The organism is Thiofractor thiocamini (genome assembly GCF_055384375.1).
The window spans coordinates 2,018,383-2,076,053 of the sequence record NZ_AP042389.1; the positions used below are offsets into that span (position 1 = coordinate 2,018,383).

Below are 57,671 nucleotides of genomic sequence, written 5' to 3' on the forward strand. Positions count from 1 at the left end.
CCATGATAATGTCAAAATTCAATCTTATAAGAACAAATGAACTTATAGCTATGTATGCTTCGGGAATCTCTAAAAATTCATTGATAAAGCCAATATTTTTTACCTCGGTTCTTGTAACGGTTATGTATATAGCTTTAAATTTTACAAATTTTACATACTCAAGAGAATATGCATACAATATCTTGAACCACTCCAGTCTGTCAAATTTATCAAAAGATCTCTTTTTGAAATACAATAACAATTATATCTATATAGAAAAACTCGACCCTTTTAAAAAGAAAGCATACGGCATAAGAATATTTAAGGTCGAAAAAGGTGATTTGAGATTGATAACAAAAGCAAAAAGTGCAGATTTTGTTAAAGAGTACTGGATTTTAAATGATATCCAAATCACGCGCAAACCTTCCATAGATGAGAAAAATGCAAAATTGACAAAGATATCCTACAATCATTACAAAACCCTAAAAGGGTTTAAACCTAAAATCATAGAAAATGTATATGAAGGAAAAAACAGTTTCTCCATAAAAGATGCTTACCAGGCTATCAAGCTTTTCTTGTCCCAAAACGTCAATATATCAAAGATAAAAGCGTCGCTTTTTGCTATGCTTGTTTTTCCTTTTTTCGCTCCGCTTTTAAATATGATAATGTTTTATTATCTACCCGTAAGTAACAGATTTTTCAACCTTGCATTTGCCAGCTCGATTTTTCTTTTTGCTTCACTGATAGTATGGGCGATACTTTTTATGCTTATAAAAATGTCCGTAAACGGTGTGGTAAATCCCGAACTTGGCATAATACTCCCAATTTTTTTCTTAAGTTCTTTTGCCATATATCTTTACACAAAAAATAGATAATTTATCTTTTTTTTGATATAATCTATAATTCTACTAAGATATAAGGTTGTTTAATGATAAACTTCAAGGAATTATCCAAAAAGTACCAAACCCCGTTGTATGTGTATGATTTTGAAAATATAAAAAAGAATTATTTGGAATTGAAAAATGCTTTTAAAGCCAGAAAGTCTTTGGTGTGTTACGCTGTAAAAGCAAACTCAAACCTTTCAGTCTTAAAGCTTTTAGCCGAGCTTGAAGCAGGAGCAGACTGTGTTTCGATGGGCGAAGTAAAAAGAGCGTTGTATGCCGGTATCCCAAAGTATAAGATCATATTCAGTGGAGTGGGCAAAAAAGATGATGAGATCGAAGAGGCGATTCTAAGAGATATTTTGATGATAAACATAGAAAGTGAAGCTGAATTTGACAGAGTGGAACTCATAGCGGCAAAACTTTCACAAAAAGCAAGAATCAGTATAAGGGTCAATCCAAACATAGATGCAAAAACCCATCCTTACATATCCACAGGTCTTAATGAAAACAAATTTGGCATAGATATAGAGAATGCAAAAAAACTTTATGTAAGAGCTAAAAATTCGAACTATATAGAACCTATCGGTATCCATTTTCATATAGGAAGCCAATTAACAGACTTAAAACCCATAGAAGATGCAAGTAAAATCGTAGCTTCCATGATGAAACAGCTTAAAGTTTTGGATATAGATATAAAATTTTTTGATATTGGCGGAGGCATTGGTATACGCTATGATAATGAGCAAACGATAAAACCTTATGACTATGTACAGACGGTGTTATCGACATTGAAAGGTACGGATGTGACCGTAGTTTGTGAGCCGGGACGTTATATCGTGGGTGAAAGCGGGTATTTTTTGACCACGGTGTTGTATGAAAAAGATAATTTTACAAAGAGATTTGTTATCGTTGACGGTGGCATGAACGATCTTCTTAGACCATCACTTTACAAGGCTTACCATTCCATCGAAGCTGTAGGGGTTAGAGGGGAAGTTAGCAAGTGTGATGTTGTAGGTCCGGTTTGTGAAAGTGGTGATTTTTTTGCAAAAGATATAGAGCTTCCAAAATTAAAAAACGGTGATCTCTTGGTTATAAAAAGTGCCGGAGCGTACGGGTTTACTATGAGTAGCAATTATAACAGCAGGGGAAGAGCGGCTGAGGTCGCCATAGAAGACGGCATGGACAGACTCATAAGAAGACGGGAGAATTTTGAAGATTTGATAAGATTGGAAAAAGAGTATCTGTAATGGATTTAAACAAACTAAGAGAACAAATCGACACTATAGATGACAAGATACTCAATCTTCTTGAAGAGAGGATGCAAATAGTAAAAAGTGTCGGCGAATTCAAGCACAAAGTAGGTGGAGCCATATACAGGCCTGAAAGAGAACAGGAGATCATTTCAAGACTGAAAGGCCAAAAAAAGGGTGTTATAAGTGACGATGCCATAGAGGCGATATTCCTTGAGATATTTGCTGCAAGCAGAAATCTTGAACTTCCTGAAAGAGTGGCATATCTTGGACCAAAAGGAAGTTTTACGCACCAAGTGGCTGAAAGCAGATTTGGGGCATATGCGGATTATCTCTCTCTAAGTGGGATCGAGTCTATATTTAAGATACTTGAAAACAAAGAGGCAAAGTATGGAGTTGTACCCATAGAGAACAATACCGATGGCATAGTCGGTGTCACACTTGATTGCCTTGGGAAGTATAATTCTAAAATCGTAGCGGAAGTTGTCATGGATATACATCATTCGTTCGCTTCTTTAAATGACTCGCTAGAGGGTATAAAAAGGATATACTCTCATCCTCAGGGGTATAATCAGTGCAGGATTTTTCTTGAAGAGCATATGCTTTTGGATTTGGAATTTATACCTACCAAATCAACTGCCGAAGCTGCCCAAAAAGCTTTGAAAGATCCATCCTCAGCAGCAATTTGTTCCAAGATAGCAGCTAAAATGTACCAACTGCCGATACTTTTTGAAAAGATTGAAGACAATCTTGCCAATAAGACCAGATTTTTGATCTTAAGTGATTTTAAAAACGATAGAGCCAAGAAAAACAAAACTTCAATTTTAGCTAAAACTGAAGATAAACCGGGAGGTTTGGTCAAGTTTTTGCAGAAATTCGAAGAAGAAAAGATAAATCTTACCAAAATCGAGTCAAGACCGCTTAAAAACAGTAGTTTCGAGACTGTATTTTATCTTGATTTTGAAGGATATATTGATGATGAAAATGTCCAACGAGTATTAAGAAGCGATTATGATATAAAATGGCTTGGAAGTTATGCCACGGTAGGAGAGAATGAGTAGATGGGAGTATGGGTGAATGAGTAGATGAGTGAAATATAAAAACTTTACCCATATACTCATACTCCCATTCTCTCATCTACCAATATAAAAGGAGATCTAATAAGTGAATTTTAATGAAGAATTGAAAAGTATAAAAAACTACAGTGCCGGAAAGCCGATAGAGCTTGTTGTCAGAGAATACGGCATAGAACCAAAAGATGTCATAAAACTTGCAAGCAATGAAAATCCATACGGCAGTAGCCCAAAAGTTGTAGAGGCTGTCAGAGAAATATGCGATAAAATGTATCTTTATCCTGATGATAGTATGTTTGAACTAAAAGAGGGGCTTTCAAAAAGATTTGGTGTAAAAAAAGAGCAGATCATCATAGGTGCGGGAAGTGATCAGATACTTGAGTTTGCCACAAGGGCAAAGGCAAATAAGCAAAACAGTGTCTTGATGGCAAAAACGACATTTGCAATGTATGAGATATATGCAAAAGCGGTAGGAACAAAGATATTAAAAACACCAAGCCACCAGCACAACCTCAATGAATTTTTAGATATTTACAAGAAAAACGATGATATATCCATCATATTTTTGTGTATGCCCAACAACCCTCTTGGAGAAACCGTCAAAAAAAGTGATATTTACGAATTTTTATCAAAGATAGACAAAGATACTTTGGTTGTAGTTGACGGAGCTTATCAGGAGTTTGCCTCATATAAAGACAAAGATATGAAAATAGATCCAAAAGATGTAACTGATAAATTTTCAAATGTTTTATATCTTGGCACTTTTTCAAAAGCTTACGGACTGGGAGGGATGAGAGTCGGGTACGGTATCGCCGGTAATCAAATCATTGAAAATCTGATGAAGTTAAGACCGCCTTTTAATATAACGACACTTAGCCTAAAAGCGGCAATTGAAGCTTTGAAAGATGATGATTTTGTGGAAAATTCCATCAAAAACAGTTTCATCCAAATGAAAAGATATGAAAGATTTGCACAAGAGCATGGTATAGAATTTATACCAAGTTATACAAATTTTATAACTTTTTTACTCGAAGATAAAAAAAATTCTACGGAAATTTCTAATTCTTTATTAAAAAAAGGTATAATAATAAGAGATTTGAAAGCTTATGGCTTAAATGCAGTCAGGATAACAATTGGCAAAGAAAATGAAAATGATAAATTTTTCGAAATTTTTTCATCAGTTTATAACGCAGGATAGTAATGGACTTTAAGGTACTTTTTCAGCAAATTACCGACACTATACAAAAGCTGACTCTTAAACAAAAGGGTGTTATAGCCGCTTCTCTTGTAGCTCTTGTGGGTTTTTTGGTATTTTTGGTTTTATATAACGGCAAGACCGGCAGTAGCGGTTATAGTGTACTCTTTGACAAGATTTCCCCATCTGATTCGGCTTTGATCATTCAACAACTTGAAAAAGATAATGTACCATACAAGATCATAAATGAAGGTACCATAGAAGTACCAAGCAATGTTGTTTATAAAGAGAGGATCGCTATCGCCGCTAAAGGGATACCAAAAGACGGTAAAGTAGGATTTGAGCTTTTTGACAAGCAAAATTTTGGTAGTACGGATTTTGAACAGAAAATTAAATATCTAAGAGCTTTGGAAGGCGAGTTATCAAGAACCGTCGAAGGACTTGAACCTATAGAAAAAGCCGATGTTCACATAGCTTTGCCAAAAGATAGTGTTTTTACGCAAAACAGTGTGCCGCCCACTGCATCCGTTGTGGTACATTTAAAACCTTTGACAAAACTTTCCAACAAACAGATAGCGGGTATTAAAAACCTTATAGCTTCTTCCGTTTCAAAAATGAAGCCGGAAAATGTGAAAGTCATAGATCCAAACGGCGTTACTCTTGGTAACAATGAAAATGAATTTGACTCCGATGCCATAAAGGCCCAAATACATTATAAAAATAGTTTTGAAACATCGTATGAAAATAAAATAGAAAAAGTTTTAGCTCCGATTGTAGGCGGAACAGATAAAGTGGTCGCAAGAGTGAGTATGGACTTTGACTTCAACAGAAAAAGTGAAGTAAGTGAAGTATATGATCCAAACTCTGTTCCAAGAAGCGAGCAAAGCGAAGAGATAAAAAAAGAGGGCTTTTCATCTGCATCAACCGGTGGAGTACCAGGTGCCGTAAGCAATATAGGACCTGTCCAGGGAGTTGAAAAAGGTAAAGGTTCCAAAGAGACATATACCAAAAGTACTACTACAACAAATTATGAAATATCTAAAAAAGTCTTAAAATCAAAAGGGGAATTTGCTACTTTAAAAAGAGTGACCGCAGCTGTTGTAGTGGATGGAAAATACATAGATAAAAAAGATAAAGACGGTAAAGTGACAGGCAAGGAATTTGTCCCGCTTTCACCCAAAGAGATAGCACAGATAAAAAGTATAGTGGAACAAACCATAGGGTTCGATAAAAAAAGAGGTGATGAGGTAACCGTAAGCAGTTTTGAATTCAAGCCTTTATCAAGTAACGGCGAAGCTCCTATAACAAAAACTTTCGTAGATAAATTCGATCTTTATATATCACCTGTTATTCCTATCATAAAATTTTTGATAGCAGCTATCTTGATATTTGTATTCTATAAAAAAGTTATCGTTCCATTTTCGCAAAAAATGCTTGAAGAGACATTTGAGGACCATGAAGAGAGCATTCAAAAACAGGTTGTCGAAGAAGAAGAGAGTGCGGAAGATACACTTGATAAATTTAGGGAAATGAAAAAGAAAGTGGAAGAACAGCTTGGAATCGAAGGGGAATTCAACGAAGAAGAGGTCAAATATGATGTCTTGCTTGACAAATTGAAAGAGTTGGTTGACAGCAAAAGTGAAGATGTTGCAAATATCATAGAATCCCTGTTTAAAAGTGAAAGAGATATATCTCTAAAATCGGCTGCAGGAAAGGAAAACAGTTGATAAAATTAACAAAAGAACAGCAAGCGGTTTATGATAATCTTACAATGGCTGAAAAAATCGCCATATTTTTGATACAGCTTGGAGAGGATGCTACAGCCAATCTCTTTTCAAATATGGATATAGAGACTATAACTGAAATTTCCAAGTATATAGCAAGGGCAAGAGATATAGATAAACAGATAGCAACTGCCATACTTGAAGAATTTTATGCAATATTCCAATCCAATCAATACATAAGAAGCGGCGGTATGGAGTATGCAAAAGATATACTTTACAGAACTTTGGGTCCTGATGAGGCGCAGAAAGTACTTGATAGCTTATCCAAATCCATAGACAGTGCACAAAGTTTCAGTTATCTAGACCAAGTCAAACCTCAACAGTTGGCTGACTTCATTATAAATGAGCACCCCCAGACTATAGCTTTGATACTTGCACATATGGATCCTGCCAATGCAGCTGAAACCATCAGCTTTTTCCCGGATGAATTAAGAAGTGAAGTTACCATAAGAATGGCGAATTTGGGCGATATATCACCATCAATCATAAAAAGAGTTTCTACTATTCTAGAAAGCAAGCTTGAATCTCTAACATCTTACAAAGTTGAAGTCGGAGGCCCAAGAGCGGTCGCCGAGATCCTCAACCGCCTTGGACAAAAAGCCGCCAAGTCGACTCTTGGTCTTATAGAACAGGCTGATGACAAACTCGCAACAACCATCAAAGATATGATGTTTACTTTTGAAGATATCACAAAGATGGATAACAATGGCATAAGAGAGATACTCAAAGTTGCCGATAAAAAAGATCTGATGATAGCTCTAAAGGGAGCACCCGATGAGTTACGTGATAAATTCCTAGGCAATATGTCACAAAGAGCCCAGGATGCATTTTTGGAAGAGATGCAGTTTTTAGGAGCTGTTAGAGTCAAAGATGTGGAAGAAGCTCAAAGAAAGATAGTAGAAGAGGTGCAAAAACTTGCCGAGCAGGGCGTCATTCAAATCGGCGAATCAGATGAAATGATAGAGTAGGAGTTATCATGGAAAATGTTATCGACTCTAAGTCTATATCCAATCATGTGGTGCAAAAATATAATTTTAAGATCCTAAGCTCAGCTACATCAAAAGAAGAACATTTAGCAGAAGAAAAACAAGAAACCATAGAAAATAGCGAAGACAGAACCACTCAAGATATACAGAATGAAGCTCCTGTAGAAGTCAAGGATGATTTTATAGCGGAACTTCTGGAAAAAAGCGACAAAATGTCCAGCGAGCTTGTAAAACTGCAAATGCAGATAGAAGATGGGCAAAAAGAGTTTGAAGCTAGACTTGCCAAAACAAAAGAGGAATCTTATGAAAAAGGCAAGGAAGATGGATACAATCAGGCAAAAAAAGAGTACGAAGAAGAGTATGAAGCACTTAAAAAACAGTATATAAGTTCTATTTCAAAACTGGATGAAACGGTTGATGAGTGTAAAAAATATATGGATGAATTAAAAAATGAATTGGCTGAAACTTCTTTGGAAATTGCCAGAGAAGTAGTTTTGAAAGAGGTATCGGCAAATTCAAAAGATATAGCATTGGCTCTCGCAAAAAAACTGATGCAGGATTTAAAAAGCGCAAACAAGATAGAGATAAAAACAAACCCTAAAGATTTTGAGTATTTAAAAGAGAACTTCAAAGATATGCAAAATATTACAGTTTCTCCGGATGAAGCTATAAACGAGGGGGGAGTCGTGCTTATCAGTGATATAGGCAATGTTGACGGAGATATAAAAACCAGAATAGAAAAGGCTAAACAGATCATAATGGTAAAACAATGAATTTGAAAGATAAAAATATAGAAGAGTTGAAAGAGTTAAGTGTAAGCTTGAGAGATCAAATCTTGCAAACCGTCAGTAAAAATGGAGGGCATTTAAGCTCTCCCATAGGCGCAGTTGATCTGATAGTAGGAATGCATTATGTGTTTGACGCTAAAAAAGATCCTTTTATATTTGATGTATCACATCAGGCATATGCTCATAAACTCTTAACTGATAGAGAAAAAGAGTTTGATACTCTAAGGCAGTTTGGGGGCATAAGTGGCTACACAAAGCCTTCTGAATCCCCATATGACTACTTTGTGGCAGGACATAGCTCTACATCCATATCCTTAGCTGTAGGTGCTGCAAAGGCGATAAGATTAAAACAAGAAGAGAGAACCCCTATAGCTTTTATAGGGGATGGTTCTATGAGTGCCGGGATGGTTTATGAAGCACTTAACGAGCTAGGTGATAAAAAATATCATGTTGTTATCATTTTGAATGATAATGAAATGAGTATAGCCAAGCCTATAGGTGCTATAAGCAAGTATCTTTCCAAAAAAATGGCTGAAAACTCATATCAGAGATTTAGAAAATTTACCGAAAAGATACTTGATCATTTTCCGGAATCCGCTTCATATATGGCAAAAAAAATGGAAGATTGGCTAAAACTCATAACTCCCGGAATGCTTTTTGAAGAGCTTGGGATCGATTATATAGGACCGATTGACGGTCATAACATAGAAGAGATCATTGAAACTTTAAAAGTAGCCAAAGAGTTTGACGGCCCGGTCATAGTGCATGCTCAAACACTAAAAGGAAAAGGATACTCCAAAGCTGAAGGGTACTATGAAAACTGGCATGGTGTAGGACCGTTTGATCTTAAAAGTGGAGAACCGCTGAAGAAAAAAGGTAAAGCAAATGCTACAAAACTTTTTAGTGATGCGCTTTGTGCGTTGGCAGGCAAACATGAAAATATCGTAGGTGTAACAGCTGCTATGCCAAGCGGAACGGGACTTAAAAAATGTATGGAAACATATCCGGACAGATTTTGGGATGTGGCTATAGCCGAGCAGCATGCCGTCACCTCCATGGCAGCCTTGGCAAAAGAGGGATTTAAGCCGTACATTGCCATATACTCCACTTTTTTACAAAGAGCTTACGATCAAGTCATTCATGACTGCTGTTTGATGGCACTACCTGTTGTGTTTGCGATAGATAGGGCAGGAATTGTAGGAGAAGACGGAGAAACTCATCAGGGACTTTTTGACATATCATACTTGAGGACTCTTCCAAATATGACACTTTTTGCTCCTAGAGATGAAAAAAGTATGAAATATGCGGTAGAATTTGCATATCAAATGAAAACTCCATGTGCTTTTAGGTATCCAAGAGGTGAATTTTTGGATAGCTCAAAATACCAGGCACAACCTTACGAGTATGGAAAATCACAACTTCTAAAAGATGGTAGAGATATGCTTTTCATAGGATATGGAAATGGAGTGGGAAGAGCTTGTCAAACAGCAGAATGTCTTAAAGAAGATTTTGAACCGGCTATTTTGGATCTTGTATTTGCCAAGCCGCTTGATGAGGATAAACTTCTTGAATTATCAAAAGAGTATAAAATATGGTATATATTTAGCGACAGTATGAAAAAAGGTGGAATCTACTCTGCGATTTTAGAATTTTTAAACGATAAAGATATACATGATATAAAAGTTACAAGTTTTGAATATGAAGATAGATTTATAGAACACGGAAACACTAAAAAAGTAGAAGAGAGCCTTGGACTTTTGCCGGAACAATTAGCGGAAGTTGTGAGTTGTGAAACTTGACAACATAATAATAAATATAATGATAATTTTAAGTATATTATTACAAAAAATTTGGATTAATGATAATTGCAGTATTAAACCTCTTTTTAATAATCTTGTAAGTTTTGAGATTTTTGGTCAATGTAACTTTTGCTTGCTTGAAGAAATAAATATTTAAGTGTGTAATATATGTCAAAATATAATATTCTTATCGTTGAAGATGAATTAATACCGGCAAATTATATAAAACAAATTCTTGAGCAGGCTGGACACAGTGTTCTTGGTATAGCAGATAGTTCACAAGAAGCATTGAGTTATTTGAATGCAAAAAATTATCCTGAATTGATTTTGATGGATATTAGGATAAAAGGCGAACTTGACGGTATTGAAGTGGCAAAATATTTTCAAAAAAGTATCGATGTCGCTGTTTTGTATATTAGTGCTTTTAATGATGATTCTCTTTTACAAAGAGCACATACAACTCACCCTATCGGGTATTTAGTAAAGCCTATTCAAGAAAAAACACTCTTAAGCACTGTTGCTGTTGGAATGTCAAATTATAAAAGCAGACACTCTGATGATAATATTATGCTTACTAAAACAATAATGTTTAATCCTAAAAAACAACTCATAATAGATCAAAACAAGTCAAGCAAACTTACAAAAAATGAATCATTGATACTCGGTATGCTTATAAAATATAAAAATCAAATTATTCCGTATGATACTTTGGAAAATAGTGTTTGGACTGAAAAGCCACCGAGCGATACCTCACTTAGAACAACTATATGGAGATTAAAAAAGAAACTCCCTCAAAGTGTCAAAATAAATAACTTATATGGCTCCGGGTATATACTGGATTTTTAATGTTTTCTAAATTATTTATTAAGATACTAACTAGGGCTATAATCTTAATAATAATCTATATGCTTTTTATGTTTATATTTGTAATTCCAAATGTAGAAAAAAACAGTATGCGACTCGAAGAAAGAGAGGGAAGACTGCAATTAGACAAGATTGTACAAATTGTAAAAAATGCAAGTATGGATATGCAATTGTATAAAAAATCAGCTTTAAGGGCTCACAAACAAGAGATTGCAAGGTTAACTTCAATTATCTGGCAAATAATTGACCAAGAACAAAAAAAGTATCACAACCTAAGTCCAAAAAAGATTTTACAAAAACAGCAAGAAATATTGAGATGGATTTCCAAATTAAAATATGAAAATGATGGTTATTTTTTTGTAAGCAATTACAACAGTAAACTTATAGCCCATCCTTATCTACAAAATAAAAATTTTTTATATATTGAAGATATTTATGGCCATTTGATAGTTCCTCCTATGGTAAAGATAGCAAAAAAGAGAGGTTCCGGTTTTACTAGTTACTGGTGGAAAAAAGACTCTAAAGGTAAAAAAATCTATAAAAAACTTTCTTATGTAAAGGATTTTAAACCTTGGCATTGGGTGATTGGGACCGGTGTTTATATAAATGATATAAATAAAGAGATAAAACGAAGGAAACAGTTGCTTATAAAGAGACTAAAACATATACTAAATCATACGAAAATCGGCAAAAGTGGATATGTGTATATATTTAATAAAAACTCTAAAATAATAATCCATCCCGATAAAAGTTTAGAAGGTAAATACTTAAACAAGAGGCTAAGTCCCGGTACAAACACTTATATATTTAATGATTTGGTTAATGCATATAAATATGGAAACAAAAAACTTTATTATACCTGGGACAAACCAAGCGATAAAGGGGATTTTAAATATAAAAAAGTCTCATGGATAGGTTATAATCCATACTTTAAATGGTATATATGTTCATCAGGTTATCTAAAAGAGTTTCATTCAGTAAGCAAGGAGATAAAAATATATCTTTTGTATATGATTAGTTTTGGCGCATTATTTATAACCTTGTTGGGATTTTATCTATTAAGAAGGTTGTTATATCCTATCAATGAGCTTTCACAAGTCGTAACAAAGATAGAAAAAGGTAATCTAAAAGCACGGTACACTGGAGTTATCAATGATGATGAAACAGGAGTGTTAGCTACCGCATTTAATCAAATGTTAGATAAGATTGACAACCAAATGACTACACTGGATAAGAAAGTTCAAGATAAAACAAAAAAACTTTCTAATTCACTATACGAAAAAGAAAACCTTTTAAAAGAGCTCAATCATCGTATTAAAAACAATCTCTTTATAATCAGTGGGATTATAGGCTTGCACTCCTTTGGGCAAACAGATGCAAATACCAAAAAAATCATACAAAATATACAAAACAAGATACAAGCTATAGCATTGGCACATGAAATGTTAAGCGATGAAACAGATACACAGTTGGTAGATATGCAAAAATATATTCAAAAACTTAGCAATTCTTTGTTCTTGGCATTTTCAGATAATAATATCCAGTATAAATGTAACTGTCATATACAAAATATAAAACTCTCCATAGACCATGTATATCCAATCGGCATCATAATCAATGAGCTTATCACAAATGCGATAAAATATGCACTTACTGATAAAAATAAATCTTTTAAAATCTCCATGTATAAAGAATCGGATAACTTTATCATTTTAAAAGCAGAAGACAACGGTAAGGGTTTTGACAAATCAAAAACAAAAGGATTGGGCTTACAGATAGTTGAGATGTCCGTAAAACAACTACACGCAACCATAACATACAATCTAAAAAAGGGCACACATATAACAATTAAGATTCCAAATTAAATAAAATTTTATATTTTTTTGCTTTTGTGACAATTTTGAGATTATTTGGTGATACAATTTCATAAAGAGTTTATTACAAAGGCTTGTATTATGAAAATATTAAAAAGCATTTATCTGTCATTATCTTTTATGTTACTAATGAGTTACATTACATCCCTCCAAGCAAGCACAACCCCAAAAATACAAATAACCCAAATAACCATAGAGGGCACAATAAACAAACAGGACAAATCTTCTCTAAACAAACTCTTATCCCCATACAAAAACACTTCCTTGACACTAAAACAAATCCAGGAATTAAAAAATAAACTAAACAATTACTATAAACAAAAAGGTAAACTCTTCACCAAAGTTTTACTTCCTCCTCAAACACTTACAAATGGAGTATTAAAGTTTAGAGTCATAAGAGGAAAAGTTGGAAAGATAAGCATAAAAGGAAACAAATATTACTCAACAAACTTTATAAAAAGAAACTTTGATCTTAAAAGCGGAGAGTTTTTAAACTATAGTGCTTTAATGAAATCTCTTCTTCTTTTAAATAAATATGATGATTTACAAATAAAATCATATTTAAAAAAAGGATCAACATTTGGTGAAACAGATATAAACCTACAAGTAAAAGATAAAAAACCTTTTCATGGCAATTTAACGGTTGACAACTTAGGCTCAGACAGCACCTCAAAATACAGAACGACTTTGGGTCTTTACTATGGAAATCTTTTTAAAAGCGGAGATGAAGTCAATCTTGATACAACCATAGGATTAAACTCCATCAATACCAAACTATACAGGATAAATTATAAAACAACTCCTTTTGGCAAATATCACACAAGATTGGATTTTGGATATTTGTATGCCAACTATATAACTTCCGGAAGTTTTGCCGTGTTGGAGTTAAAAGGAGATACCAGTATATACTCTATAGGCATTGACCAGCCTCTTATATACACCCCAACCAATCAAGTAAGCTTTTCTTTAAATTATACAAACAAATATACAAAGAGTTATCTCTTAGGAGCATTATCTTCAAAAGATACACTAAATATAGCAACTCTCTCAACTTCCTGGCAGCACTTAAGAGTTTATGACTCTTTAAATCTTGCTTTTGCCATATCCAAAGGTTTTGCAGGAGACGGTTCTTTTGGAAGCAGATTAAATGAGAATACAGACTTTTCAAGATATAACATAAACCTTTCATACAACAGATACATAAATGAAAAAAACAATATTCTTTTTACTCTAAACTCCCAATACAGCTCAAGCAGACTTCCTCTTTCTGAAATGTTTACTTTAGGAGGACTTAATAGCGTAAGAGGATTTAACTCAGCTGTAAAACTTGGAGACTATGGATATAGCACATCCTTAGAGTGGCTTTATCATCCTTCAATAAATTACAAATGGTTAAAAAATGCTCTTCAGTTTGGTGTATTTGTAGATAACGGTGCAGCCTATGCAAACAATCCTGTTCCAGGGGAAGAAAAATCTCTCAATTTAACAGGAGCCGGAGTAGAGCTTATAGCAAATATAAAAAAGAAGTATTCAGCAAGGTTAGGAGTGGGATTTCCTGTAAATTCTTCAAATAAGACTATAGATAAAAGTGCAAAGTTTTATCTTCTTGTAAATGCAAAACTTTGGTAAAGGAGCTATCATGTTAAAAGCAATAAATAAATTTATAAATTTGAGTAACAAACAGCATATCGCACTTATCATAAGCATAGCTTTTTTTATGCTGCCCATTCAGATACAAGCCTTGCCTTCTGGTGCAAGAGTAGCTGCTGGTTTGGCCTCATTTAATAAAAACGGCAACCATTTAAATATCACTACCTCCAATAAAGCTATTATAAACTACAACAGTTTTAATATAGCCAAAAAAGAGGGAGTCAGATTTATCCAGCCTTCAAGTAGTTCGGTTGTATTAAACAGAGTCATAAAAGCAAACAATCCCTCTTCGATACTTGGAAGTTTAAATGCAAACGGAAGAGTATTTTTGGTAAATCCTGCAGGCATATACTTTGGAGCTAATTCCAAAGTAAACGCAAACAGCTTTTTAGCCACAACTCTAAATATAACAAATGATAACTTTTTAAAAGGCAATTATCAATTTAACAAGATGAAAAACTATGCAGATAGTTATATAGTACAAAAAGGCTCCATTTCTGTCTCACCTGAGGGGTTTGTCGTCTTAACTTCTCCTCTTTTAAGCTCACAAGGCTCCATCATGGCAAAAGCGGGTCATGTAATTCTTGGTGCAACAGATAATTTCTATGTAGAGTTTGACCCAAGCGGATTGGTAAGATATGATTATAAACAAAACAAGATAACAAATGACGACAAACCGGTAGCTTTACCAAAAGAGTATGCAAACAGTATCATAAACAGTGTAGTAAATACAGACACTATTAATAAAGTTATAAAGATAGTAAAACACGGTGATACTGTCTCACTTGAGGGAGCAAGAGGAAGTGCTTTTATCTCTTCGAAGTTAAACACAAATGCCGTAAATCAAAATCAAGCAGGAAAAATAGAAGTAAAAGCTCAAAATAATGCCTTTATCTTAAACGGAGCAAATTTTCAATCAAATGCAAAAGACAATGGAAACGGTGGATATATAAGTGTATTTTCCAAAAACTTGACTTACTCTGACAAGGGAGCTTCATATATAGCAAAAGGGGGCAGTATATCTGGTGATGGAGGATTTGTGGAAGTCAGTGCAAAAGATAAAGTTGTGTTTGACGGGAGTAAGGTAGATTTATTTGGAAATGGTAAAAAAGGTACTTTTTTAATAGATCCAAATATCTTAGATATTACAAGTGATGTAACACTCTCAAATACAAATTATACTGCTTTAGCTGATAGCTCTATCACTTTAAAAAATGGTGTGAGTATCACTACAAATGGAGGAGATATTGATTTTAGCGCACCTTCCATATTTCTTTTGGATAACTCAAGACTAGATGCAGGCAGTGGAGATATAACTCTTCAGGCGATATCAAATACAGCTGATGTAGGATCTGAAGCTTCTTCGCAAATATCCTTAACCGGAGCATATTTAAAAGGTAACGCTATAACAATCAGTGCCAAGGCAAATTCGCAAGATCATTTTGACAGTACAGACAGCAATAATCCTGTAGATCCAATAGAAAAAGCTTTAGACTTTCTTTCAGATATACCAACGGTTCCTGTTGGACTCAGTGTTGCAAGATCTAAAGCTACTGTAGATGTTGGAAGCGGAACAAAAATAGATGGAAATTCCATAGATATATCAACAAATGCGAACTCAGAAGGCTCTGTACTTACAATCTTTACTGCAGTTGGTGTTGGGTATGGTGAGTCACAAGCAATTGCGCAAACATCCATACAAAATGGAGCAACACTTCAAAGTAGTGGTGATATTAACATTAATAGCAGTGCAACCTCTGACAATAAAGTACAAGTATACACAACCGGTCTTGGACAAGGCAGAGGTTCAACAGCAAATTTGAGTTTAGCGTATGCAAAAACAGATACAACTTCAACTGCAATTATAGAAAATGGGGCGAGTGTCACTACAGATGCAACTCTTAATATAGATGCTACTACAAGTAAGTCTATTACAGCTTCAGCAACTGCCGGTTCCTATGATGATGGCACAGTTGGTGCGAGTGTAGCCATTATAAATTCTAATTCAGATACTGAGGCTAATCTTGGTGGAACAATCAGTGCCAATAAAATCTTTATAGATGCAGAGACAGATAATAATCTCATTAAAACAGCTTCTTCTTCTGCTGTTGGAAGTGGGGCTGTTAGCGGAAGAGTAGTTGGAGCAACAAATAATGTTATAGATAAGGTTGAAAGTTATCTTAGTGCAAATATTCCATCTACCAACTCTAAAAGTGGATCTTCAAAACCGGCTCTTTCTGCTGCTTTTAGTTATGCAAATGATGCAACAACAACAGTTGCCGATATTGCAGATAACGCGCTAGTAAATGTAGGAGACACAACAGATATATCTGCACAAAATATATATCCTATTGATGTAGCAAATGGTGCAAAAGGTGTAAAGACAAGTGCAACTGCAACTATTGACAGTAATGATAAGGATAAAAAAACATTTTCTGTTGCCGGTGCTGTATCTGTTACAAAGTTAGATAACAGTGCAAAAGCGTATATCGGGGAGGGTGTTACACTCAATAGTAAGGGTGATATTTCTCTGAATTCTGCAACATCTATGCCTTATGAAGTAACTTGGGGTGAAATAACTTCTGTATCAGATATTACAGATAAAGTAAATTCAAATATCGGGGTTCAGAATGGTTTTTTTACAACTTGGACACAGAGTAACTCCCAAGGAACCGTTGCAGGAGCAGCGGGTTCTGTTAATTATTTTCATATGAGCAATGATACAGAGTCTTATATTGATAAAAATGCAATAATTAATAAAGATCAAAACACATTTGGAAAATTAAGTTTGAGTGCTTTGACGGATTTGGAAACCATGAATCTTGCAGGTGTTTTTGGCTGGAAAGTTTTAGGCAGCAGTGGTAAAAGTGGGTTAGGTGGCTCTTATTTGGATATTGCGTATGATGACACAACAAAAGCTGAAGCAAGAGATGGTGTCTATGCAAAAACGAAAGCTATTTCTCTTAGTGCAAAAACCGACACAAAAAATATATCTATTGCAGAAGCTGGTACAAAATCGGAAAAATATGGTGCTGCCGGAAGTTTTTCTTATTTGAAAACAAACGATGTTACTCAGGCGAGTGTTAATAATGCAGAGATAATAGTAGATAGAACAAGCCCTGAAGTACAAAGCTTAAGTCTAGTATCAGAAGATAAAGCGAAACTTTTTAATGTCTCAGGTGGGATTATAAAATCTCAAAATGTTGGCATTGGTGCTTCTGTTTCTATTAATGATATTAAAAGAGATACAGAATCTAATATGCAAGGTACAACATTTAAAAATGATGGAAGTATGCTTATTAGCGCAAAAAACAAAGGAGAGATAGATGCGTACTCTTTAGCTGCATCAGTTACAACAGCTTTTGGAGTTGAATTTTCAAAAGACAGTATGGCCGGGCAATATGGTATAGGAGTATCAGGCGATGTCTCTTTGAACGGTATAGACGATACAACAACTGCTTCTCTTCTTAATTCAACTAATTTAGAGAATGAAAACAATGCCTATGATATCAGTTTAATATCAAAGAATACCACAAATATAAAATCATATGCCGGTTCTGTTAGTTTTGCAGCATCAAATAAACTTTCAGCCGGTTTAGCGGGTTCATATTCTCAAAATGATATAAATAACAAAACAACAGCATCAATCGACTCAAGTAAAATTTATGCAGACAAACTTACTCTTGATGCTACAACTACAGGAGATATAGAATCTTACACAGCAAGTGGCAGTGGTTCTGTAAGCGGCGGAAGTTCTGCAAGTATTGCAGGTTCAGTGTCAATTAACAATATTGCAAATGAAGTGTATGCAGAAATTATAAATGCTTCTGATGTCGCATCAACCTCTGATGTGAGTCTCAGTGCCACTGATACATCAACAATCAAAACTATTGCCGGATCAGCAGCTCTTGGCGGCAAAGCAGGCGTTGGCGCATCGTTTTCTAAAAATAATATAGATGATACAGTTCATGCAAATATTGCAGACTCTAAAGTAGCAAGTGGTGCTTCTCTTGGTGTTATAGCAACAGAGAATGCAGTTATTGATTCTTTGGCAGCATCACTGGCTGCAGCTACAGGTGGTATGGCAGCCTCTGCAGCAATAGTAATAAATAATATTACTAATAATGTAAAAGCATGGTTAGATAGTGATACCCAAGGAGTATCTGCAAGAAGCAGCATAAAGATACAAGCAAATGACAATGAAAATATAGAAACAAAAGCAGGTCAATTAACGGCATCAAATAATGCTGGGTTTGGTGCATCTGTACTTTATAATACAATTGCCAATACTATAGAAGCATATATTAACAACTCAGCTGTAAATGCAGATGGAAATATCTTAGTTCAGGCTTCAAGTGATAAAACAATAGATGCCAAAGCTGCAGGTGGAGCTGTTTCAGGTCAATTATCAGGTGCCGGTGGTGTTGTTATCAACTCTATAAAAGACAATACAAATAGCTATATTTCAAATAGTGATGTTCTATCTTTGAACTCTCTTTCTCTTCTTGCAAATGAAAAAAATAAAATTACAGCAATGGCTGGAATTCTATCAGTTGGAAGCACTCTTGGAATTGGTGGTGCAGTTCTTACTAACATCATCGAAAACCAGATAGCATCGTATATAGATACAAATAGCAATGTAAAAGCTAAAGGTGGAGCTTCAGTGGCAACACTACTTGCTGATGGAAGTGGTAATAGTGTAAATACAAACGGTATAGATGTCTTAGCATTCGCAGATGAAGCAATTGACTCTAAAGTTGCCAATGTCTCCGGTGGCGGGACGGCAGCAGTTGGAGCGAGTGTCTCTGTTAATATGATTAAAGATACTACAAACAGTTATATTAAAAATAGTCATATAAATGAAGATAACAGTGATGCAAACAGTTTACAATCTTTAAGAGTCCGTGCTATGAATAGCAATGAGGTTTCAGCTATGGCTGGAGGATTAGCGGCTGGAGGAACTGCAGGTATTGGTGCTTCGAGTGATATATCAATTATTAAAAACAGTACAAATGCGTATATTGATGGTGGATTCATTTATGCAAAAAATTTAGCACAAACAACAAGCCAAAGTTTTGATCGTGTAAATTCAACTGTTGTAAGTGGTGCTGGTGCAGGTACAGCAGCACTTGCAGGTTCTGTTGCTGTTGTAAATGTAGATAATGAAAATCATGCATATACTCTCAATTCAAGCATATATTCAGAGGGTGATTTAGATATATCTGCAGCAGATACTACACATTTAGGCACGCAAAAAGATGGAACTCAGAGTGGTATTTTGGCAGGTAGTCTCGCTGTTGGTGGTGCAGTTGGACTTGGTGGTTCTGTTGTAGTTACAAAAGTAAAACAAGATGTTACAGCGCATGCTGATGATTCAATACTTAATGCGAAACATACAACTTCTATTCTTGCAAATAATATTGCAGACTTTATTGTTTATGCTGCTACTGCTGATATTGGCGGGTATGCTGGAGCAGGTGGTGCTGTAACTATAAATACGGCAGATACAACTGCAAAAGCGTATACATCTGCCAGTGCAGCTGATAAAATGTTAATCAATCAGGATAATGACTATAAAACTTCGGCTCAAGATGTTACAGTTGAAACAGGTAACTACAATTCTATTAATAGTACCCCTGGAGCTGTGGGAGCTGGATTTGTGGGAGCAAGTGGTTCGATTGATGTTGATACTATACATAATACATCTTTAGCAGAAATTGGTGCAAATACAAAACTGAATGCAGGTAGAAATTTACTTGTACGATCAGTTTCAGATAAAAGAGTTTATAGTAATGTTGCGGCTGGTGCAGGCGGGGTAATAGGTGTTGCCGGAGCTGTCTCGGTTGCAAATATTAATACAAATATTGACAGTGATAGTTTAAGTGCATCGGACAATACAAAAGATACGACCAATACTTTAATTAACCGAAGCAGCGTAGGCGATCAAATGGGAGATTCAACAACAGCAACAAATACTAAAGTAGAATTGGACAGCGAGACAGAGACAAATATTAATGGAGAGTTTGATGATACAGCATCATCTCATGCAGAGACAACATATGCAAATATAGGAGATAACAGTATTGTTAATGTTGGCGCACAAGCAGCCGTAAAAACATCTGATACTTCATCAATAAATTCTTTAACAGGTGTTGTCGCTGGTGGTGTTGTAGGTGCAGGTGGATCAGTAAGTATAGCAAACATTGGTGCTGATACACGAGCCTTCATAGGGAAAAATACTCATATTCAAAGCGGTTCTGTACTTATTAATAGTAATTTAGAGACAAAAGATAATAGTGTAAAAAGTTATACCGCAGCAGTAGGCGCTGTCGGACTTGGAGCTGCCGTATCAGAATTAAATATAAATTATGAAAATGATGCCTATAGTGATGCTGGTGCCGATATTACTACAAATAATGGAGATGTAAATATAAATGCTTCAAGCGATCTCTCTTCAAATGCAGCAAGAGCATATGGTGCAGAAGCAGGTGCCGCAGCAGTTGGCTTAGTAAAATCTAATCTAATACAAAAAGGGAAAACGCAGGCTATAGCTTATGGCATTTCAAGTATAAATTCAGCAGGAAACATCCTCATCCAGGCAACACACACAGCTACTAGCTCAAGTTCTCTTTCTCAAGCTGCTGCAGGCGGTATAGTTAGTGGTTCGGGCTCTTTAAGCAAAGTTTCACTCACTCCAACCGTTTTGGCATTTTTAGGGGATGGGGTAACATCAACTAGTACAGGTGATACATCTATCTCTGCCCTAACTTCAGCCTCTATATCAAGTGAAGCCGATGGTGTAAATATAGGAGGTATCTCTGTTGGTGTATCTAAAGCAGAAGCATACTGGACACCTACGATAACAAGTCAAATAGGATCAAACACTGATATATCAGCAAATAATCTCATCATGAATGCATACGAAAATATGGACACTTCAGGCAACTCTGTTACAAGAAATATCATCAAAGCAGAAGCTCTTTCGGCAACAGGGACTCTAATAGGAGGTTCAGGCTCAATCTCACAAGCCTCAAGCGACGCAAATATAAAAGCAATTATATGGAATACAAACTCAATCAATGCAAAAAAAGATATATCCATAAATTCCAAAGCATACAGCAAAACAGATGCTTCAAGCAACGGATACGCTTATGGAGTTTTAGCGGGAGGTTTCACCGGCTCAACTTCAACTAACAAAGCCCAAGTCAGCACAGTAATCGGAACGTATAATACTTTAAATTCAAATGCAAATATACAAATTGGTGCATACTCAAGAAACGAAGCTGTAAGTAACTCTTATGGAGGAGCGGGAGGTCTTTTAAGTGATGGAGGAACCAAAGCCACTTCAAATATAGAAAAAAATAATGCTTATATAGATATACAGGGAAATTCACAACTCTTGGCAAAAAATGGAGATATATCCGTATTGGCTCAAGGGTATGTATATGCAAAATCAACTTCAAATATAGTGACAGCAGGAGGCATAACGATAAATGAAAGTGAAGCAAATACAAATATCAACCAAGATATCAAAGTAGATATAGAAAAAAATACTAAACTCGAAGCAAATAATATCAATATAGCCTCTTATGTTAAATATCTAAATGCAACATCAAAAGGAACATCCAAAACTACTGCTGCTGACTCAACTTCTGAAGCATACTCCAACACAGATGTGTCATCAATAACAAATATAAATATAGACACCGGCTCATCGCTAAAAGGATATGCAACAATAAAGATAAAAAGTTCACAAAATCCAGATGCTCTATTCACAAATTCACAAGCATACGGCGAGATAAAAGCAGGAGTAACAGGAACTGTTAAAGCAACTGCACACAACAATCCAACAATAGACTCATATATCAATGCAAATCAGGGCAGTACATTTACAACCAAAAATCTAAATATTGAAACTTTTGCACCCGGTCAAAATGATAATACTTACAAGATAGATGCTGTTGCAAAAGCAAATACTGTTGTAAACTGGGTTCTTACAACAGTTGATGAAAAAGTTAAAGAAGTTTCTCACTGGCCTATTATTGGCTGGATTGTTAAATGGGTTTGGAAAAAAGTTAAAAAATGGGTTAAAACAATTACTCACAGCGATGCAAGCAGTAAAACAACTGGAGATTACAGTTCTGATTCTGTTTTAACAATGAATGGAGATATTCATCAAAAAACATCGCCCGCACAGACGCTGAATGTTGCAGCTGATGGTACTATAAGTACGAACGGCGGTGATATTTCTGCTAGTGTAAGTGGTGACGATATAGTCGTGGACGACTTGATCAACCATGATGTTGGAGCAATAACGCTACAGTCCAATGGTGGTATAGCAGGTCACAGCAACATCTATTTAGATAATAAATATCCTAGCATAAATATCAATAATAATTCAAATAAGAACCTACAGATTAATAATATAAATACAGTAAGTGATAATGCTAATAAACCAAATATAGAGACGCTCTATGGTACTACCAATACTTACAGTTCAGATTTTTATGCAGAATCTCCGACACATTTATTGGATATTACTAACAATGGAAGTGGCAATGTTGTATTTAATGGTGTTATCAATAATTATGGAGGAGATGCAACACTTTTTAATCAATACGGTAATATTTTTGCAAATAGCGGAGCATTGATAAAAACAAAAACTATAGATATAAATGCTTATCGAGGTACTATCGGAAGTGATACAGCAGCAGTTGAAGTGGAACTTCAAAAAAGCGATACCACAAATCCGTCTTTAACTTCAAACAGCTTTTATGATACTTATCTTGGATTAAAATTAGGAGAATTTAGCGATACATTAGAACCAACATCATATCTTATTGATGGAGTAAATTTAGATACTATAAAGGCAGATGGTAAAGTAAATCTTGCTCTGCGTACAGCCAATGTATATAATAAAGATGCCGATACAGGAGATGTGACCGTAACTGCAGCTCTTTCAAAATATTATATCAATACTATAGATGCAACAGGTGATGTCAATATAAATGGAGATGATGGTGTTTCTCTTGTGCTAAATGGAACACTAAAAAGTGGGCAAGCAGATACAAATATTCAATTTGATCCTGTTATTAACCCGGACAGTGCACAAATGAGGTATATAGACTCTACAAGTGGTGATAGTATATATATGAATCCTCTTACACAAGCAGGAGGTCATATTACTGTTGGATTGACAGATGGAACTCTTACGGGAACCGGTACTATGAATATTTTAGATGGCTATACACATATAAACATTAAAAATCTTAATACTAAAAATATAAATCTTCAGAATATTGATACCAACAATCGTATAGATGGAGGGTTCTATATTAATGGTGTGAAACAGCCTTTTGGTAATTTTAATGATATTACGCTTAACACTATAGGGTATGATAGCGGCTTTATCGGCGTTCAAAGTAACTCGGGTGGTCAAATACAATTAGGTGGGGATATATTAAACCAGAGCGGCAGTGTGAATATGACTGGAAATAATGGCATTTATAATATGGCACAAAATTTAATAAATTCAAAAGATATGATGCTTGACAGCTCTGCCGGCGGCGATGTGGGAACAGCATCTAATCCTATCTATGTATCTGGAGTGGTAAGTGCAAAATCAGCTTCGAAAGTATATTTGTATGGACCAACTAAATTAACCCTTGATAGTATAAATGCTAAAAATGCATATTTATCCAGTAATGGCGCAATAAAAGGAGTAGATACAACTAAACCAAATATTACAGCAAACAGTGTAGCTTTAGATGCACAAGGAGATATCAATTCAATAGCAAATAACTTTTTAACACTCTCAGCTGATACAATAGCTGCAAATAGTGTAAATGGTGAGATTAAACTTAATAATAATAAAGACTCCGTGATAGGCAGTGTTGGCACTACAACAGGTTTACATGCCGCTAACAATATAGCTTTTACAAGTGCGGGAACACTACATCAGGTAAAAGGAGCGAATATTCATTCAGATAGTAGTGATGTTACACTTACATCTGTAGGAGATATGAGCATAGACCATGTCAAAGCTCCAAACAAAGTAACTCTAACTTCACAAAACGGAGCTATAACTCAAGACGGTGACAGTGCAGATGATATAGTAAGCCATGAATTGCTCATTCAAGCTAAAAACGGTATAGGTGACAATGGAATAAGTGAAAAGTATCTTGATACAAGAGTAAATGTCATAGATGCCAAAAATAATAGTGCAAACGATATAGCCATAAAAAACTCTCAGTCATTAAGTGCAAATGATATTAACTTTGATGGATATGCTCTTTATAACGCAGGAGGAGATATAAAACTCATAGTTAACGGTGCTTTTACACAACAAAGTAAAACTACCATAGAAACCCCAAATGATTTATCAATAGATGCTAAAAACAATATCTTTGTTTCTTACCTAAAAGCAAACAATATATTTTTAAATTCAAGAGAGGGAAGTATCTTAGGTGACAGTGCAGTACATACTAATATAAAAGCAGACAATAATCTAATCATGTATGCGCTAAATGGTAAAGTAGGAACCCCAGCCAATCCTCTTCATATCATAAAACCAAAAGGAGGAACGATAATTAAAGCTAAAAAAGCTAAAAATCTAATATCAGTATATGTATTTAGCGATGCCTTGCCTACTAATTTTAATGTTGACCAAGACCTTGCTATTTTTAATAACAGACCAATTAGCGGTAGTTTGATAGATATTTACAATAGTATTTTATCTGACATATTTCATAATCCAATCCACAGCAATACAGGCTCCTTTATAGGATTTAATAATTTAAGCAGCAGTTTGCAAAATAAGAATGCAAATATAGTTTTTGAACAATAAAATATCTTTTATGGCATAGTTCTTACTATGCTATAAAAGTGTGTCATTATAAAGTCACTAGAATAGGGCTTTATAGAGATTTTTCAATTTGTCAAGATAGATGTTCAGGTTTAGGTGAAATTTGGTATAAAACTTAAGTTATTGATATAATTTTATTTTTAAAGAAATATAATAATGACAGAGAAAATGTAGATAGTTAAGTATATGAAGATTAGAATAGATGAGGAGAAAATTATGAAAGCAATTGGATTTCATCAAAAGTTTGATTATCGGTCTGTTTTCAAGATAGCATCAAAAGGTAGAGTTGTTTTATCGGTTTCGGCAATGTTAGGTTCTGCTGTTATAGCGGTGGCATCTCCGATAGGAGGACAAGTTGTTCATGGAAGTGCTCATATTAGTCAGTCTGCACAAACAACTTTAATCAATCAGAGTTCCGGCAAGGCTGTTATTAATTGGAATAGTTTCTCAATTAAACCATCCGAAACAGTCCGATTTCAACAGCCAAATATAAGTTCTATAACCCTTAACAGAGTGATTGGAAATGAAAAAAGTATCATAGATGGAACGCTTCGGACAAACGGGCAGGTATTTTTAATTAATGCTCATGGTGTCTTGATTTCTAAAAATGCGCAGATTAATACTGCATGTTTTTTAGCAACGACAATGAATATCAAAGATAAAGATTTTCTAAAGTCTAATTATAAATTCAGCAGTACCGGTGTTGATGGCACTATTGTAAATATGGGAACCATTACTGCATCAAATAGCGGCTATATTGTGCTTGCAGGTAAAACTGTTTCCAATGAGGGGCTTATAGTAGCGAACAAAGGTGTTGTTCACCTTGCAAGTGGAGATAAAATCACACTTAATCTCAACGGAAACTCACTGCTTAATATAGCAATAGATAAATCAACCTTTGATGCAATGGTAGAAAATAAAGGAATCATAAAAGCAGATGGCGGAGCAATATACCTCACTGCCAATGCTGCACACTCTCTGCTAAAATCAACTGTCAATACAGCAGGCATAGTTGAAGCGCAAACCTTAGATGACCTTACGGGCAGTGTTACCATAAAAGCAAATGGAGGTACAGCAAATATTGCAGGAACTATCGATGCAAGTGCCCCGATTTCTGGTAACGGTGGTTTTGTGGAAACAAGTGGTAAAAATGTACATGTAGCAGACGGTACTAAGATTACTACAAAATCTAGTCGAGGAACTAGCGGTGAATGGCTGATAGATCCAATAAATTTTACCATACTAAATGATAACTCTGCACAAACTACAAGTTCTATCGGTGCGGTAACGCTTTCAAATAATTTGGGAAGTAGCAGTGTTACCATTCAGACGGTTAATGATAGTGGAAGTGATTATGGAAATATCTTGGTAAATGGTGATGTTACATGGAGCACAACAAACAATTTAACATTAAAAGCATATAGTGATATTAAGATTAATAAAAATATTACTGCATCAGCCGGAACACTCACGCTTAAAGCAGGATACAATACAGACCATTACGGTGGTCAAATATTACAGGATAGTAGTGCTAGTACTATGAAAGTTGTCGGCACAACAACCCTAAGCGCAACAGCAGGCACAGGTGATATTACCTTAGATAATACAGCAAACAGTTTGCAGAATGTAACTGTACAATCAGGATATAACGTAGTTTTAAAAAGTGCATATAATGGTGATGCCAATATAGTTTTACCAACAAACTCACATAAAGGTATCCAGAATGTAACAATTGATTATCCAAATGCAACAGATGTGAAAATTGGTAATGAATCTACTTATGGACAGTATTTAGCGGGAAATCTAGTTATTAATTCCGGTGGAACAATTACAGAAAATGGTTACATAAACATGACAGGAACCAGTGCAACAAGCACATTGACTGCCGGTGGGGATATAACTTTAAGTCGTGCTTATTATGGTGGTCATACAAACATAGGAGCAGTAACAGCAACAACAGCCAGTACAGCAAATGTTAATATCTTTAATGATTCAACAAATGCAGACTTAACACTTACAAGTCCAATTAAAGACTTAACCTTAACACAAAGAAATGCAAGTTATACACTCGCAGACAATAAAGTAACAGGTTCACTTCTTATAGATGTGAGTGGTGGTACTATTACAAATAACACTATTACTATTGGAGCTGAGAGTTTAAGTGGAAGTATGCATCTTTATGCTGAAAACGGTATCACCCCTACTGATTCTACAAAAGTTTGGAGTGTAGGAACAGATACTATACTTAACAATTCAACTGGATTAGCACTCCATAACCAAATAAATTCAATCGGCACAACAACCCTAAGCGCAACAGCAGGCACAGGTGATATTACCTTAGATAATACAGCAAACAGTTTGCAGAATGTAACTGTACAATCAGGATATAACGTAGTTTTAAAAAGTGCATATAATGGTGATGCCAATATAGTTTTACCAACAAACTCACATAAAGGTATCCAGAATGTAACAATTGATTATCCAAATGCAACAGATGTGAAAATTGGTAATGAATCTACTTATGGACAGTATTTAGCGGGAAATCTAGTTATTAATTCCGGTGGAACAATTACAGAAAATGGTTACATAAACATGACAGGAACCAGTGCAACAAGCACATTGACTGCCGGTGGGGATATAACTTTAAGTCGTGCTTATTATGGTGGTCATACAAACATAGGAGCAGTAACAGCAACAACAGCCAGTACAGCAAATGTTAATATCTTTAATGATTCAACAAATGCAGACTTAACACTTACAAGTCCAATTAAAGACTTAACCTTAACACAAAGAAATGCAAGTTATACACTCGCAGACAATAAAGTAACAGGTTCACTCTCCATAGATGTTACAGGTGGAACAGATACAACTAATACTATTACTGTTGGAGCTGAAACTCTAAGTGGTAATATCAATTTAAAATCTGAAAACGGTATTACAGGCAACAGTGCTATAACAACAACAGGCACAACAACCCTAAGCGCAACAGCAGGCACAGGTGATATTACCTTAGATAATACAGCAAACAGTTTGCAGAATGTAACTGTACAATCAGGATATAACGTAGTTTTAAAAAGTGCATATAATGGTGATGCCAATATAGTTTTACCAACAAACTCACATAAAGGTATCCAGAATGTAACAATTGATTATCCAAATGCAACAGATGTGAAAATTGGTAATGAATCTACTTATGGACAGTATTTAGCGGGAAATCTAGTTATTAATTCCGGTGGAACAATTACAGAAAATGGTTACATAAACATGACAGGAACCAGTGCAACAAGCACATTGACTGCCGGTGGGGATATAACTTTAAGTCGTGCTTATTATGGTGGTCATACAAACATAGGAGCAGTAACAGCAACAACAGCCAGTACAGCAAATGTTAATATCTTTAATGATTCAACAAATGCAGACTTAACACTTACAAGTCCAATTAAAGACTTAACCTTAACACAAAGAAATGCAAGTTATACACTCGCAGACAATAAAGTAACAGGTTCACTTCTTATAGATGTGAGTGGTGGTACTATTACAAATAACACTATTACTATTGGAGCTGAGAGTTTAAGTGGTTCTCTTACTTTGCATTCTGAAGGAGATATTAGCCAGACAGGTAGTTGGACAACAGGAGGTGCTATTGTACTCAATGCTACCTCAGGTGCAATCAATCTTGGCAATGATATAACAGCAAATGTCGGCATTACATTTTCTCCAAATGTTCTTTTAGCCGGTGATGTTACTATAGATACTACAGGTTCAAATAGTGCAGATGTTGCCTTTAATTCACAAGTTAATGGTGCGCATGCCCTTTCTGTATTCACACAAAACAGTAGGTCTGTAACTTTTAATGGAGCAGTTGGTAGTGCAACACCTTTAGCCTCTATACATGTTGGAGCAAATAGTATCACTGCACAGGCAGTCACAACAACCGGAGAACAAACTTGGGAAGGAAATACGCTAACATTAAATGGAGGTTTGACAGGTTCGGGAACTATGACATTGGAACCATATACTCCAAGCACAACGATAGGTATCGGATCAGGAACAGGCTCATGGAAATTTGACAATACTATTGATAGCAAGATACAGCCAGGGTTTTCCAAGTTGATTTTAGGTCGTACAGATGGAACAGGTAATGTTGATATTGGTGCTTATACCTTTAATTTGCCGACATCCATACTAAGTGTTGCAGGTGGAGATATAACTTTAAATGGTGATATAACAGCGAATGGAAGTGGTGATGCTCTTGTTATAGCAGGGAAAAACTTTATAAATTCATCAAATCATACTTTAAATACACCAAACGGAAGATGGCTTGTTTACTCAAGTAATCCAACTGACACAGTAGAAGGAATAAGCACTTACAATAAAAGATACAATACTTCCTATCAATCTACCAGTGGAGTAGGTTCAGGAAACTATATGCTGTATAGTATAAATCCTACGCTTACTGTAGTAGGAGATGATAAATCGCGTATCTATGGTGAACAAAACCCTACTTTGACTTATAGTACCAGTACTACAGGTCTAATAGATGGAGATACCCTTGCAAATGCACTTAGCGGGGATGTAACAACAGCCGCAACTTCTACTTCTGATGTAGGCAGCTATGCCATAACACAAGGAACCCTTGCTAGTCAATTAGGGTATACAATCTCATATACAGACAGTGCCTTAACAATAAATCCAAAACAGTTAAGCGCATCAATAATAGGTAATCCTACAAAAACATATGATGGAACAACAGCCGCAACACTTACTCCAAGCAACTATTCACTCAGTGGATTTATAGGATCACAAGGTGCAACAGTAACACAAACATTAGGAACTTACAATAGCCCGGATGTAGCAACAGCTTCAAGCGTAAGTGCAACATTAGCTTCAATTGATTTTAGTGCAAACTCAGGCACCAAATTAAGTAATTATATAGAGCCTACAGTAGCTTCAGGAGCAGGAACAATTATTCCGGTGCCAACATCAGCACCAACATATCAAATTGAGTTACAACAACAAGTGGAAGATGCTATTGCAAGTCATGCAAATGGGAATGCAGTACAGATTGTTTTGCTAAAAAGAAATTATTTAATGCCAAAAAGAAATACTTTAGTACCTATATCAATAATTAGGAAAGATGAAAATATCTTAACTTGGAGAAATAACAATGAAAAATAATCTAATATCAAAAAGATTTGTAAACTATTTATGTTGTAGTATGATTTTTCTCACTTTAAATGTTTTTGCTCAAGTACCAACAAATAGTAATACTTTTGAAGGGATACAAAAGGGCATTAATACACATGGTGCGTCTATCGATTATCTACAAGGTAAAAAGTACAAAACAACAAGAGTAAAAGGATCCAAAAAAATATTTATCAAAGATTTTGTACTTATTGATAATAGCAAACTTAATAAAAAAGAAATAGACGCAATATTAGCCCCCTATAGGAATCAAAATCTGAATTTTCAAGAAATAGTTTCTATAACAGAGAAAATCACAAAAGCTTACCATGATAAGGGCTATGTGCTTGCTAAAGCATATTTGGAAAAAGGGGCATATAAAAATAAAATTCTCTCTATAAAAATTATGGAAGGTAAATTAGAGACTGTTACTTTAAAAAATACATCTTTAGTGAATAGTAGTAATATTTTGTCATTTTTAGATAACCTTAAAGGTAGAGTCATAAAACTCGATGATTTAGAAAGAAAATTATTACTCATTAATGATGAGGCTGGCTTGAACATTAAGAGTGTCAGTATCGTAGCAGGAAAAGAAAATGATACAAGTGATTTATTGTTAAATACAGTAGCGACCAACAGAGTTAATGGCTATATGCTGTCTGATAACTATGGTTCTAAAAATAGTGGAGAATATCGTTTTAGTATTGGCGGTAGTGTAAACTCTATCTTTGGGGATGGAGATAAACTGTCTTTATCAGGATTGGTAACTAATGGTAGTAAGCTGAAGAATGGATATATTTCTTATTCATCCTATATTGGCTCTAGTGGACTTAGGGCAACAGGATCTTATTATGAGACACAATATAGTTTAGGTGGTATATATTCTGCGTTAGATGCCTTTGGTGATTCTAAATTTATGGAATTGTCATTTAAATATCCTCTGATAAAGCATGGATTAGAAACATTAGAGTTTTCAATAACACCACAGTATCAAAAAATTAGTAATACAATGCTTGGACAAACTGTTGATAAACGATCAAAGAATCTACTGATGGATATGAATTATTTTAAAAATTTTTTTCTGTATGATATTGAATCTAGTTTAACTACTAATATACTTTATACAACTGGAAAAATTAGCTTTTTAGATAAATCTTTAGTTACTCCGATTGAGGGTAATTTTAATAAATTGGATATAGACTTATCTCTTAGTAATCAAATATATGATAATGTTATTTTAACAAATTCATTAAAAACTCAAATTGCATTGGGTAATAAGATATTGGACCCATCCCAACAAATAACTATCGGTGGAGCATATGGAGTTAGGGCATATTACAATACACAGGAGAGTGGGGATAGCGGATATATATATACAATTGATCTTGGCTACAATATTGTTCAACATAATTATAAACACCAACTTGATGTGTTTTATGATATAGGTAGAGCCTATAGTGCAAATAGTGAGCTTTCAAAAATTTATTCCAAAACTCTTCAAGATATAGGAGTCGGTTATTCTATTTATTATAAACAACTGTTTGTAAAATTACAATTAGCTACAAAAGTTGATAGTAAAAAATCATATGTGTTTTCCAATATTGGCAATTCAACTATGTTGTTAGGACAAATTGGTTGGAGTTGGTAGGCCATAGAAAATTTTGATCTTGCATGTTAGAATTTTTAGTGACAAAGATATGTATCATATAAAAGTTACAAGTTCTAAACATACGGCAATGCTAAAAAAGTAGAAAAAAATTTGAAGATATTGCTGGAGCAGTTAACAGGAAGTAGTGAGTCGTGAGTCGTTTCCAAGCCTGTGGCTTGAAAACTTCGAAATATCGTCTCGCGACCCACGAAACATCGATTTACGATTTAAAGTTCTTCGGCGTGTTTTTCGAGATATTCGGCAACTCCGTCAGTTGAAGGTTTCATTCCCTCTTCACCTTTGTGCCATCCTGCAGGGCAAACTTCACCATACTCATTTGTAAAGAGCATAGCATCAACCATTCTTAGCATTTCATCAATGTTTCTTCCAAGTGGCAAGTCATTGATAACAGCGTGTCTTACAGTTCCATCTGTATCTATAAGAAAAGAGCCTCTTAAAGCTACACTTTCATTGAAAAGTACATCAAAGTCTCTTGCAATTTGCTTGTTAAGATCAGCGACAAGCGGATATCTAACTTGACCTATACCACCTTCGTCAACCGGAGTATTTTTCCATGCAAAGTGTGAGAATTGTGAGTCAACTGAAACACCTATGACATTGATGCCCCTGCTTGTGAATTCATCAAGTCTGTGATCAAATGCTATGATCTCAGACGGACATACAAAAGTAAAATCCAGTGGATAAAAGAATACTACAGTACCTTTTTCTCCAAAGTTTTCATATAGATTGAAGTCATCAACTATCTCATTATTTCCTAAAACCGCTGTTGCGGTAAAATTTGGTGCCTTGTTTGTAACGATCATTTTTTCTCCTAAATAATAAATTTTATCAACAATTAAATTGTATCATAATAAGATTAAATAAATTTTTAAATAATATTTTAGATGTGACAAAGAAGTAAATTTAAATAATTTTTGATATAATGTCACAAAAACAGTCTGAAGGAAATTTATGGCAAAAAATTTTTTGTTTACAAGTGAATCCGTAACCGAAGGTCACCCTGACAAGATGGCAGATCAGATAAGTGATGCCGTGCTTGATTACATAATCGCAAGGGATACGAAAGCCAGGGTTGCGTGCGAGACACTTTTGTCAAATGGTTACTGCATTATAGCAGGTGAGATAAAAACAACCGCTTATGCTCCTATGCAGGAAATTGCAAGAGAAGTTATAAGAAATATCGGCTATACCGATGCAAATTTCGGATTTGATTACAGAAGTGCCGGTGTGCTAAACGGTGTAGGTGAGCAGAGCCCTGATATAAATCAGGGAGTCGATCAAGAAGGTGGCGAGATAGGTGCCGGAGATCAAGGCTTGATGTTTGGATATGCCTGCAAAGAAACAGATACGTTGATGCCGCTTCCCATATACCTTGCTCACAAGCTGACCTTGGGATTGGCACAAAAAAGAAAAAGCGGTGTTTTACCGTTTTTAAGACCGGATGGAAAAGCACAGGTCAGTGTAAGATATGAAAATGGTAAGCCAAAAGCCATAGATACCATAGTCATATCCACCCAGCATTCGCCTGATGTCCCATACTCCAAACTAAAAGATGCGGTCATAGAAGAGATAGTCCTTCCAATCCTGCCAAAAGATATAGAGTGTGATGATATAAAATACCACATCAATCCTACAGGAAGATTTGTCATAGGCGGTCCTCAAGGAGATGCGGGACTGACAGGCAGAAAGATCATAGTCGATACTTACGGCGGGTACTGTCCTCACGGTGGAGGAGCTTTCAGTGGGAAAGATCCTACAAAAGTGGATAGAAGCGCAGCTTATATGGCAAGATATATAGCAAAAAATTTGGTAGCAAGCGGAGTTTGTGAAAAAGCCACTATACAGCTTGCTTATGCTATAGGAGTTGTCGAGCCGGTATCGATCATGGTAAATAGTGAAGGAACTTCAAAAGTTGCTGATGAAAAGCTTGAAAAGTGTATCAGAGAAATTTTCAGTCTGACACCCAAAGGTATTATAGAAGAGCTCGACTTGCTTAGACCGATTTATTCAAAAACTGCAAGCTATGGACATTTTGGAAGAGAGCTCCCTGAGTTTACATGGGAGAAAACTGATAAAGTAGATAATATTAAAGAGTACCTAGGAATTTAATAACTGTTTTATTTTAAATTTGATATAGTTTTTTAAAATTTTTAAAGGAGAAGAGATGGCAGTAAAGATTACAGATATATGTATAAGCTGTGGTGCTTGTATAGATGAGTGTCCTGTTGAAGCTATAGTTGATGATGAGGATAATCCAACAGGAGAAGAGATATATTATGTATATGCTGATAAATGCGTAGAGTGTGTCGGTCACAATGATGCTCCTGCTTGTGCTGAAGCTTGCCCGACCGAGGGATGTATAGTTTGGGATGAGTGCAAAGAAGGACAAACTTGCAGAGAAGACAGAGGTGAAGTAGGAACACCTGTAGCCGAATAATTTATTACCGAATAAGCAGAAAAATCTAAAGGGTATTTAAAGATGTCCTTTAGATATTTTTCTGCTTTTGCTTCTATACTAACATCAGATTTAATCTTATTTATAGCTAATATTTGATATTATCCCATTTTTAAAAAATTTATGATATAATAATCGGCTTTATTTTAAAGAAGCATTTATTATATTAATTATGGAGAAATATATATGGAACAAACACTCTCAATCATAAAACCTGATGCCGTTAAAAAAGGTGTAATAGGGAAAATCGTAGATAGGTTTGAAAGCAATGGGCTAAGAATTGCCGCTATGAAAAAATTGGAACTTAGTAAAAAAGATGCACAAGCTTTCTATGCAGTACACAGCGAGAGACCTTTTTTTGGTGAATTGGTTGAATTCATGACAAGCGGTCCTGTTGTTGTGATGGTACTAGAAGGTGAAGATGCAGTTGCTAAAAATAGAAAATTAATGGGTGCTACAAACCCAAAAGAGGCTGAAAAGGGAACTATAAGAGCTGATTTTGCCGATAGTATAGATGCAAATGCCGTTCATGGAAGTGACAGCCTTGAGAATGCAAAAATCGAGATAAACTTTTTCTTTGCAAAAAGAGAAATAAGCTAATATATAAAAATTTTAAGGAGATAAAATGGCAGTACCAAAGAGGAGAGTCAGCAAAACTAGAGCTGCAAAAAGAAGAACACACTATAAACTTACTTTACCAAAACCTGTAAAAGACAGTGACGGTACTTGGAGAATGCCTCATCGTATAAATAAAACTACCGGCGAATATAAAAGTAACTAATGCAAATCATAGCTATCGATGCAATGGGTGGGGATTACGGTCCCGCTCCTATCATTGAAGGAACCCTGCAGGCTTTAAACGAGAGAGAGTTCAAAGCGATACTTGTAGGAAAAAGAGATATTATCGAGTCTCAAATTCCGCTAAGATACAAAGACAGTGTAGAGATAGTCGAAGCCGATGATGTCATAGATATGAAAGATTTGGCGACAGATGCACTTAAAAGAAAAGATAGTTCTATCTATAAAGCTGTTGATCTTGTTAGAAACAAAAAAGCAAACGCAGTGGTTTCAGCCGGGCACAGTGGTGCTACAATGAGCTTGGCAACTTTGAGAATAGGTCGTATAAAAGGTGTTTCCAGACCGGCGATCGCTACTTTGATGCCCACATCCCAGCAGGGAAAATACTCATTGGTGCTGGATGTCGGAGCCAATGTCGATTCTAAACCTCTTCACTTGTTTGAATTTGGCGTCATGGGTGAAGCGTATATAAAAGATATACTTGGTATCTCTTATCCCAAAGTCGGCTTGCTTTCAAACGGTGAAGAATCCTCAAAAGGCAATGAAGTTACAAAAGAGGCTTATAAAATGCTTCAAGCGCTACCTTCATTTAAAGGCAATATAGAGGGAAACAATATCTTTGACGGAAGTACGGATGTTGTTGTTTGTGATGGCTTTGTGGGCAATATTCTTTTAAAAACCAGTGAGGGTGTGGCAGATTCGATAAGCAAAATCATCAAAAAAAATGTAAGAAAATCACCTTTGGCAATAACCGGTGCTATTTTGATGAGAAAAGTATTTAAGATACTTAAAAAACAGGTTGATTATGCAGAGTATGGCGGAGCACCGTTGATGGGAATTGACGGTTGTGCTATAATAAGCCATGGAAAAAGCAATGCCAAAGCAGTTAAAAATGCTATATTTCAGGCAATCAATTTTTCCAACTCCAATATAAATAAAGATATTGAGGAAAAATTAAAAGAACTTAAGAGCAATCTTCCCTCAGAAGTTCAATAAGGATACGATATGTTTGCTTCTTTAAAATCCATCGGTGCCTATGTACCAAAAAATATACTTACAAACAAAGATCTTGAAAAAATGGTAGATACCAGTGATGAATGGATAAAAAAAAGAACGGGCATAGAAGAGAGGCACATAGCAGATAAAGATGAATCAACAAGTGATTTGGCTTTCAAAGCTGCTGAGCTTGCCATAAAAAGAGCCGGTATAGATAAAAATGAGATAGACGCCATCATACTTGCGACTATCAGCCCTGATTATTTTTGTATGCCATCCACTGCCTGTGTGGTAGCAGACAAATTGGGGATCAAAAATGCGATGGCATTTGATATAAGTGCCGCTTGTAGCGGTTTTGTTTACTCTTTGTCAATAGCTAAATCATTTATAGAATCAGGACTCAAAAAAAATGTACTTGTCATTGGAGCTGAAAAGCTGAGTGCTATAACAAACTATAAAGACAGAACAACCTGTGTTATCTTTGGAGACGGAGCCGGTGCAGCTGTTATAAGCGCTACCGAGGATAAAAATGAAGCCATCTTGGATGTAATGGCGTCATCCGATGGTGAATATGCCGATCTTTTGATAACCCCGGGTGGCGGTTCGAAGTATCCTGCATCATTAGAAACCATAAAAAATGAGATGCACTTTATGAAAATGGCAGGAAATGAGACTTTTAAAATCGCTGTTAAAACTTTAACCGAAGATGTTATAGAAATCCTAAAAAGAAATAATCTTACATCAGATGATGTGGATAGATTTATTCCTCATCAGGCAAATTACCGTATCATCGAGTATGTAAGAAACAAACTTGATTTTCCAAAAGAGAGAACGGTTTTAACAGTTGCAAAATACGGCAATACTTCTGCCGCATCGATTCCCATGGCTATAAATGATGCTTATGAAAGCAGCAATCTCAAATATGGAGATCTTATGCTGCTTGATACCTTTGGCGGCGGACTTACCTGGGGTAGTGCTCTGGTTAAATTTGCCCAAAAATAATCAAGACTACCTCTAAAGTCATATACACCTATAGCACAAAAAAGTCCTTTATGTATGGACTGATTTTTCCAAAATTTCATCCAATTATATAAGTATAAGTTTAAAAGATGTATGATTATTACCTTGATTTATAAGATTTATAAGGAATACTCATGAATAAAGGGATCAAAAAACTTATATCAAAAAAAATCATAGGTGATATAGTAGAGAAAAAAGATACGAAAGCGCCTTTGGATTTGGTGATGGAAAAATTGGAAAAATCGATAAATGATCATGATTTTTCCATTGCAGCCATACATGATCTGGATAAAACTTATGAAAAAAAAGATTTGCTTATTGATTTTGAGTATAAAATAGTTCAGATCTGCAATGCTCAAAAGTCCCATAAAGTTTTAACAAATATGAGTCAAGATTTAGGCATTATGATGCCAAAAAGTATAGTTGTTTCTGCCAAGGATGGGACAACAACCTTGAGATTTATGAAAATGAAACCCTGGATGGTCAGTTTGATGTTTCCGGATATAGATATAGCACCAATGTCGAAAAACGTTACAAATATCTTAAGAGATATAGTTGCTCAGGCAATTACAGAGGCAGAAAAAGAGTTATAGAGTTATTAAAGTTTATTCGTTCAATTTGAAACTGAGTGTAACAGTAATAAGCATATTTTTTGGAGGCTTTGGAAAGTTATTGCTAGCCTCCAGAACTATCTTTTTTGAAGCTTTCGCTAAAAACTTTTTATATGGAGTTACTTCTTTTATGACAATATCTCCGGAACTTTTAAGTAAGAAAGTTACTTTCAAATCTCCGGTTATATGTAGTCTCCTTGCTCTTCTTGGATAAAATTTTTCATCTTGAATGGATGAGAGAATTTTACTATAGTTATATCTTAGATACTCTTTTGCTTTATCAACTTTTGGAGTCGGTTTTGAGATAGTAGGTAATGTTTTTTCAATCTTTTTGTAAACTACTTTTTTTGGTTGTGTAGTTGGAGTTATAACTTTTTTTATCTCTTTTTTATCTCTTTTTTTGACAATTTTTTGTTTTGTAACTTTTATATTTTTTTTTACTATAGGCTTAGGTTTTCTTTTTGGTTTTATGATATGCTTAGGTTTAGGCTTAGGTTTAGGCTTAGGTTTAGGCTTAGGTTTAGGCTTAGGCTTGGGCTTAGGTTTAGGTTTAGGCTTAGGCTTGGGCTTAGGCTTGGGCTTAGGCTTGGGTTTGGGTTTGTGTTTGGGTTTGTGTTTGGGTTTGGGTTTGGGTTTGGGTTTGGGTTTAGGCTTTGGGGCTATTATTTTTGGTTTTTGTTTGTTTGCAACCAATCTACAGTAAATTATATTCTCTTTGGGTTTTATTTTTTTTGCGACAATTTTATCTATATTGAAAAATAGTAAAGATAGTATAATAACATAGATAAAAGATGTTGTGATAAAAGAGGAGAAGTATCTATTCATGTTTTGTTATGATTCCGATATTTGTATAGCCTTTCTCCTTTAGAAGGTCTATCACTCTGACAAAGTTATCAAATTTAGAATTTTTATCACAGTTTATATTTACAGGAGTATTTTTTTTGTAAGAGATTATTTTTGACGAGATTTGGTTTAATGAGATATTTTGCTTGCCAAGATATAGTTTACCGTCTTTTTTTATAGTGATGGTTATATTGTCCCGTTTTTTTAACTTGTCAGAACTTTTTCCCTCGCTAAGATCAACAGGTATCATACCTTTGGCTATGAAGGTCGCAGTTGTTAAAACTATAACAAGCAAAACCAGCATTATGTCTATAAACGGTACTACATTTATAGAATTAAATTTATCTAATTTCACTCAACATATCCCATTTTGCCAGTATAACTTCTATCTTTCTACTTAAATGATTGTAAAACATGACAGCAGGAATCGCAACAACCAAGCCCATAGCGGTGGACTTTAAAGCAAGTGCCAAAGAAGTCATTATGATCTTTATATCCATGGTACCGCTTTGACCCATAGCATAAAATGTGATAATAATCCCAAATACTGTCCCAAGAAGACCGATATAAGGGGCATTGGATCCAAAAGAAGAGATGACGGTTATATGGTTTGTAAGATCGATTTCAAGTTGTTCTTTTTGTTTATAATTTTTCAAATCGATCTGCCTAAAAAAGAGTAGCCTTTCTATATAAAACCATAAAGAAACAAAGCTCATAAGAGCAAGTGTTCCCAAAACGCCGTAATCTACCAAATTCTTTAAAAATCCAATATCCACTAAATCACCTTTAAAAACCCAAATTCAGGGTTAGAAATTGTACCTTAAATTTACATATAAGTAACGACCAGGCTCATTTAAAAGCATAACGTCCCCTGTTGAGCCGGCGACAAGATTTAAGTCTTTGTATGTGTTTGATACGGCATAAGCCTTGTCAAATACATTGTCTACACCAACTGTTATATTGAACCCTTTGTATATATCCTTGCTGGCTTTTAAGTTCAATACTCCCCAGCCTTTTATCTCCTGTTCCCCGTTGTCTTCGTCATAATGAGTCCATTTGCCCGAGGCTACCACTTCTGCTTTCAAAGAGAGTGTGTCATCATAGTCATAATTGATGGACACATTTGCTTTTACAGGAGGAATGGATGGAAGATCGGTATCGCTTTGACCAGCCAAAGGATGATCTTTTTCTCCTCTTTGGTATGCTACTCCATAATCAAAATATAAACTATCTGTTGCGAAATATGTTCCGCTCAACTCTGCTCCATAAATTTTTGCATCAACATTTTGGTACTGAGTTGCGGTCGAATTATACACAATAAAATCTTTTAATTTGCTATAAAAAACTTTTGCTTTAAAAGTTTGATTTTCAAAAGTTCCCTCAACACCGAGATCGGCCTCATAGTTTTTTGTTTCATCAAGATTCGGATTTCCTATCAAAGCTCCCTCTGTCGCTCCGGTTAAATCTTTACCTCTGTCATGTGACTCTTTGGCATCCGGTACTCTTATAGATTTTCCAAGACCTAAAAAATATTTTAAAGTATCATTCATGTGGTAATATCCAAACACATATCCGCTGAGATCATCAAAAGTTTTATCAGGGTCACTGTTTGATGCATCGATTTTTGTGTGGTCATATCTTAGCCCGCCGTTTAGCTCAAATTTGCCGTAACTTTTTTTTGCTTTTGCATATATGCCAACATTATCTGTGTCGACATCAGGTATACTTTTGTTGAGAGCAACCGGATTTGTTAAGTACTTTTTATAGTATCTTCCATCCCAGTTTCTTTTGCTGGCATCCAAGCCTGTGCTCAGTTTTAAGTCATCTATATGGAAGTCATTTGAGACTTTGGCGCCATATATGGTGGAACTCATTACATTTGCTATGGTACCGGCAGGACCCGCACTCATCTTTCTGTATTGTGTTGTCATGGGATGATCCACAGTGGAGTAATAATACTCAAAAATAAGTTTGTCAGAGTATTTTCCAAGGTTTTTTACTGTATATCGGATGTTGTATAGATCTGAATCATCGGATATGGCGTCCATCGGGGTTGACGGATACAAAACATCATCACTTCTGTTGCCTGTATAGCCTAGTCTTAACTCATTATTGTCATCTATGTTTATATATATCTTACCCATAAAAGATGTTTTTTTATAAGCTTCTCTATCAAATTCTGAAGGCTTGTATTGTTTAGGAGCATTGGGTGTACCGTCTGTTTGGAGTTTTAACTGCTCCGCAAGAGTATGACCGTTTCCATCCTTATACTGATCGCTTTGCTCAGTGGAGGCTCCGGCTAGTATCTTTATCTTGTCTGTTCCACCGCTTATAAAGGCTGAACCTTTTTTGTATCCCCAGCTTCCCATATTGAAGTTAACATTTCCATGTAGATTTTTTGTGGGTTGATTTGTGGTAACTTTGACAGCACCTCCAAGGGTTCCAAAATCTTCAACATCATAAGGACCCTCGATGACTTCCGCATCTTTAATGTTGGAAGTTATGATATGAGAAGTAGGAGGATCCATTCTGTTTGGACAGGCTCCATATATCTTACCTCCATCGACTATGATATTGATATCATCTTTTCTTTGTCCTCTTAAGATAATATCATTCGCTATACCGCTTCTTCTTTGTATAGTTATGCTAGGTACTGTTTTTGTCAAAGCTTCAGCCAGGTCTGCTGATTTCAAGTCTTCTCCGGAAACATCGGTAACTTCGGTTTTTATGACTGTGCTTTGAACATCAACTTTACCTATATCCATACTGTCTGTCGCATATAGATAACCAACGGCAGCCAGCGAGAGTGTAAATGCCACACTTTTTTTCATACCTTCTCTCCTTAAAAAAATAATTTCAGTATTTTATAAAGCAAGTGTTAAATATTTATTAACTTTTTGATAAAAATTATAAAAATATTAAATATAATTTTTTGATATTCAAATAGATAGTGCTTATAAGTTTTATTGTAAAGATAGTCGTTTTATTTGCAATATAACATTTTTATTTTATATTAAGTTTATAAAGTAATATAGGAAAATTTAATATTTTTAATGTTAAAATGCAACGAAAATATTACTTTTTTAAAAGGATACTGATGAAAATATTAAAATTTTTAGTTGGTGTATTGTTTTTAATGTTGCTAAGCGGATGTGCGATCGATAAGTATAAATTATCGGATGGTTCTACATATTACTCTATGAATGCCGCCGGTCAATCCGATGATAAGCCGTTGACAAAAGAAGAGATAAGATCAAAGATCATAGGTTCAAGACTATACAGGGACACTGAGACATTTTATTTTGGTAAAAACGGTATTATGATATATGTCGATGAGGAAACCGGAAAAAAAGAGAGAGGAAGCTGGTATCTGCGCTCAGCACTTGTTGATTATAAAGATAATCGTAAAGATGATATGCTTTGTTTAGCCATAGGCAAGACAGATCCTAATCAATTCAATAATGCACCTTGTTTGCGTTTGTTTAAAGAGAAAGATAAAAGGAATGATCTTTATCTAGGTGTATCTGCTATGTGTAAAATCGGTATGGTGGATAGTCACGGCAATATTCCATGCGATTTTAAACATAGGACATTCGGGTATTATCGTATTTCAAACGAAAAGATAAAATAGCACTATATGATATGATACGTTATATCTTTATATCATTTTTTATATCAAGCTTGCTTTTAAGAGCTTCTACTCCTTATGCTTCGATGGATGAATTGATGCAGGATTTTAAAAATCTTGACAATAAGTCCCCTGAACATAAGTGTTTAAAAGAAGGCTCTTTTAATGAGTGCGAAAAACTTATGCTTAAATTTAATAAAGCTATATATTTTCATAAAATGGGTGAAATCATATCCAAATCATACAATATAAACCATATACTTAGATATATAAAAATTGCCAAAAGAACATATGGAGTGACGGTTTATAAAAAATATGACAAATTAAATCAAGCTAAAAAAAGGTTGCAAATTGCATATCGATATCAAGGTACAAAACATAAAAACGCTTTGGATTTTAAGAAGTCATATCTGATAAATCCAAACCCATATGATATAAAAGAATTTTTTAAATATGCAAATCTTCCAATACTTGAAAAAAATATTAATTTTGCTTCAAATGAAAAAGATAAAAAAATATATAGAAAATTAAGAACCGAGAAATTGCTCAAAAAATACAGAGCAAAAAATAGTGCTGATGCATATATAAAAGCCTACAAAATAGGAAGATATAAAAGAGATCTTAAAAAAGCCATAGAACTTTCGGGAGAAAAAGAGTTAAAAGAGCTTTTATCTTTGGATTTAGGGCAAAAATACTTGCAAAATATCAAAACAAAATATTTAAAAATCCTAAGATCAAAGGATGATTTTGTCTCATATATTTTGGCATATGAGACATCAAACGGTGAAAGTGATCTTATAAAAGCATCTTTAAAAGCAAAAAATAAAACTCAGATAGCCAAGATAGAAAAGATAATTTTTCAAAAGATCAGATCAAAAGAGGGGTTGGTGGATATTTCTTTGTCTTTAGACAAGCCTACATATGACTCAAGTAGTTCCAGTGGAGGATTTGGATCTGTCTCTACACGATACGGTTATACATATATAACTGGAAAACTTAATGTAAAATTCCATCAAAATTTACCTTTTAATCCCCAATGCGGAATATACAAGATCATAGTAAAACTGAAGATAAATATACCAAGACATAAGCGACTAAGATCAAAATGGCTAGGCAATCAAGATGTAAATGATGATATAAACATATATAAAAATATTACAATAAAGCTAAAACCTCCATATAGAAAAATATCTAAAACTTTTTCAACAGATGGCATAACTTTGGCATATTTTGATAGAGGCAGTATGGGCGGATATACTGCAAAATGGCCTACGGGAGATGCTCATGTGAAGGTTGAAAATATCAGTGTCTATTTTGATGGATCAGATATGACAACAAGAAGCATATTAAGAAGTAAAAATACAAATATAAATTTTGACAATCTAAAAAAATTTCACAGATATGTACTTGAACCAACACTGACCCTAACCGGTATACAAAACAGAGGTATATCTATGATAAAGAGTTTTGCACGCAGTAGTCAAAATAGTGGATATAGAACCGCTTCAAACTCTTCAGGAGGAAGCGCGAGACTTTGTATCCCCTCTATCCCAAAAGAAGCAGAATACAGCAAATGTAGTAATGCCAGAACGGCAAGCGGCAAATACGCTACCGTGCAGCTAAGTAGAAGCGGAGGTATGACAAGTAATTGTTTTGAGCTTAAAATATATGGAGGGAGCAATATAGCTGTCGGCAATACCTGTGGAGGAGCGAATGGGCAATGGTCAGTTATGATAAACGGTCAAAGTGGTTTTGCAAATGGACTTGGTAGTGCTATAGGTTGGCTGCTTGGAAGAATGTAGGATATATAAAGATTATTATAAGAGAGGAAAAAAATGTTAAAGAGATTGACCATAGTCTTAGCTTTAATCGGGAGTTTAAATGCTTTTAGCAGTAATTTTGCGAATACTTCTTTAGGTGATAATTTTTTTATAAAGAATTACTATAAAACTACCGATGTAAAAGAAATAGTAAATTCATATGGAGCGGAGTATGAATCATCTTATCAAAAGGCTAAAAAGAAAAATACTTTACAAGCTTATTTTGATTTTCTTAAAAGATATCCAAAAACTTCACGAACAAAAGATGCGTGGGAAAATATATACAAACTGATTTATCGGCAGACTGAACAGAAAAATGATATTAAGGCCTATAAAGAATTTATAAGAAAATACCCCAAAGCACCTCAGATAAAAGAGGCTAAGCAACATATATATGAACTAGCTTATAAAAATATTGAAAATTCAAATAATTTAAAATCCTATCTCGAATTTTTTAAAAAATATCCAAATGCCCCTCAGATAAAAGAAGTTTTAAATAACATTTATATACTTTGGTTTGATGAGGCCAAACAAAAAAATACATTGCAGTCTTATATCAAATTTATTCATTTTGCTAAAGGGCATCGCCCTTCTTTGACAAAAAAAGCTATAAACAACATATATGAAATTGTAAAAAAGAAGAATAATATTGAAAATTATCAATGGTTTATGCAAACATATCCAAATGCACCGCAAACAAAAAATGCATTAAATGCTATTTACAATATAGTAACAAAGAAAAACAATATCTCGGGTTATCAATGGTTTGTAAAAACATACCCGGATGCCACGCAGGTAAAAGATGCTTTTTCAAATATATATGAACTTGCATACGATAAAGCAAAAGCTATAGATACCATAAAAGCATACAATACTTTCATCTACATGTATCCTGCGGCACCACAGGTAAAAGATGCAAACGACATAGCATATAAAATGGAAGTTAAAAAATATGCTGATTTGGGAATGTTTGGCTTTTATGACAAAGATGCCAAAATGGAAAAAAGAGCACGAAAACTTTTGATAAAAGCAAAGCTGATAGAACGATATCCTAAAGACAATGATTTGCAAGATAAAGGAGCAGGCTATATCATAGTTGCAAACAGAATGTATCAACTTCTTCAAGATAAGTTCGATGATACGGATGCCACACTTCGTTATCTTGAATCTCAAGAGTTTAAAGATTTTGTAAGCACTTTTAAAGATACAATGAGCGATATCCAAAGAACTTTGCATAAAATAGAGAAAAATACAGGAGATACAGCACACTATACCAAAAAATTAATCGATATCTCTTCTCAAGGTTTTGCAAATGCGCACGCAGATAGAGAAATGGCAAGCTACTACGCAAAACAGCATAGAAAATGGCAAAAGTTTATGCATTTCAGAGATAAAGGGTATTGATAAAATTTTATAGAATACTTATGGAAAATCTATTTAATTATAGTTAAGTTTATAATATCAGTTTTAAGTAAAGTTTTAAATATTTTTATATATAATCGAAACTATTTTTAAATTTATATGTAATATTAGGAGAATGTATGCAGAAGGTATTTTCATCGTTTTTGGTTTTTATATTTTTTTCAGGTTGTGCTACGAGCAACTATACACGCTATTTTGACAAGAAGCAAGACACAAACAAGCAATACTCCAGTATCAAGATTAATTCTATAAATCAGGATAAAAAAGTCAGTTTTCAAAGCAGGCAGGAGAGTAAGACTAAAACAATTAGAAGAGAAAACGGTAAATATACATTGAAGGTTATTCCTTCTCCTCTTTCTTCACGAGTCAGGATACTAAATATAAAGCCAAAATATCATGATAATATAGAGTTAAAACCCGGGAGATACCTTATAGAAGTATCAAGCAGAGGTTATCCAATATATAAAAGATGGATAAAACTCAAAAAAGACACTGTTTTAAAAGTCAAACTTAAAAAGGAACAAAACTTTATACCGCAAAACAATATCTCAAATAATATCTTTAAAGATATAAATAGTCAAATTTTTTGGAAAAGTTCAAAAATACCTGACAGATATAAAAAATTTGATAAAAACACCATCAAAGATTCCCTAAAATTAACATTTGACGGTAATAGAATCTGGTATGATGATAAAACCAATACATATACTGATATACCTTGGGATAAAGCAAATAACTATTGCAAAAATTTACACTACTATGGACTTCACTGGAGATTGCCGACGGCTTCAGAAGCAAAACACTTTTTTACCGATAAACTCAATAAAAAAATGGTATACAGAGTATCCAGTTCTCTTGCAATAAACAGAAAAAACTATTTTTTTGCTTTTAACGAAGTTGAAAATGGTAAAAAGCTGGACTCTTACTATCATAATTTTGCCTGTGTAACGAGTAAGAACTATAAAAAGGCCAACTATTCCATAGCTCAATTGACTCAAAAAATTTATAATGACATAATGAAAAATATCCGACCTTTTGTTGCACCTAAAAAACCTAAAAAACCTGTAATTCACTCTTTTGTTGCACCAAAAAAAGGTGAATTTGAAACAACGAAGCAGTATAGACAAAGAGTAGCCAAGCTAAAGAGTGTATATGAGTCCAATGTGCAAAAAACCAAAGCTCTGTATCAAAAAAAGATAGATGAATACAAAAAACTCTACGCAAAAGCGAAAGAGAGATACAAAAGATATCTTAAAAAGGTTGAAAATGATAAAAATGCCATAAAACTCTATGCACTTCAAACAGCTTTCAATATCAAATACGGCAACCCAAAAATAGCCAATATAAAATATAATGCCGATAAACAGGTATTTGACTATGATATTGTATCATCGAGACTAAAAGATATACGATTGAAAAATATAAAAAGCTTGAAAAATGCCGTACTGGATAAAAAAACAGCTAAATTCATAAAGATTTTAAACTTCAAAAACGAATCTCTTATCATATATTCATCTAAATACTATGATAGATTTAAAATTTTCAGTTTAAAAAATTTCAATAAAAAGATATATGAGATAAATTATAAAAATTATGTGTTTGACAACTCTTTTGAGTATGGAAATGTACCGGGAGGAATAGTACCTAAAGTAACTAAAGTTTACATAAATGTTCCAAGGATAACAAGCAGTGTGTATCATTTGCCAAATTTTATGTTATATGCAGCTTATTGGAATGCGAGCAGCAATTACAACAATTTTATAAGACAAAAAACTATAAAACTTGATCCAAATATTACAAGTGATGCAAAAATAGCAAGAAGCTATGTTTATAAAAAACATTTTACTATAAAAATTCCCTTGAAAAATGCAAAAGATTTCAAAAAAGCTTTAGCATCAATCAGCCAAAATCCAAAAGTTGTTTTTGAAGTTACTAAAGGGAAAGTTGTTTGTAAAGGTTTGGCGGGATTGTCTAAAACCGATGACTTTATGATAAAAAAACTATACACTCAGGCACGATTTGATATATCAAAGCTAAAAGAGTTGATATCGAAGTATCCAAGCTCCATCTATGCAAAAAAAGCGAAGAAAGAGATAAAAGATATCAAAGCTATGTATAAAGGATATGAGCCAAAGGATCTTTTTTATGTGGAGGGGTGCGTGGGATACTTTCCTGCTCATCTTGTTTCGATAAATTTAAAAAATATATCGAAAGATCCATCAAAAATAAAACCTTCTTACTTCAATCACATCACTTGGAGCGGGCTTTGCAGAAGAGGATTGCTTAACGGGAGAGGGTACTTGAAAATGGTATCCAAAGATGATCTATTTGTTATCAAAATTGACGGAAAGATGAAAAACGGATTTTTTACAGGTGATATAGAAAGAGAGATAGCAAGATATCCAAGACCTCAGACGAATTTTGAAGGTAGCTATTGGAGCGATACTGTAAAAAGAAAGATCAAATTGGATAGTTACGGTGATTATGTCAAGTATCAGCAAGGAGGCTCAAAGTGAAAAAGATAACCCTTATCGTTTTATTTGTCGTTTACAGTTTATATGCTATCGAATTTGTCGATGAAAAAGAGTATTCTGATACTATTGTCGGTAACAGGCACTTGAACGGTGCAAAATTTTTGGGCAGCAAGATATGGCAGGATCAGCCTATAAATACAAAGATAAACTATATGGATTTTAATGAAGCCAAAAAATATTGTAAAAATCTTAAACTTTTAGGTATAAAAGGTTGGAGTTTGCCTACAAAGATAGATGCCATGATGCTTGATGATGAAAAAGATAAGCTAAGGTATATAGCAAGAGGCTGTCCTGGATTTGGGTACTGCTCTAGAAGAAATGAATTTTACACCAAAACGTTCGGTACTTACAAAGGTAAAAGATTTGTTTATACTATCGACCTTGACAATGGAAAAACCCCATATATAAGTACAACTAAAACAAAGTATTTAAATACCAAGACAGCAGTTAGATGTGTTTTAGATCCAAATATATATAACAAGTACAAGCTAAGCCAGTCCAAAAAAGAAGTCAAAAATGGTGATATCGATGCATATCTGAAAGCTTTCCTGGATAGTGGAAACAAAACATATATAAAAAAAGCTTTGAAGTTGGCCAAAGATAGAAGTGATAAAGCAAAGATAGAAGCAACTTTATATAGATATCTTGGGTTTTTTAAATTGTTCGATGTGATACAAAACGGTACTGTTTTAGACAAAGACGGTAAAGATTTCGATACGAACAGTCATCTTTTTGCTGCCATACAAAAAAGCAAAAATTTAAAATACAAATTTGATATAAAACCAAAGAAAAATACCCCATTGAAATTGAGATACAATACTTACATAGTGACCATGATATACAATTTGGCACTTCATTATACGGAAGTGACCATGGGTATAGGCATGGGCAAAACAAAAAGAATCCAAAAAGAGGTAACTTTTAAACTTTCTCCAAAAAACGGTTATCAAGCTTCGGTTACGGTTGACTTTGGAGAGGTTGAACAAGGAACTAAGGCAAGACTCTTTTTTATAAATCAAAGCAGAATACTTAAAAGTGCAGTTTTGAAGTATGATATAAAAGATACAAAGGTAGAGCTTTTAAAATGAAACAGATAGCATATCTTTTTTGTTTCTTTTCTGTTTTGCTTTATGCTGTGGATGAGTTCGATATAGATGCCATCATGAAAGAGGAAAAAAAAGATACGACTTCTAAGCATACGGTAAAATTAAAAAAGCTTGAAAAAGATGCGTCAAAATCGTTTGACAAACTAAAAAAAGAGTATTATCAAAAGTATGAGTATGTCCCGCCAAATCAAAAAAACAGTGATATAAGACATGACGGTTTCTGTTTTGATTATCATATAAAAAATGACAATGATAGAAACTTTTGCCTCTCTTTTGCAAAAAATGATAAAAAGTACTGCTACTCACTGCCTGATAGACAAAGAAACATATGTCTTGGATACTGCTATGATTCATCCCTTTCAAAAGCAGACACGGCATACTGCCTGGCACTTAAAAACAACGATGTATCATACTGCTACAACCTGGATTTAAGAGGTGAATACAAAAATATGTGCCAAGGAAGGTTCAACAAATCCTACTGCTACTCTTTAAATAGTGAAAAAGACAAATACATGTGTCTAGGAATATCTTTAAAATAGTCATAAGCATAAAAATATAACAATGTATGGTTGTCATGTATTCCGTATAAGTAAACGGAATACATGAGCTATTATCTGTCAAGCAAAAATATCAAGATTCATGACTTTTGTCCAGGACTCTATAAAGTCATGGACAAATTTTTCTTTATTGTCATCTTGTGCATAAAATTCTGCTTGTGCGCGTAGTTGTGAGTTTGAACCAAAAATGAGGTCAGCTCTTGTTGCTTTCCATATCAACTTTCCTTTATTGTCATATCCGTTAAAATACCTATTTTTATCATCTGATGGTTTCCAGGTAATATTCATATCCAAAAGATTAACAAAAAAATCATTTGTCAAACAACCCGGATTTTTGGTAAGAACACCTATTTGTTGATAATTGTATGTAGCTCCAAGTGCACGCATTCCACCGATTAATACGGTCATTTCAGGCACACTAAGTGTCAAGAGTTGTGCTTTGTCTATCAGTAACATTTCAGCAGGTATATCACAAGAATCATTCTCATAATTTCTAAAGCCATCCGCAATAGGTTTTAGATAATCAAACGATTCAGTATCGGTCATTTCCTGTGTCGTATCATTTCTATGGGGCTTAAACGGTATCTCTATATCATAACCCGCTTTTTTAGTAGCTTCCTCGATAGCAACAATACCTCCTAAAACGATGAGGTCGGCAAGTGATATTTTTTTATCTTTGTGAGAATTGTCAAAATCATTTTTTATGGTTGTCGATATGTCTAAAATCTTGTTTAGATTTTGCGGCATATTCACTTCCCACCCTCTTTGGGGCATCAAAGCAATCCGTGCACCGTTTGCACCTCCTCTGTAGTCAGATACTCTAAATGTTGAAGCTGAAGACCAGGCAGTATACACTAACTCCGAAATACTTAAATCAGAATCAAGTATCAATTTTTTTAATTGTTTAATATCATTTTCATCAGCATATTCATAATCGGCTTTAGGTATAGGATCTTGCCAAATAAAATCATCATTTACGTAATTGTCTCCAAGATATCGATGTTTCCCGCCTAAGTCTCTATGGAGGAGTTTAAACCATGCTTTTGCAAAGGCTTCTTGAAATTTTTTTGGATTTTCAAGAAAATTTTGTGAGATAGTCCTATACTCAGGATCCATTCTCAATGCCAAGTCCGTTGTTAGCATAATAGGCTTATGATAAGTATCTTTTTTGTGAGCGTCCGGTACCAGTGTCGATGTATCAGGGTCAGTAGGTACCCACTGCCATGCTCCGGCAGGGCTCTTTTCTAGATTCCAGTCATATTTAAATAGAGTTTCAAAAAAGCTGTTGTCCCATTTTATAGGAGTCGGTGTCCACGCACCCTCCAAACCGCTGGTTATGGTATCTTCTCCTTTGCCGGTTTTATAACTATTTTTCCAGCCAAGCCCCTGTTCTTCTATGGGCGCAGCTTCTGGTGATTCTCCGATATATTTATCAGGACTCGCAGCTCCATGACATTTTCCAAAAGTGTGACCTCCTGCTATAAGAGCAACTGTTTCTTCATCATTCATACCCATTCTTTGAAAACTTATGCGAATATCGTTGGCTGCAGCTAAAGCATCAGGAACTCCATCGGGTCCTTCGGGATTAACATATATTAAACCCATTTGTACTGCTGCCAATGGATTTTCTATATTTTTATCTTCTGTTCTTCTTTCGTTTGCCATCCACTCTTGTTCAGGACCCCAGTATATATCTTCTTCCGGCTCCCAGATATCTTTTCTTCCTCCCGCAAAACCCAAAGTTTTAAAACCCATGGATTCTAAAGCGGTATTGCCTGCGAGGATGATCAAATCTGCCCAGGAAATTTTATCCCCATATTTTTTCTTTATAGGCCATAGTAGTCTTCTTGCCTTATCGAGGTTGGCATTGTCAGGCCAACTGTTGATCGGTGCAAATCTTTGATTTCCTGTATTTCCGCCTCCTTTACCGTCCGTTATCCTATATGTTCCTGCGCTGTGCCATGTCATACGGATAAAAAGTGGTCCATAATGCCCAAAATCTGCCGGCCACCAATCTTGTGAAGTTTTCATTAATTTAATCAAATCAGTTTTTAAATCATTTAGATCCAATTTCTTGAACTCTTCATTGTAGTTTATGTCTTGACTAGGAACAATAGGTCCTTTGTTTTGACTGAGCAGCTTAAGGTTTAGCTGATCTGGAAACCATTTATCTACGGTTCCGCCACCTAGTGTTGTATAGTTAAACATCTTTTTTGTGACTTTACATTCATTTTTGTTTTGCATGATACTTTCCTTTTAAATAAAATTTTGGATAATTATCAAAAGATAAAATTTATCTATAGAGAAATAGTATTATAAGTTATCTTAATTTATCTTTAAATTATATCAGTTGATAAAAATAATTTTTACTACATTTACCAATGATTTAACAATATCTACTATAATTTCATCAAAATAAAACATTTGGAGATAAAATGTTAAAAGTTATAGACAATATAAAAAAAGAGATAAAGAAAGTCGTAGTCGGTCAAGATGAAATGATAGAGGCTCTTATCATAGGGCTTGTTTGTGACGGGCATATACTTCTTGAGGGAGTTCCGGGCTTAGCAAAGACTACTACTGTTAATTCGTTTGCAAAGTCTTTGGGGCTGCATTTTAAAAGAGTGCAGTTTACTCCTGATTTGTTGCCAAGTGATATCATAGGAACGGAGATCTATGATCCTAAAAACAATGAGTTTCGTATAAAAAAAGGACCTGTTTTTACCAATATCCTGCTTGCCGATGAGATAAACAGAGCTCCTGCAAAAGTTCAATCAGCTCTTTTGGAAGTTATGCAGGAAAAGCAAGTAACCATAGCGGATAAAACATTTAAGATAGACAAGCCTTTTTTAACTCTTGCTACACAAAACCCGGTAGAGCAAGAGGGAGCTTACAATCTTCCCGAAGCTCAGCTTGATAGGTTTATGCTAAAGGTAGTTGTTGGATACAATACAAAAGATGAAGAGGTTTTGATAGCCAGAAGAGTGGCAACCGGAGCCTATGAGGATATAAGTCAGGTCGCCACAAAAGAGGACATAGAAACCATAAAACAAGAGATAAGTAAAGTCCATATAGATGAGCAGGTTGAAGAGTATATAGCAAATCTGGTATTTGCCACAAGAGAGCCCGAAAAGTATGGTCTTGAAGATATAAAAGAGTATATAGGTTTTGGTGTAAGTCCTAGAGCCTCTATAGATCTTTATAAAGGTTCAAGGGCATATGCATATTTGCGAGGAAGGGATTTTGTAACCCCGGTTGATATAGCCCATTTGGCAAAAGAGGTGATGAGACACAGGTTGATACTCAGCTATGAAGCCGAAGCTGAGGGTATAAGTAGTGATGAGATTATAGATAAAGTGATAGAAAAAGTGCCGATGCCGTAAATAATTGAGAATTGAGAATTGAGAATTGAAAAAATGGAGAGGAAGTGAGTAAAGATATAAGGTTTAGAAAGATCATCATTAAAGCTAAGAGAAAAATCTTTAGTGAAATTGCGGGCAATAATCTTTCTCACTTTGAGGGAGAGGGGTTTGACTTTGTTGAATTAAGAGAGTATCACTTTGGTGATGATGTTAGAAAGATTGATTGGAAAGTAACAGCAAAAAAACAAAAACCATATATCAAAATCTTTCGTGAAGAAAAAGAGCTCAACATAGTTATAGTCTCACTTCTTGGAGGAAGTGTTTACTTTGGTTCAAAAAGATTTAAACAAGATGTTATTGCCGAGCTTTTTGCACTTTTGTCTTTTTCGGCTGTCAAAAATCAAGACAACTTTAGTTCGGTCATATTCACAAACAAGGCTGAGCACTACTCAAAACCGACAAAAAAAATGTTTGGTGCGTACAAAGAGGTTGAAGAGATACTGGATTTTAATCCACTCGGTAAAAGCATAGACTATAAAGAGGTGGTATCTTATCTTAGAAACAGGATAAAAAGAAGGTCCATTATATTTGTGATTGGGGATTTTGTAGGTGATGTCGACTTGTCGATGCTTGCTAAAAAGCATGAAGTCATATCACTTATCGTAAGAGATAGAGTGGAAGAAAATCCTCCATCTTTGGGTTATGTCAACTTGATGGATCCAGACAGTAAGAAGTTTGTGCAGATGGATTTGGATAAGGGAAGTTTGCAAGAGTATAAAAAGATGATCATTAAAAACGATGAAAAACTATATAGACATTTTATAAAAAACAGAGTGAGATTTACCAAAATTTATACAGATGAAGATCCGTTTGTAAAAATCTCAAAACTATTTAGCGGGGTATAAAAACTGATGAATGAGTTAAAAGGACTAAGAGATATAAAAGATATAGTTCAAATCCCCGATATGAGTTTTTATATCTTCTTGGCATTGGTCATGGTCGGGATTTTGGTGCTTGTGGCATTGATCGTCTATCTGCTTGGAATCATTAAAAAACAAAAAAAATCAAAAAGAAAGCTTTATATAAAAAGGTTGAAAAGCGTTGATCTTAAAGATTCCAAAAAAGCAGCATATGAGATAACTAAATATGCAAGAGCTTTGGCTGAAACCAAACAGGAAAAAGGTATCTTGGATCAACTCTTAAGAGAGCTTGAGAGATACAAGTATGTAAAAAATCCTCCAGTTTTTGATGAGGAGAGTAAAAAATATCTAAGACTGTTTTTAGAGGTGTGTTGTGGATAAGATAGTATTTGAGTATCCTTATGCGATTTTGGCGATAGTGCCTTTTATCATATGTGCTATATACTGTAAAGCCAAGTTTGAAGCTATCATTTTTCCTCATACCACACTTCTTGTAAAGGGAGTGAAAAAAGCTTCATTTTTACCTGTTTTGAAGTGGATAAGCATCATTTCACTTATAGTGGCTCTTATGTCTCCGGTGATTGAAAACAAGATAGAGATAGAAAAAAACAAAGGTTATGCCATAGGTCTTCTTTTGGATATAAGCAGATCCATGAATGCACCGGGATACACCAACAAATTTGCCATAGTTAGAAAAATCGTAAGAGAATTTATAAAAAAGAGAAAGCATGATCAAATGGGTATAGTAGTATTTGCCGATTTTGCCTATGTGGCTTCGCCTTTGACTTATGATAAAAGTATGCTTTTAAAGATACTTGATCATCTTGAAGTAGGCATGGCGGGTAACAGATACACAGCCATCTATGATGCTCTATTTTTCGGTGGCAAGCTTTTTGTTCACTCCAATGCAAAAAGTAAAGTTATCATTTTGCTAACAGATGGTGAAAACAATACCCAAACAGTACCTTTAGATGTAAGCTTGAGACTGCTTAAAAAGTATGGCATAAAAGTTTATACCATAGGTATCGGCGGAAGGGGTGATTTTAATCAAATGGAGCTTGAGAGAATCGCAAATGCAACAGGTGGGAAGTTTTTCCAGGCAACTTCAAAAGAGGAGCTAAAAGATATATATGCCACGATAGATAAACTTGAAAAGAGTGAGATAAAAAGTGATAAATTCGTACAAAAAAATTACCTTTTTGAGTATCCTTTGTTTTTGGCATTTTTTACACTGTTATTATATCTTTATCTTTTAAACAAAAGGGCGGCGGCATGATATTTTTAAAACCAGAATACTTGTATCTTATGTTGATACCCCTTTTAGTTTTGATATTTTTAATCGCAACAAATAAATCTCAAATAGATAGATTTTTCTCAAATGAGGTTTTAAAAAGGTTAAAGATAAGTGATGGTAGCATCGGACAAAAGGGAAGAAATATCTTTTTGTTTATTGCTCTTGTGATGATGGTTATAGCTCTTGCAAGACCCGTAATTCCAAAAGGTGAAGTAAATGTAAAAAGTTCAACTGTTGATATACTTTTAGGCATCGATGTTTCAAAGTCGATGTTGGCTGATGATATGTATCCAAACAGGCTTGAATTTGCCAAAAAAAGAGCTATAGAGTTTATGAGAAGTTTTAAGCAGGCAAGATTTGGAGTGGTCGCTTTTAGCAGTGTGGGATTTTTAGTCTCGCCTTTGAGTGAGGATATACCTACAGTGGAGTATCTAGTAAAAAATCTTAACACCGATTCTTTGAACCAAAAAGGAACGGACTTGATGACCCCTTTGGAATTAGCAAATAAGTTTTTAAAAAACGAAAAAGAGAAAGTCTTGGTTATCTTTAGTGACGGCGGGGATAGCAAGGACTTTTCACAGGAGATAAATTTTGCAAAAGAAAATAACATAAAAGTATATGTATATGCAGTCGGCACAAAAAGAGGAAGTACCATAAAAGAAGCCGGCAATGTCTTAACAGACAAGAGAGGCAATATCGTTATAACAAGGTTAAATGAAAACATAAAAGAGTTGGCACTTCAAAGCGGAGGAGCTTATATAGTAGGTGATTACAGCGGAAAGAGCATAAAAGCACTCGAAAAAGCTATAAAACAAAAGATATATGAAACAAATAAAAGGGAAAAAAAGATAAAAACATACAAAGAATTGTTTTACTATCCGTTGTGGATAGCTGTCATGTTTTTGCTTTTTGGATTTAGTTCTATGCCAAGAATCAAAGCCAAAAAAATAGCAACTTTGATGATACTATGTTTTGTAGCTTTGACTCCCTCTTTGAAAGCCTCATCGCTTTTTGACTTCCAAGTGATAAAAAAGGCTGACAATGCCTATAAAAACAAAGACTATAAAAAAAGTGAAGAGTTGTATCGAAAGCTTTTAAAAGAGAAAAAAAGTCCTTATGCGCGTTATGACTTGGCAAATTCCCTTTATAAACAAAAAAAGTATAAAGAAGCATTAAATGAGTATAAGCAAATAAATGCTGAAGATAAAGAACTTATGTTTAAAAAGTATTATGATGAAGGAAATGCTGAGGCATATCTCAAAAAGTATGATGATGCCATAAAAGCATACAAAAAAGCTCTCAAGATAAACCCTGATGACGAAGATGCAAAACACAATCTTGAATTGATAAAAAAATTAAAAAAGAAAAAAGAGCAAAAACAAAACAAAAACAATAAGAACAAGAAGAATAACAAAAACAATAAACAAAATAAAAATGGTAAAAAATCCAAAAGTTCCAAAAACGGTCAAGGCAAAAACCAGCAAAACAAGAATGACAAGCAAAAATCACGAAAAAATAATAAAAACAGTGATAAAAAGAAAAAACGTCAAAAACAAAACCGACAAGATAAACAACAAAAACAAAACAAGAGAAATAAAAATAAAAATGAAAACAAAAAGAAAGAAAAACAAAAGCAAAAACAAGTCGGAGCAAAGATAGTGGATAAAAAAGCCATGAGTAAGGCAGAAGAGAAAAAGTGGACACAGATACTTTTGGGTAAAAATCCAAAAACTTTGCCACTTATGTTAAAAACAAAGCCAAGCAAATTAAAACAAAACGAAAATGATTGGTAATCGGAGGGAATAAAATGATAAAAAAACTGATAATATTTATAACAATTTTTATGATAAATCTATATGCAACAGTAACCGCAACAGTCGATAAAAGTGAAGTTGTAAGAGGAAATGAGGTAACTCTTAGTTTGACTGCCCAAGGAGATAATGTAAAATTCCCTCCTATAAACGATATAGGCGGTTACTCAGTAGATTCATCAAGCAGAACACAAAATATAAGCATAGTAAACGGTAAAATGACAAAAAGCATAACCAATTCATATATTTTTACACCGTTAAAAAGCATAACCATTCCCTCTTACTCCATAGAAGTGGATGGAAAAACAGAAAAAACGAAGCCTATCAGTTTAAAAGTGGTTTCAGCCGCACAAGCAGGGAAAAATCCTGCTTTTTTGCTTCAAATGATAGCCAACAAAAAAGAAGCCTATGTGGGAGAGCCTATAACTTTGAGGATCATTTTCAAACAAAAAAGAGATGTTCCTGTTGAAGGTATACAGTTTGCAAATCCGACTTTTACAAATTTTTGGGCAAAAAGTGACGGTAAAGATAGAAAACAAATAGTCGGAGACTATGTCATACACAATATAACTTATGTCCTTATCCCCCAACAATCTGGAGATTTTAAAATACCGCCGGTCAAAGTCGCCATAGCAAAAAGAGTGCAGATAA

The 57,671-nt window shown here is 34.5% G+C and carries 39 protein-coding genes (2 of these 39 only partly in view); 33 read left to right on the plus strand and 6 right to left on the minus strand.

Going from position 1 to position 57,671, the window contains the following annotated elements; genetic code table 11:
* The 14 genes from ACZ47B_RS10285 to ACZ47B_RS10350 all read left to right on the plus strand — a co-directional run.
* Positions 1-854, plus strand: partial view of an LptF/LptG family permease gene (locus ACZ47B_RS10285; protein WP_464894439.1) — the 3' portion only. It extends 214 nt beyond the left edge of the window; the window shows 854 of its 1,068 coding nt (coding positions 215-1,068); its start codon lies beyond the left edge, outside the window; its stop codon occupies positions 852-854.
* Between the two features lie 53 nt (positions 855-907).
* Positions 908-2,110, plus strand: a complete 1,203-nt coding sequence (lysA, locus tag ACZ47B_RS10290; protein ID WP_464894440.1) for a diaminopimelate decarboxylase — start codon at positions 908-910, stop codon at positions 2,108-2,110.
* Positions 2,110-3,174 (plus strand): prephenate dehydratase, encoded by a 1,065-nt coding sequence (gene pheA, locus ACZ47B_RS10295; RefSeq protein ID WP_464894441.1) that lies wholly within the window; start codon positions 2,110-2,112, stop codon positions 3,172-3,174. The genes lysA and pheA overlap by 1 nt, the downstream gene beginning before the upstream one ends.
* A 103-nt stretch (positions 3,175-3,277) precedes the next feature.
* A complete protein-coding gene (gene hisC / locus ACZ47B_RS10300) occupies positions 3,278-4,384 on the plus strand; it encodes a histidinol-phosphate transaminase (RefSeq protein ID WP_464894442.1) in 1,107 nt (368 codons plus the stop codon).
* A gap of 2 nt (positions 4,385-4,386) precedes the next feature.
* Positions 4,387-6,108 (plus strand): flagellar basal-body MS-ring/collar protein FliF, encoded by a 1,722-nt coding sequence (gene fliF, locus ACZ47B_RS10305; RefSeq protein WP_464894443.1) that lies wholly within the window; start codon positions 4,387-4,389, stop codon positions 6,106-6,108.
* Positions 6,105-7,133: a flagellar motor switch protein FliG gene (gene fliG, locus ACZ47B_RS10310; protein WP_464894444.1), complete on the plus strand. Its 1,029-nt coding sequence runs from the start codon at positions 6,105-6,107 to the stop codon at positions 7,131-7,133. The genes fliF and fliG overlap by 4 nt, the downstream gene beginning before the upstream one ends.
* 8 nt (positions 7,134-7,141) lie before the next feature.
* Entirely contained in the window at positions 7,142-7,924 is a 783-nt protein-coding gene (gene fliH, locus ACZ47B_RS10315) for a flagellar assembly protein FliH (protein WP_464894445.1), read from the plus strand.
* Positions 7,921-9,738 carry a 1-deoxy-D-xylulose-5-phosphate synthase gene (gene dxs / locus ACZ47B_RS10320; RefSeq protein ID WP_464894446.1) on the plus strand — a complete coding sequence of 606 codons (1,818 nt, stop codon included), beginning with the start codon at positions 7,921-7,923 and terminating at the stop codon, positions 9,736-9,738. The genes fliH and dxs overlap by 4 nt, the downstream gene beginning before the upstream one ends.
* Positions 9,739-9,906: 168 nt before the next feature.
* Positions 9,907-10,584: a response regulator gene (locus ACZ47B_RS10325; protein WP_464894447.1), complete on the plus strand. Its 678-nt coding sequence runs from the start codon at positions 9,907-9,909 to the stop codon at positions 10,582-10,584.
* Positions 10,585-10,652: 68 nt separating this feature from the next.
* Positions 10,653-12,467, plus strand: coding sequence for a cache domain-containing protein (locus ACZ47B_RS10330; RefSeq protein WP_464894448.1), 1,815 nt, complete (start codon positions 10,653-10,655; stop codon positions 12,465-12,467).
* Between the two features lie 90 nt (positions 12,468-12,557).
* Entirely contained in the window at positions 12,558-14,105 is a 1,548-nt protein-coding gene (locus ACZ47B_RS10335; protein WP_464894449.1) for a ShlB/FhaC/HecB family hemolysin secretion/activation protein, read from the plus strand.
* Positions 14,106-14,115: 10 nt separating this feature from the next.
* On the plus strand, positions 14,116-24,972 hold the full coding sequence (locus tag ACZ47B_RS10340) for a filamentous hemagglutinin N-terminal domain-containing protein (RefSeq protein ID WP_464894450.1): 10,857 nt from the start codon (positions 14,116-14,118) through the stop codon (positions 24,970-24,972).
* A 234-nt stretch (positions 24,973-25,206) separates the two neighbouring features.
* Positions 25,207-30,168 carry a two-partner secretion domain-containing protein gene (locus ACZ47B_RS10345; protein ID WP_464894451.1) on the plus strand — a complete coding sequence of 1,654 codons (4,962 nt, stop codon included), beginning with the start codon at positions 25,207-25,209 and terminating at the stop codon, positions 30,166-30,168.
* On the plus strand, positions 30,158-31,822 hold the full coding sequence (locus ACZ47B_RS10350; RefSeq protein ID WP_464894452.1) for a ShlB/FhaC/HecB family hemolysin secretion/activation protein: 1,665 nt from the start codon (positions 30,158-30,160) through the stop codon (positions 31,820-31,822). Before ACZ47B_RS10345 ends, ACZ47B_RS10350 begins: the two co-directional genes overlap by 11 nt.
* 227 nt (positions 31,823-32,049) lie before the next feature.
* Here the strand turns inward: ACZ47B_RS10350 and ACZ47B_RS10355 are convergent, their stop codons facing one another.
* Complete coding sequence (locus ACZ47B_RS10355; RefSeq protein WP_464894453.1) at positions 32,050-32,646, minus strand: peroxiredoxin; 597 nt, start codon at positions 32,644-32,646, stop codon at positions 32,050-32,052.
* 148 nt (positions 32,647-32,794) lie between these two features.
* On the opposite strand from ACZ47B_RS10355, the gene metK reads away from it, so the two are divergent.
* From metK to ACZ47B_RS10390, 7 genes are all read left to right on the plus strand, one after another.
* Complete coding sequence (metK, locus tag ACZ47B_RS10360) at positions 32,795-33,952, plus strand: methionine adenosyltransferase (protein ID WP_464894454.1); 1,158 nt, start codon at positions 32,795-32,797, stop codon at positions 33,950-33,952.
* Positions 33,953-34,007: 55 nt separating this feature from the next.
* Positions 34,008-34,280 (plus strand): 4Fe-4S dicluster domain-containing protein, encoded by a 273-nt coding sequence (locus ACZ47B_RS10365; RefSeq protein WP_464894455.1) that lies wholly within the window; start codon positions 34,008-34,010, stop codon positions 34,278-34,280.
* Positions 34,281-34,484: 204 nt separating this feature from the next.
* A complete protein-coding gene (ndk, locus tag ACZ47B_RS10370; RefSeq protein ID WP_464894456.1) occupies positions 34,485-34,898 on the plus strand; it encodes a nucleoside-diphosphate kinase in 414 nt (137 codons plus the stop codon).
* 25 nt (positions 34,899-34,923) lie between these two features.
* Entirely contained in the window at positions 34,924-35,079 is a 156-nt protein-coding gene (gene rpmF, locus ACZ47B_RS10375) for a 50S ribosomal protein L32 (RefSeq protein WP_464894457.1), read from the plus strand.
* On the plus strand, positions 35,079-36,092 hold the full coding sequence (gene plsX / locus ACZ47B_RS10380) for a phosphate acyltransferase PlsX (protein ID WP_464894458.1): 1,014 nt from the start codon (positions 35,079-35,081) through the stop codon (positions 36,090-36,092). The genes rpmF and plsX overlap by 1 nt, the downstream gene beginning before the upstream one ends.
* Before the next feature lie 9 nt (positions 36,093-36,101).
* Complete coding sequence (locus ACZ47B_RS10385; protein WP_464894459.1) at positions 36,102-37,094, plus strand: beta-ketoacyl-ACP synthase III; 993 nt, start codon at positions 36,102-36,104, stop codon at positions 37,092-37,094.
* Positions 37,095-37,246: 152 nt separating this feature from the next.
* A complete protein-coding gene (locus ACZ47B_RS10390; protein ID WP_464894460.1) occupies positions 37,247-37,705 on the plus strand; it encodes a DUF302 domain-containing protein in 459 nt (152 codons plus the stop codon).
* A 12-nt stretch (positions 37,706-37,717) separates the two neighbouring features.
* Here ACZ47B_RS10390 and ACZ47B_RS10395 read toward each other — a convergent pair whose 3' ends face one another.
* The 4 genes from ACZ47B_RS10395 to ACZ47B_RS10410 are packed head-to-tail and all read right to left on the minus strand — an operon-like array spanning position 37,718 to position 41,397.
* Positions 37,718-38,548, minus strand: coding sequence for a hypothetical protein (locus tag ACZ47B_RS10395; RefSeq protein WP_464894461.1), 831 nt, complete (start codon positions 38,546-38,548; stop codon positions 37,718-37,720).
* On the minus strand, positions 38,541-38,921 hold the full coding sequence (gene exbD / locus ACZ47B_RS10400; RefSeq protein WP_464894462.1) for a TonB system transport protein ExbD: 381 nt from the start codon (positions 38,919-38,921) through the stop codon (positions 38,541-38,543). The genes ACZ47B_RS10395 and exbD overlap by 8 nt, the downstream gene beginning before the upstream one ends.
* Complete coding sequence (gene exbB / locus ACZ47B_RS10405; protein WP_464894463.1) at positions 38,908-39,342, minus strand: TonB-system energizer ExbB; 435 nt, start codon at positions 39,340-39,342, stop codon at positions 38,908-38,910. The genes exbD and exbB overlap by 14 nt, the downstream gene beginning before the upstream one ends.
* A gap of 30 nt (positions 39,343-39,372) precedes the next feature.
* Complete coding sequence (locus ACZ47B_RS10410) at positions 39,373-41,397, minus strand: TonB-dependent receptor (RefSeq protein ID WP_464894464.1); 2,025 nt, start codon at positions 41,395-41,397, stop codon at positions 39,373-39,375.
* A gap of 266 nt (positions 41,398-41,663) precedes the next feature.
* On the opposite strand from ACZ47B_RS10410, the gene ACZ47B_RS10415 reads away from it, so the two are divergent.
* From ACZ47B_RS10415 to ACZ47B_RS10440, 6 genes are all read left to right on the plus strand, one after another.
* Positions 41,664-42,197 (plus strand): hypothetical protein, encoded by a 534-nt coding sequence (locus ACZ47B_RS10415; protein WP_464894465.1) that lies wholly within the window; start codon positions 41,664-41,666, stop codon positions 42,195-42,197.
* An 11-nt stretch (positions 42,198-42,208) separates the two neighbouring features.
* The gene (locus ACZ47B_RS10420) at positions 42,209-43,996 is read left to right on the plus strand and encodes a hypothetical protein (RefSeq protein ID WP_464894466.1); all 1,788 of its coding nucleotides are present in this window, start codon (positions 42,209-42,211) and stop codon (positions 43,994-43,996) included.
* A gap of 33 nt (positions 43,997-44,029) precedes the next feature.
* The gene (locus ACZ47B_RS10425) at positions 44,030-45,418 is read left to right on the plus strand and encodes a hypothetical protein (protein WP_464894467.1); all 1,389 of its coding nucleotides are present in this window, start codon (positions 44,030-44,032) and stop codon (positions 45,416-45,418) included.
* Positions 45,419-45,555: 137 nt separating this feature from the next.
* Positions 45,556-47,952: a hypothetical protein gene (locus ACZ47B_RS10430; RefSeq protein WP_464894468.1), complete on the plus strand. Its 2,397-nt coding sequence runs from the start codon at positions 45,556-45,558 to the stop codon at positions 47,950-47,952.
* On the plus strand, positions 47,949-49,058 hold the full coding sequence (locus ACZ47B_RS10435) for a hypothetical protein (protein ID WP_464894469.1): 1,110 nt from the start codon (positions 47,949-47,951) through the stop codon (positions 49,056-49,058). Before ACZ47B_RS10430 ends, ACZ47B_RS10435 begins: the two co-directional genes overlap by 4 nt.
* The gene (locus ACZ47B_RS10440) at positions 49,055-49,615 is read left to right on the plus strand and encodes a hypothetical protein (RefSeq protein ID WP_464894470.1); all 561 of its coding nucleotides are present in this window, start codon (positions 49,055-49,057) and stop codon (positions 49,613-49,615) included. The genes ACZ47B_RS10435 and ACZ47B_RS10440 overlap by 4 nt, the downstream gene beginning before the upstream one ends.
* A 78-nt stretch (positions 49,616-49,693) precedes the next feature.
* Here the strand turns inward: ACZ47B_RS10440 and katG are convergent, their stop codons facing one another.
* Entirely contained in the window at positions 49,694-51,877 is a 2,184-nt protein-coding gene (gene katG, locus ACZ47B_RS10445; protein ID WP_464894471.1) for a catalase/peroxidase HPI, read from the minus strand.
* Positions 51,878-52,068: 191 nt separating this feature from the next.
* Here katG and ACZ47B_RS10450 point away from each other — a divergent pair, with 191 nt between their 5' ends.
* The 6 genes in view from ACZ47B_RS10450 to ACZ47B_RS10475 are tightly spaced (at most 44 nt apart) and all read left to right on the plus strand, a layout consistent with a single transcriptional unit that may run on beyond the window.
* Complete coding sequence (locus ACZ47B_RS10450) at positions 52,069-53,016, plus strand: AAA family ATPase (protein WP_464894472.1); 948 nt, start codon at positions 52,069-52,071, stop codon at positions 53,014-53,016.
* A gap of 44 nt (positions 53,017-53,060) precedes the next feature.
* On the plus strand, positions 53,061-53,900 hold the full coding sequence (locus ACZ47B_RS10455) for a DUF58 domain-containing protein (RefSeq protein WP_464894473.1): 840 nt from the start codon (positions 53,061-53,063) through the stop codon (positions 53,898-53,900).
* Positions 53,901-53,906: 6 nt separating this feature from the next.
* Positions 53,907-54,296 (plus strand): hypothetical protein, encoded by a 390-nt coding sequence (locus tag ACZ47B_RS10460; protein ID WP_464894474.1) that lies wholly within the window; start codon positions 53,907-53,909, stop codon positions 54,294-54,296.
* On the plus strand, positions 54,289-55,191 hold the full coding sequence (locus ACZ47B_RS10465; protein ID WP_464894475.1) for a vWA domain-containing protein: 903 nt from the start codon (positions 54,289-54,291) through the stop codon (positions 55,189-55,191). Before ACZ47B_RS10460 ends, ACZ47B_RS10465 begins: the two co-directional genes overlap by 8 nt.
* The gene (locus ACZ47B_RS10470; protein ID WP_464894476.1) at positions 55,188-57,002 is read left to right on the plus strand and encodes a VWA domain-containing protein; all 1,815 of its coding nucleotides are present in this window, start codon (positions 55,188-55,190) and stop codon (positions 57,000-57,002) included. The genes ACZ47B_RS10465 and ACZ47B_RS10470 overlap by 4 nt, the downstream gene beginning before the upstream one ends.
* Positions 57,003-57,016: 14 nt before the next feature.
* Positions 57,017-57,671: the 5' end (the start) of a BatD family protein gene (locus tag ACZ47B_RS10475; RefSeq protein WP_464894477.1), read on the plus strand. 845 nt of this gene lie beyond the right edge of the window; the window shows 655 of its 1,500 coding nt (coding positions 1-655); its start codon is at positions 57,017-57,019; its stop codon lies off the right edge, out of view.

Coding starts and splice junctions, on each gene's coding strand:
- fliH (WP_464894445.1), top strand. CDS start 7,142: ATGGAAAATGTTATCGACTCTAAGTCTATATCCAATCATGTGGTGCAA.
- dxs (WP_464894446.1), top strand. CDS start 7,921: ATGAATTTGAAAGATAAAAATATAGAAGAGTTGAAAGAGTTAAGTGTA.
- ACZ47B_RS10355 (WP_464894453.1), bottom strand. CDS start 32,646: ATGATCGTTACAAACAAGGCACCAAATTTTACCGCAACAGCGGTTTTA.
- ACZ47B_RS10385 (WP_464894459.1), top strand. CDS start 36,102: ATGTTTGCTTCTTTAAAATCCATCGGTGCCTATGTACCAAAAAATATA.
- ACZ47B_RS10395 (WP_464894461.1), bottom strand. CDS start 38,548: ATGAATAGATACTTCTCCTCTTTTATCACAACATCTTTTATCTATGTT.
- ACZ47B_RS10410 (WP_464894464.1), bottom strand. CDS start 41,397: ATGAAAAAAAGTGTGGCATTTACACTCTCGCTGGCTGCCGTTGGTTAT.
- lysA (WP_464894440.1), top strand. CDS start 908: ATGATAAACTTCAAGGAATTATCCAAAAAGTACCAAACCCCGTTGTAT.
- ACZ47B_RS10470 (WP_464894476.1), top strand. CDS start 55,188: ATGATATTTTTAAAACCAGAATACTTGTATCTTATGTTGATACCCCTT.
- ACZ47B_RS10390 (WP_464894460.1), top strand. CDS start 37,247: ATGAATAAAGGGATCAAAAAACTTATATCAAAAAAAATCATAGGTGAT.
- ACZ47B_RS10345 (WP_464894451.1), top strand. CDS start 25,207: ATGAAAGCAATTGGATTTCATCAAAAGTTTGATTATCGGTCTGTTTTC.
- ACZ47B_RS10340 (WP_464894450.1), top strand. CDS start 14,116: ATGTTAAAAGCAATAAATAAATTTATAAATTTGAGTAACAAACAGCAT.
- katG (WP_464894471.1), bottom strand. CDS start 51,877: ATGCAAAACAAAAATGAATGTAAAGTCACAAAAAAGATGTTTAACTAT.
- ACZ47B_RS10425 (WP_464894467.1), top strand. CDS start 44,030: ATGTTAAAGAGATTGACCATAGTCTTAGCTTTAATCGGGAGTTTAAAT.
- ACZ47B_RS10350 (WP_464894452.1), top strand. CDS start 30,158: ATGAAAAATAATCTAATATCAAAAAGATTTGTAAACTATTTATGTTGT.
- ACZ47B_RS10325 (WP_464894447.1), top strand. CDS start 9,907: ATGTCAAAATATAATATTCTTATCGTTGAAGATGAATTAATACCGGCA.
- ACZ47B_RS10460 (WP_464894474.1), top strand. CDS start 53,907: ATGAATGAGTTAAAAGGACTAAGAGATATAAAAGATATAGTTCAAATC.
- fliF (WP_464894443.1), top strand. CDS start 4,387: ATGGACTTTAAGGTACTTTTTCAGCAAATTACCGACACTATACAAAAG.
- ACZ47B_RS10330 (WP_464894448.1), top strand. CDS start 10,653: ATGTTTATATTTGTAATTCCAAATGTAGAAAAAAACAGTATGCGACTC.
- ACZ47B_RS10415 (WP_464894465.1), top strand. CDS start 41,664: ATGAAAATATTAAAATTTTTAGTTGGTGTATTGTTTTTAATGTTGCTA.
- ACZ47B_RS10440 (WP_464894470.1), top strand. CDS start 49,055: ATGAAACAGATAGCATATCTTTTTTGTTTCTTTTCTGTTTTGCTTTAT.
- rpmF (WP_464894457.1), top strand. CDS start 34,924: ATGGCAGTACCAAAGAGGAGAGTCAGCAAAACTAGAGCTGCAAAAAGA.
- plsX (WP_464894458.1), top strand. CDS start 35,079: ATGCAAATCATAGCTATCGATGCAATGGGTGGGGATTACGGTCCCGCT.
- ACZ47B_RS10335 (WP_464894449.1), top strand. CDS start 12,558: ATGAAAATATTAAAAAGCATTTATCTGTCATTATCTTTTATGTTACTA.
- metK (WP_464894454.1), top strand. CDS start 32,795: ATGGCAAAAAATTTTTTGTTTACAAGTGAATCCGTAACCGAAGGTCAC.
- ACZ47B_RS10420 (WP_464894466.1), top strand. CDS start 42,209: ATGATACGTTATATCTTTATATCATTTTTTATATCAAGCTTGCTTTTA.
- ACZ47B_RS10430 (WP_464894468.1), top strand. CDS start 45,556: ATGCAGAAGGTATTTTCATCGTTTTTGGTTTTTATATTTTTTTCAGGT.
- ndk (WP_464894456.1), top strand. CDS start 34,485: ATGGAACAAACACTCTCAATCATAAAACCTGATGCCGTTAAAAAAGGT.
- ACZ47B_RS10365 (WP_464894455.1), top strand. CDS start 34,008: ATGGCAGTAAAGATTACAGATATATGTATAAGCTGTGGTGCTTGTATA.
- ACZ47B_RS10450 (WP_464894472.1), top strand. CDS start 52,069: ATGTTAAAAGTTATAGACAATATAAAAAAAGAGATAAAGAAAGTCGTA.
- pheA (WP_464894441.1), top strand. CDS start 2,110: ATGGATTTAAACAAACTAAGAGAACAAATCGACACTATAGATGACAAG.